Source organism: Amazonocrinis nigriterrae CENA67 (assembly GCF_016056305.1).
In the GTDB taxonomy this organism is placed as follows: domain Bacteria; phylum Cyanobacteriota; class Cyanobacteriia; order Cyanobacteriales; family Nostocaceae; genus Amazonocrinis; species Amazonocrinis nigriterrae.
The window spans coordinates 57,672-115,342 of the sequence record NZ_JAECZC010000002.1 but is presented as its reverse complement, the minus strand read 5'-3'; the positions used below and the strand labels follow the sequence as shown (position 1 = coordinate 115,342).

The following is a 57,671-nucleotide window of genomic DNA, read 5'->3' as shown; positions in this document are numbered from 1 at the left end:
ACTTTTTTATCTCAAAAGAAACGGGAGTATGTATTTTACTCAAATCTTAAAATCATTCATTCCAAGGCTGGAAATCAAGCATCAATACTAGAACGTTAACACTCATCACTGAGCTATTCAAGAAGATAAGCGACAAAACTCTCTAGCACTCACGATTGATTTCCAGACCTTAATTTCGCACCTAAAATACTTAAGTGCAAACTAGCTATTAGCTCAAGCCAGAGGAGATATAGTCTAGGTAAGTACCCATTTCCTTACCAGCATCTGCACCAACCAAAGCAGCAGTTACTTCTTTGATTGCTTGGATAGCTTGTACGGTAGGGCCAACGGGAACACCCAAAGAGTTGTAGGTTTCTTTCAAACCGTTCAATACGCGCTCATCCAGGATGGAAGGATCGCCAGCTAACATAGCATAGGTTGCATAGCGGAGGTAGTAGTCCAAATCGCGGATACAAGCAGCATAGCGACGGGTGGTGTACATGTTACCACCGGGACGGGTGATGTCAGAGTACAGCAAGGACTTTGCAACAGCTTCTTTAACGATCGCAGCTGCGTTAGCGCTGATTGTGGTAGCAGCACGGACGCGCAGTTCACCACTTGAGAAGTAAGCTTTCAACTTCGACAAAGCAGTCGCATCTAAGTACTTACCTTGAACGTCCGCAGAGTTAATTACAGCGGTAATAGCGTCTTGAGCCATGTTGTTAATTCCTTATTTCCAATCGTATTGCAATACTTTTGTTTCGTGTCGAGGAAACAGCTTTAGCCGCCTAGAGCACCAATTAGGTAGTCAAAGTAAGCACCAGCTTCAGCAGCGTCTTCGCCAGACAGCAAGCTATTTGCTCCAGCCTTCAGCCCACGGATACCTTCAATAATGCCATCGATGGGGGTGCCGAGGGACTTGTACATTTCTTTAGCGCCTACAACACCAATTTCTTCGATGGGGGTAACATCACCAGAAACGATACCGTAGGTAACAAGGCGGAGGTAATAGTCTAAGTCACGCAGACAAGTAGCTGTCATTTCTTGACCGTAAGCGTTACCACCAGGAGACACAACATCAGGGCGCTTTTGGAACACTTGGTCACCTGCTGCCTTGACAATGCGCTCGCGGCTTTGGGTCAAAATATCAGCAATGCGGACGCGACGCTCACCACTTGTAACAAAGCTCTTGATCCGATCCAGTTCGCCAGGGCTGAGGTAGCGAGCTTCTGCATCAGCATTCACGATGGACTTCGTGACGATACTCATTAATGGATTCCTCCAATACGAATGAAACCAGAATTTGATTAAATAGGTGCAACTTTACATTGCTCCTTCCGCAGTATATTTTCCGGCATTGTGTTGAGCATTTATGACTGCTCTTAACACTTTGTAATATTCCTTTTCAGATTTGCAACAAATTGGGTACTGGGGATTGGGTATTGGGTATTGGGTATTGGGTATCAAGGAAGAATTTTCCCAGTCCCCAGTCCCTAGTCCCCAGTACCTAATCCCTAATCAGCCTGTATGCTACCGAGGTAGTTACCTGCTGGTAAGGATGAAAAGCGGTGGTAAGGCACTACATCTTCACCAAAGTAACCGATATACTCTGGGCTATCGACAATTGCATCTACAGCGCCTCGTAAGCCACGGATAGACAACAACTCGTTGTAGGTACCAATTTCGTCCTGAGTTGCTGGTGCGCGTCCTAGCAGGTGACGGAATAGGAATTCAACCACCTTGGTGTTGGGATAAGCTGTACAGAAGCGTTGGCGATAGATTTCCGAACTAGCCAGTTCTCTAACAAACTCGCGCACGGAAATTTCCTGGTTCTGCAATTTGCTGTCCAAGTCAGCGCGGCGGAAATTATCAGGAACCTCACTGCCGAATAGATCTAGCACTTGAGAGTAAATAGCAGCGATCGCTTGTTGCATTTCTGCTGCGTTAGCGCCTACACTCAAACGATAAATCCGTGCAGATTGGCGACGCTCTACCGACTGTGTAACACCATAGTTGCTGGAACGACCCAATCCCACAGTCAACGGTTCGCTGCTTTGTGATGATACATCTGCGATCGCTAAGCGCGGTTTGACTGGCTCAAAGCTAGGTACAACCACATCATCATTTTGCTTAGTTAGCTGGTTGTACAACTTCTCAGTATTCGGGAAGTTTGCTGCTGGTAAGGTCGGGAAGCGACGGTAAGGAACCGTATCTTCGCCAAACACTTCAGCATATTCCTGACTACCGACGATCGCAGTGATAAAGGCGCGGAGTCCCTGAGTTGCCAGAATTTGGTTATATTTGCGGATTTCTGCCTGGTTTAGAGGCGCTCTTCCCAGGAAGTGTTTTGTTCCCAGTTCAATCACCTTGGTGTTGGGATAAGGCGTGTAGAACTCTTTGCGGTAAAGGCTGGAATAACCTAAACCTTCAATGAACTCTTTAACAGTAATTTCGCCATTCCCTAACTTGCTTTCCAAAACTTTGAATTCTCTGGAAGTAGTGACATAGGGTGCAATATCACGCTCGAAAATTTGGCGATAGGCAGCACTGATGGCAGTTTGTACCGCCACTTTATCCTTGATACCAGCCACCAACTTGAAGATTTTCGTTTGTTCGCGCTGTTTAGAAACACCTTGATTGATCCGAGCCTGAACATCGGGTTCTGTACGGGTTTGAGTAACTGTACCCAATGTGATAAACAGCGGTGTTTCTTCCTTCTGAATTGAAGGAGCGATATCTTCGCGAATACTGCCAACTCGTAGCGACCTCTGTGACACACCAGCAGGTGTCAAATACCGTTCGTATGGAACTGTATCTTCACCGAATGCCTCACTGTATTCAACGCTGTTGATGATCTCATCAACCACCGCATAGAAACCCTGCTTAGCAGCGATATCAAAGTACTTATTCGTTTCCTGACGACCGTAGGTGGGACGACCTAACAATCGCCGATGAATGTACTCAATCGCCTTCATCACATACAAAGATGTCCAGTAAGTTTTACGGAAAACATCGGACTTCGCCAAAGCACGGATAAATTCGCGCACGGAAATGTCGCCGTTTTCCAGCTTGGTTTCTTGCACACTCAGGCGTTGACCTTCGTAGACATCGCGACCGAAAACTTGCAGGTAAGCGGCTTTAATCACTGCTTGCGTGGAAGTTTCGGAGAATTTGATGCTGGCACCTTTACCAACTTTTTTACCGAATGTGGCAGGAATTTGATCCAGCTTGAAGACTTTCGCGCCTAGACTACCAGGTGCTACACCCCGCGCATCGGGATTGCTGTTTTGGTTATTGATACCGGGCCCTTGGTGAATCAAGATGCGCTTGGTATCTTTACCAAAGAAAGCTGGTCTGCTGCTGGGGTTGCGAGTTTCTTTCGGGAAAATCGCTCCAAATTGAATTTCCAACGGGTCATTACCAGAACCGTAAGGATGCTGATCTGGTAGTGGCTGTTCGTAAGCAGCGAATGTTGTGATGAACTGAGGTACTTTGCGGAAAGGCGCACTGTAGTTAAACAGGTCTTGCTGTGGCCCCCAGTTGCGACATTCTTGTGCTTCTTGACCAAGACCCCGCAAATAAGGTACTGTCTCTTCGCCAAAGTAATCGCCGTATTCTTCAGAATCTACTAAAGCATCTACTAAAGCTGGCAGACCACCGTCAGAAATAATAGAGAAGTATTTTTGTACTTCTTCACGGCTACTTGGCCCGCGTCCCAAAATGTGACGGAAAGCTAATTCGATAACTCGGCTGTTAATAAAAGGCTGGTAAAACTGTTTTTGGTAAAGTGGAGATTTTGCCAGACGGCGAACAAACTCTTTCATGGAGATATCGCCATTCTTCACCTGAGATTCTAGGTAAGATATCGACTGTCCATAAGCGCGGGTAATGTCACGCTCAAAGATCTGCCGATAGGCAGCTTTGATTACCTCATTTTTTTCACTGGCTGATAAACCAGGCTTCATGACAAACTTCGGACGCCGTTCTGACGCATTGAAGTAAATCTGCGGCAGTTGCAATCCTTGTTGGTCGCCAGAGGGACGTTGACGGACTTTGTTAGAAGGTGTTGCTCCTTGGAATTCTATCAGCAAAACATTCATGTACTGAGTCACAATGTCTGTGGCTTCAGCATCTTGACGGAAAAATGAAAGTGAAGCGGCTTTGATTTCTTGCAAAGCGACTATGGTTGCTTCGCCAGAACAAGCATTTTCAATTATTTCCCGTAAACCCCGTGTATTCACAGCAATGATGTTGGGGTCGCCTGCGACGATCGCATAAGTAGCATAGCGTAAGAACCAGGACAAGTCCCGCAAGCTCTTGGCCATGTTGCTTGGGCCATAGCGAGCCACGTTGATTGGTCTAAAGCCTTGAGGTACTGGGCCGCTGGGGGATGTGTTAAAGATTGAGCGTAAACCTTCAAAGAACCCACCACGACTTTCAACGTAGGTAACGGTTCCCAGTTTCATCCCATCTTGAACATTGCCACCACTAGCAGCAGCACCAGCCATAGCTAGTTCTGGTTCTCTGGGCTTTTCTAAAAAAGCCATTGGCGAACCACCAACGAAAATCCTGTTGGCAGCCCTAGATACGATAATCTCGGAATTGTCTGTCAGTATCTGGGCAATTTCTAGACGCTTTGCGCCAGATGCAAAATAGCTTGCCAGTTCATTCAGTTCGCCGGTTCCCAAGAAACGGTCTTGTTGCTCCGCTTGGGTAATGGTTGCCACAGCTAAAGTTTGATATAGTTGCGGACGCGCAACTGAGCTTCCACCACTTGCCTTAACACTCATCGGATTTGTAAAACTCCCATCATAATTATTTATGTGTTAAGTCTGGGTTGCTCTGAGGCTTGACACATCGGTGTGGTTATGCCTTAAGAGTACCGCCTTCAAAACGCCAGTAAATTAACCCAGTCAGCTTTTAGATTAGAACGTTTTGCGTTTTCACTGGTGATTTATTAAGAAGTATGTAGAATCTGTAGCCTTGATCATCAAGTTAGAACATACACACTCTTACTTCCATGAGACAAAATTATAGTTTTGTTACAAAGTGTTACAAAAATCACAGGAATGCTTTGCTTCGTTCTTAATACCTAATTCTATTAGATTGCGACAATATCTACTCTAGTGGGACTGGGTACTGGGTACTGGGAAAATGTTCACTCCTAAATTTGAGTGGGGTTTGAATCCCTCTCTCCATAATCCTCCTAGTCCCCAGTCCCTAGTTCAACAATTCTTCAAAACGGCAACCAGCATCTAAAAGTTTATTTTTTTACAAGACTAAATAATTATGGTGAGTTAAGGTTTAGTAATCAGTAATCCTAGACCAGTAAATCACCATGTATAAAAGTCATAACAATAACAATATTTTCAGTACTTTCGTCTCTGTCCTAGCTATAGTTTTGACCATCACTCCTGCCAATGCACTTCCAGGGCAAAACATCAATACCGTTATCAAATGGGCAAAGACCAAATCTCAACTATTACCCTTGAGATATAACAGCGAAGCGCATGGTTATGAAAGTTCAAAGGGAAATTTGTACTTTTACGCTGATGTAACTTCTCAAAATGGGATAGTAAATAAAGAAGGAATAACTGTTAGTGGTGACTCTAGTGTCAAATTCACTACCAAAACTTCCCAAGCAGTGAAACTATTAAAAAATATCTACAACTCCAACATTGCCAATGACTTCCAAAAATCAAAGTATGTCACAAAAGTTGGTCGTGACCAGTTTTATCGCGGTCAAAATTTTGCCTACATCACTGCTCAGGTACAGGGTGGTTCAGCATTTCAGATAATTCAATTAAGTAAATTACAGGGAGAAATTAATAATGCAAAATACTGTCAAACACACGAATGTGACCTTTAATTGATTAGTCTATTTTTATTTTATAATTCTTCCTAATGGCTGTTTAACATAAGCATTTTCTCTAAACAAAGGCACGCAATCACTAACGTTGTACATAGCTGCGAGTTCAACATCTGCCTCGAAACCTGCTGCAATTAACTCTTTCCCAGAACTACATTTTTGCAAATAACTTAGTAAATCTTTCTGGAAAGTCTGAAATGTTGCCACAGCTACTTCAGCTTCTGGTGAAAGACTTCCTTGCAAGTAACTGAGAATTGCCCCAGCACCAATTAAATCTTCAAATGCAGGTCGTAGGCTACCATCATCTTTCCACCTTTCGCCAGCAGGAATCACTGCAATTTTATTGCCGTAGTTTTGGGCAAACTGCGCCACAGCTTGGCAATTTCGCAAACACCCAGCCATAGTAGGTGTATTCCCAGTTTGTAAAGTTAGAAAAGAACCATTAGGTGAAGGTAAAACTAGTCTAGTTCCAGCAGGAATTTGAGTTACCGACTTTGGGGAAAGAGAATATCCGGTTGTAGTCCAACGTTGTCGATGACTTGCCAACTCCGCCTGTACTGACTTGGCATAATCTATAACTGATTCATCTTTATATGGGTAAGGAAAAATTATTGCACCGTTGTTGGTGGCAATTTCTACACAAGTAGAAAAAGAAAGAACATCAACTATCACAATCACATTACTGATAGAAGCAAGTTGAGCAACCCCTTGTGGCCCCCACTCACAGCGCAAATCAAACTCTGATTGGTCGTAAATCATGAGAGCGATCGCAAAAAAACAATATTATGAAAATCAAACCACAGATAAGTAAGTCTGTGTAAATAATTAAAGCTTTGTACTCACTACTTTAGTACTTTAGCCCTGACTATGAACTACTGCTCACACCTAAATATAAAGCTTTGAGCGAAGTTGAGGCAGTAAGTGTATCGCCATTTATAGATTATTCGGTTGCAAAGTTATAATCAATATAAAACTTCAAAGGCAAAAAAATCATGAATTTCGCTGTCAAAATTTCCTCTAGTGATACAGCGCCCAAGTCAACTTATGATGTGCTAATTGAAAATCAACCAGATGGCACAGTTAAAGCAACATTGCTAGGTTTACCAGAGTGTCAAGGTATAGGCAATACAGAAACAGAAGCAATTGAAGAAGTTAGTCAAAGTCTGCAAAGTCGGTTAGAGAGTGCCAAAATAGTTACTTTAGCAATTGAAGCAGCTCAATCAGAAAATCCTTGGTTGAAATTTGCAGGAATGCACAAAGATAATCCTCTGTTTGATGAAGTAATTGCTTATATAGAAGAAGAACGTAGTGAACTTGATATACAAATGGAGGCATCTCATGCAAACTTTATCAATGAATTTGAGAATGAAATTAAACAATTGGGACTGACAGAATTTGCAGAATTTGACGATTTTCTAAAGCTTGTTCATTTTAAGCACTACAATCAATACATGCAACCAAAAGATGCGGAGTCTAATTTATAGTGGCTAAGTTATATATATTAGATACAGATCACGTATCACTTTTTCAACAAGGAAACCCAACAGTAATACAGCGTATCAGCCAAAAGAAACCTGAAAATCTTGCTGTAACTGTGATTACACTGGAGGAAAAAATTAAAGGATGGCTGAAAAGTATCAAGGATTGTAATAGCAACCTTTCCAAATACAATACTAAATTAGTATGGGCTTATAAAGGCTTGGCAGATGAAATAGAGTTTTTCAAAAATATTCGATTACTGGCTTTTGATAATGATGCTTATGCAATGTACCAGCTTTTATTAATTAAAAGACTTAAAGGCATAGGTACGTAAGATTTACGTATTGCGGCAATTGCACAATCTGTAAGTGGGATTTTAGTAACCCGCAACTGGAAAGATTTTGAAAAAGTCACTGCTTTGACTCTAGAAGATTGGACAAAACCTTGGCCAAATGTAAAATAACTAAAATTGGTGGTTGTTTAATATTGAGTATTATTTAGTTAATTTAGGATGAAATGCGAGGTAAATTATAGCTTTTTTATTATTGAAATTTGCAATTTTAACAAATGATTTTTATTGCTTCATAATACAAGAAATAAAAAATTACTTAAAGATTAGTGTTTGTACTTAAACAATATCCATACTTGCCTAAGTTGAAATAATCCAGCGTTGCATTTTCACAATAGCGATCGCCATCATCTGTCTACCCTAAGTGTCCAGCATTCGCTAAACTCAGAATTGCTGCGATTTTACTTACCATGTCAGACCCCCAAACTGTTAGCGCTGCTGTTGCCAAACTCTACAACACATACCCTTTTCCATCTGACCCTCTGCTGGATGAACCACCTCCAGGTTACAATTGGCGCTGGAATTGGCTAGCCGCTCATAGCTTCTGCACAGGTCAAAAACCTCAAAGGCAAAACATCCGCATTTTAGATGCTGGTTGTGGTACGGGGGTGGGTACTGAGTACTTAGTTCACCTCAACCCTCAAGCTGATGTCGTGGGAATTGACCTCAGTGAGGGTGCTTTGGCAATGGCAAAAGAACGTTGTCAACGTTCTGGGGCTAACCGGGTAGAATTTCATCACCTCAGCTTGTTCGATGCGGAACAGTTACCTGGTGAATTTGATTTAATTAACTGCGTTGGCGTTTTACACCATACCCACGATCCGATTCGCGGGATTCAAGCTTTAGCTAAAAAGTTAGCCCCTGGCGGCTTTTTCCATATTTTCGTCTACGGTGAGTTGGGGCGCTGGGAAATTCAACTCATGCAAAAAGCGATCGCCCTCCTCCAAGGAGACAAAAAAGGCGACTACCGCGATGGTGTGCAAGTCGGACGAAAAATATTTGGCTCTTTACCAGAAAATAACCGTATTGTCAAATACGAAAAACAACGCTGGTCAATGGAAAACCACATGGATGAACACTTTGCGGATATGTATGTTCATCCCCAGGAGATTGACTACAACATTGAGACGCTGTTTGAATTAATAGATGCTTCTGGCTTAGAGTTTATTGGCTTCTCCAATCCTGGTTTTTGGCAATTAGAAAGACTTTTGGGCAAAGCCCCAGATTTAATAGAAAGGGCACAAGGGTTAAGCGATCGCCAACGCTACCGCCTGATAGAATTACTAGATCCAGAAGTTACTCATTATGAGTTTTTCCTTGGTCGTCCTCCCCTGCTGAAAAATGATTGGTCAGAAGATGAAGCTTTGTTAGCAGCAATTCCCGAACTCAATCCCTGCATGGACGGATGGCCAAGTCAAGCTATCTTTAACCAAGATTATCAGATAGTCAAATTGTCGCAAGACGAGTTTGAATTTTTACAAGCCTGTGATGGCAACTTGACAGTAAAAGAGATATTGGCAAAGGTACAACTGGGGTTAGAAGGAGTCAGAACCATCCTTAAGCAACATTTAATTTTATTGACACCGGGTCAATAGTTAGTGGTCAGTTGTCAGTGGTCAGTTGTCAGTTGTCAGTTGTTATTCTCCCCTGCTCCCCTGCTCCCCATCTCCCCTGCTCCCCTGCTCCCCTACTTTGAAAGCTCCCCTGCACCAAATGCTCGCTAAGTGGCAGCTTTTAATAAATCTAATGTAGATTAAGAGAGTACCCAGCGATTGCTCAAGATATTGGGCATAACACCTCAAAACAAGTTGGAGTTTGGCAAAATTCAGCAACAGGGCGATTTCTCCTCGAGCCGCTGATTTGATGAACACCAATTTAATGGTTACACTTGATGCTGATGATACAACGACCCCGGAGGACAGTTACTCACCTAGAAAAAGGCGAAAATTAGCAGAAATTGAGAATTATCTCAGCTTCACCTGGCGATCGCTCTCTAACTTCTGTGAGCGCGTATTTTGCAATTTATGTAATGGTCACAAGAAGTTAATTGTTTTTTTCTAAAGTATTGTTACCGGATCGTGATATGATTCAGCTGACTGAATGTGCAGTCATCATGTTTAACTGTACTGGTTTCAAGTCCCGTGAGCTTGTCAGACGAATCAGTTGTACCCGCTCCCACAACAGGACAAGATGCTATATCTGGTTCTGAAGACACAGAATCAGATAACTCCATGGGAGAGTTCTATCAACTTTACCAGAAGTTGTTGGTAATCACACTTGTCTTGACGGGGATTATTTTTATCTCTGTGTGGATTTTTTATTCCTTAAACATTGCTCTGAATTATTTGATTGGGGCGTGTACAGGTGTGGTTTACTTAAAAATGCTGGCTAAAGACGTTGAGCGACTCGGTGGTGAGAAAAAGCGTCTGAGCAAAACTCGTTTTGCTCTATTCATTGGGTTGATCGTACTGGCAACTCAATGGCGTGAGTTACAGATTCTTCCAATATTCTTGGGATTTCTAACTTATAAAGCCACGCTCCTCGTCTACATGGTGCAAACTGCGTTCATTCCTGATTCTTAAAAAATCAGGCTCACAAAGACAATAATCCCATCCTCGCTCGTTGGGGAAAATGCTTGAAGAATGCAAATGCTTAGTGTCTTAAACGCCTTTAATTCATTTCCCCTCGCCGAACTAGAAGTAGGTCATCATTTCTACTGGCAGTTGGGAAATCTAAAAATTCATGGGCAAGTTTTTCTCACCTCATGGTTTGTAATTAGCATTCTAGTAATAGCTTCCATAGCTGCTACTCGCAACGCCCAAAGAATTCCCAGCGGCATCCAGAATTTGATGGAATATGCCCTAGAATTTATTCGAGATCTGGCAAAAAACCAACTTGGTGAGAAAGAGTACCGCCCTTGGGTGCCATTCATTGGCACATTGTTCTTGTTTATCTTCGTGTCGAACTGGTCAGGCGCTCTGATTCCCTGGAAGCTAATCAAGCTGCCGTCAGGTGAATTGGCGGCTCCCACCAATGACATTAACACGACCGTAGCATTGGCACTGCTGACATCTTTAGCGTACTTTTACGCGGGTTTTAGCAAGCGGGGTTTGGGCTACTTTAAGAAATATATAGAGCCAACACCTGTGCTGTTGCCGATCGCAATTCTAGAAGATTTTACTAAGCCCCTCTCCCTAAGCTTCCGTCTATTTGGCAATATTTTGGCGGATGAATTGGTAGTAGCGGTGCTAGTGCTGCTGGTTCCTTTATTTGTACCTCTGCCTGTAATGGCTTTGGGTTTGTTTACTAGTGCCATTCAGGCCCTAGTGTTTGCTACCCTAGCTGGAGCATACATTCACGAGGCAATGGAGGGACACGGCGGCGAAGAGCATGAGGAGCATTAAATCAGTAAAAAGTCAACAGTGAACAGTTATCAAGCGATCGCGCGAAACTGATAACTGATAACTGATAACTGATAACTGTTAAACTTCTCAGTTGATAGCACAGTTCCAACGAGCGTATCTGCTCAAAACGTCGCCGAGAGCGATTTGTAAGAACTTGGTGCAGCGTGAAAAACACGTCTTTACTAGTTAACGTACTTTTGTAGTTCTGTAATCAAAGCAAGGAAAATCAACATGGATCCATTAGTTTCTGCTGCTTCAGTTCTGGCTGCTGCTCTAGCAATTGGTTTAGCTGCAATTGGCCCTGGTATTGGTCAAGGTAATGCTGCGGGTCAAGCAGTAGAAGGTATCGCACGTCAACCCGAAGCTGAAGGCAAAATTCGGGGTACTTTGCTGTTAACCTTGGCGTTCATGGAATCCTTGACCATCTACGGTCTAGTTATTGCCCTGGTACTGCTGTTTGCTAACCCCTTCTCAGCATAAGCCCTAAAAGTTTTTGTTAATGTGGAGACGTGAATTATCACGCCTCTACAACCACAATTTTTGGTATTGAGTCATTCAGACATCGTTGACTACCAAATTTGGAATTTTGGATGATCAAAAGTTTTCAGTACATGCCGTATTTGCTTGTCAGTGGAACAAATCCAAAATCGCCAATCCAAAATCGCCTGACCCTTGTTGGCTATGGGTCTCTAAAATACGAAAGGTTGGATGATGTTGCTAGCCATGAAAACTGCTACTCCAGCCAAAGAGGAGACAAATGTTTGATTTCGATGCTACCTTGCCCTTCATGGCATTGCAGTTCCTGCTATTGGCAGCTTTGTTGAATGTAATTTTCTATAAGCCACTGACCAAGGTACTAGACGATCGCGATAATTACATCCGAACGAATACCCTTGATGCCCGGGAGCGCTTAGCGAAAGCTGAGCGCTTAACTCAGGAATATGAGCAGCAACTAGCAGAAGCTCGCCGTCAATCGCAAGCTACTGTAGAAGCAGCTCAAGCTGACGCTAAGAAAATTACTGCCGAAAAAATCGCTGAAGCGCAAAGAGAAGCTCAAGCTCAAAGAGAACAGGCTGCTGTGGAAATAGAGCAACAAAAACAGCAAGCTTTGCGTGAATTAGAGCAACGAGTTGATGCCCTTAGCAGGCAAATTCTAGAAAAATTATTGGGGCCGACTCCCGCTAGATAAGCTAGCAAGAACAGGTTCCGTGAAAGCATACAAAGCATCTGGGCATTAGTCCAGAGCGCTTAATTAAGTGTCAAAAAAAGGCACTTTTTTCCCTTCAGGAAAAGAAACTTGATTGACCTGCGGGACAAAATAGTTAATTTACCTGCGGGAAAATACAATGTATTAGCAAGCAAGCAGCGCACTTGTAGATGGGTATCATGGGCACATTCTTATTACTTGCCGCAGAAGCGAACGCTGTTGGCTCTGAATTGGCAGAAGGCGCAGCAGAAGGTGGTTTCGGTCTAAACCTAGACATTTTAGAAACCAATCTGATTAACCTAGCGATTCTGATTGGCATACTATTCTACTTTGGACGTAAAGTTTTAAGCAATATCCTGAGCGAGCGAAAATCCAATATTGCCACCGCAATTCAGGAAGCAGAAGGGCGCTTAAAAGAGGCACAGATTGCCCTTTCCCAAGCGCAAGAACAATTGACCCAGGCTCAAGCTGAAGCACAACGCATCCGCAAAGCAGCCGAAGAAAACGCCCAAAAGGCAAAAGAAGCCACGTTGGCAAAAGCAGCGCAAGACGTAGAACGCTTGAAACAAACAGCAGCAGCTGATCTGAACACCGAAAGAGAGCGAGCGCTTGCTGAACTGCGGCAGCGAGTAGCCGCCTTGGCATTGCAAAAAGTTGAGTCAGAACTGCGAGCTGGTATTGCTGACGATGTTCAACAAGCAATTATTGAACGTAGCATCGCGCAGGTGGGAGGACGCTGATGAAAAGTACGGTAGAAACAGCCGAAATAGCCCAGCCTTACGCACAGGCTTTATTGTCAGTAGCGCAATCAAAAAATCTGACAGAAGAGTTTGGTGAAGATGCTCGTTCCCTACTGAATTTGTTAAAAAATTCAGACCAACTGCGGAACTTTATCGACAACCCCTTTATTCAGCCAGAGAATAAAAAAGCAGTTATCACCCAAATTCTTGGTGGTGAAAATGCTAACCCCTACTTACGCAACTTCTTGCTGCTATTGGTAGACAGACGACGCATTTTGTTCTTAGAACCAATATTACAGCAGTATTTAGCGTTATTGCGGCAGTTGAATAAAACCGTGTTAGCGGAAGTAACTTCTGCTGTTCCTCTCTCCCAAGCCCAAGAGCAGGCAATTAAAGAGAAAGTAATTGCCATCACCAATGCTCGCCAAGTAGAACTAGAAACAAAAGTAGACAGCGAGTTAATTGGTGGTGTGATTATTAAAGTCGGCTCGCAAATTATCGACGCCAGTTTGCGGGGTCAGTTGCGCCGCCTTTCTTTGCGCTTAAGCAGCTAGAAAATGTCAGTTAGGAGTTAGAAGTTAGGAGATAGAAGTTAGGAGTTAGAAGTTAGGAGTTAGAAGTTAGGAGTTAGGAATTAAATTAAAAGTAATTTACTAGCATTTTTAACTTTTGCGTTTTTAACTCATCACTCCTCACTCTTAACTCGTCACTCTTAACTCTTAACTCATCACTCCTAACTCCTAACTAAATCAATTCTTCCGTCTCGAAAGCAAAACAATAGACACATGAGCATTTCAATCAGACCAGACGAAATCAGCAGCATTATTCAGCAACAAATCGAGCAATACGACCAAGAAGTCAAAGTTGCTAACGTTGGTACAGTCCTGCAAGTCGGTGACGGTATTGCCCGGATCTATGGTCTGGAAAAGGCTATGGCTGGGGAGCTATTAGAATTTGAAGATGGTACAGTCGGTATCGCCCAAAACTTAGAAGAAGACAACGTGGGCGCGGTACTGATGGGTGAAGGTCACGACATTCAAGAAGGTAGCTCTGTAACCGCAACTGGCAGAATTGCTCAGGTGGCTGTAGGAGAAGGCTTAATTGGACGAGTTGTTGATGCTTTAGGTCGTCCCATCGATGGTAAGGGAGACATCAAAACCACAGAAACCCGTTTGATTGAATCTCCAGCACCTGGTATTATTGCCCGTCGGTCTGTACACGAACCCATGCAAACGGGGATTACAGCTATTGACTCGATGATTCCCATCGGTCGAGGTCAGCGGGAATTGATTATTGGCGACCGTCAAACAGGTAAAACAGCGATCGCTATCGACACAATCATCAACCAAAAATCAGAAGATGTAATTTGTGTTTACGTTGCCATCGGTCAAAAAGCTTCCACTGTTGCCAACGTAGTCCAAACACTACAAGAAAAAGGCGCACTTGACTACACCATCGTTGTTGCTGCTAACGCCAGTGACCCCGCAACTCTGCAATTCTTGGCTCCCTACACAGGGGCAACAATTGCTGAGTACTTCATGTACAAAGGTAAAGCTACCTTAGTAGTTTACGACGACTTGTCTAAGCAAGCTCAAGCTTATCGCCAAATGTCCTTGCTACTACGTCGTCCACCCGGACGGGAAGCTTACCCTGGAGACGTATTCTACATCCACTCTCGTTTGTTGGAACGTGCAGCTAAACTGAGTGATGAATTGGGTAAAGGTAGCATGACCGCCCTACCAATTATTGAAACCCAAGCGGGTGACGTATCGGCGTACATCCCCACCAACGTGATTTCCATTACCGATGGTCAGATCTTCTTGTCCTCTGACTTGTTTAACGCTGGTATCCGTCCCGCTGTGAACCCTGGTATTTCAGTATCCCGCGTGGGTTCTGCGGCTCAAACCAAGGCAATGAAAAAAGTTGCCGGTAAGATTAAATTGGAACTGGCGCAATTTGACGACCTGCAAGCCTTCGCGCAATTTGCTTCCGACTTAGATAAAGCCACCCAAGACCAGTTGGCACGTGGTCAACGCTTGCGGGAACTACTCAAGCAACCCCAAAACGACCCACTGTCAGTATACGAGCAAGTGGCAATTCTTTACGCTGGTATCAACGGTTATTTAGATGATATCCCCGTTGACAAAGTAACCTCCTTCACCAGAGGTCTGCGCGACTTCTTAAAGACCGGCAAACCCCAGTACGCCCAAGCAGTGCAAAGTTCCAAAGCACTGGGTGACTCAGAAGAAGCAGCTTTAAAAGAAGCGCTAACCGAGTACAAGAAGACATTCAAAGCTACAGCGTAATAAAAGTTAAGAGTGAACAGTTAGGAGTGAGGAGTTAATGAAACACCCCTAAACTCCTAACTCTCAACTCCTAACTCCTAACTCCAGATAAAAGATTATGCCTAACCTCAAAGCAATACGCGATCGCATTCAGTCAGTCAAAAACACCAAAAAAATCACAGAAGCCATGCGCCTAGTGGCGGCGGCTAGAGTACGTCGGGCACAAGAACAAGTACTGGCTACTCGTCCCTTTGCCGACCGTTTAGCACAAGTTTTGTATGGTCTGCAAACTCGTCTGCGCTTTGAAGAAGCCAACCTACCACTACTGAGAAAACGCGAAGTAAAATCAGTGGGGCTGTTGGTCGTCTCTGGCGATCGCGGTTTGTGTGGCGGCTACAACAGTAACGTTATCCGTCGTGCCGAAAATCGCGCTAAGGAACTCCAGGCTGAAGGTGTAAATTATACATTTGTGGTTGTTGGACGCAAAGCCTCACAGTACTTTCAACGCCGTAATCAGCCCATTGATGGCACATACAGCGGCTTAGAGCAAATTCCCACCGCCAAAGAAGCCAACGAGATTGCCGACCAACTACTTTCTTTATTCCTTTCGGAAAAAGTTGACCGCATCGAATTAATTTATACCAGATTTGTCTCCTTGGTTAGCTCCCGTCCCGTCGTGCAAACCCTGCTACCCCTCGATCCTCAAGGGCTGGAAGCAGGCGATGACGAAATCTTCCGCTTGACAACTCGTGGCGGTCAATTTCAAGTAGAACGGGAGAAAGTGACTCAACAAGTCCGCGCTTTCCCCCGTGACATGATTTTCGAGCAAGATCCAGTACAGATTCTCGATTCTTTGTTACCTCTGTATTTGGGTAACCAGTTGTTACGGGCGCTACAAGAAGCTGCTGCTAGTGAACTAGCCGCGCGGATGACAGCCATGAGTAATGCTAGCGATAATGCTGGTGAGTTGATTAACACCCTAACGCTGTCTTATAACAAAGCCCGACAAGCAGCAATTACTCAAGAACTTCTTGAGGTTGTTGGCGGTGCCGAAGCATTAACTTAGGGAATTACAGATTGTTAGTTGTCTTCATAAATAGCTAATTGCTAGTTGTTTGAAAATTAGCAGTTAGCTATTTTTGTTATTTAAATGTTGCTAGGTAATATTTGAAACAGTGTTGATGTATTTGGGCGATCGCTCCTCATCCAATAGTTAACGTGAGTTCGACGGATATAAAAAACGCCGCTTCCATTCCTCTGTCCCTATGGAAGAGAAGCTTTGAAACCCTGATTTTTTCGTTGAAAAAGGTGAATATTTCTGCCCCTCTCAGCGTCGGAGAGGGGTTGGGGAGAGGTTCATCGAACTCACGTAATAGTTAAGGAAAAACAGGGAAGGTTTCCAATTTCCCTGTTTTTTGAGTTTGTGTTAATTTCTACAAACTTTAGGCAATTAACTTAAACAATGGTGAAGTTGCTTGCACTCAGGGAAACTCCACCTGTTATAGTTGCTAACTGTCGCTGAGTAAATCCACTGCCACTGCCATCAAGGTCAAAGTACAGTGCGCCCGTAGTATTATCGTAGACAAATCGTTGATCGCTGGTGGTTGCGGCTGTGCCAAGGACAAACTGACTCTGTGATAGTGAACCTGCTATTAAACCACCACCAAAGCCATTAGCTGATACTTGAATCAAGTCTTGACTCGAATCGAATTTGTTGATGGTATCGACGCCTTCAGTGTAATTATTATAAGCAAAGGTGTCTACACTAATAGAATTAATAGAATCACCAGTCAACACATCATTGCCATCGCCACCGATCAACAGGTTGTCATTACTGTACTCACTAAATTCCACAGATAAAGTATCGTCACCTGCACCACCCTTTATGGTATCACCACCACCATAGCCATTAAGGCTATCGTTGCCATTTCCGCCCAGTAAACTATCACTGTTGAATGTACCAGTGATTTCTAAACGCTCAATATTCTGGAAGCTAATCTGATAGTTGCCAGAAGTAATTGTGCCATTGGTGGTAGTTGAGTCTAAAGTGGTGACGATTCCCACCTGAGTATACCCGGAATAGACACTTAAATCATCGTTACCCGTCCCACCATCTACTAGACTGTTACTGTAAGCGGACACAGATAAAGTATCGTCGCCTGCACCACCATTGAGGGTATCATCACCAATGACCCCACCGAGGTAATCGTTGCCATTTCCCCCTAGTAGACTATCATTGTAGCCTGTACCAGAGATAGACAAAGCCTCGATATTCTGGAAGTTAATTTTATACGTGCCATTTGTAATGATGCCATTGGTAGTGGTTGAGTCAACAGTTGTAAAAACTCCGGCTTCAGCAAAGTTGGAGTAACGAGCTAATAAATAATCGTTACCCGTCCCACCATCTATTGTTACTGTGTCAGAAAAAAATGAATAGTCGGCTACAAAAGTATCATCACCAGCACCGCCGTTAATAGTATCATTACCACCATCGCCTCCATTAAGGGTATCGTTGCCATTTCCGCCTAATAGGCTATCATCAGACAATGTACCAACAATGCTTAAACTCTCGATATTCTGGAAGATAATTTGAAACTTGTTAGATGTAATCGTGCCATTGGTGGTGGTTGAGTCAACAGTTGTGACGACTCCCTCCTGAGCTGAAGAGAAATTAACAGATAAATAATCGTTACCCTTCCCCCCATCTACTGTCTGAATTCTTGAAGAAGTCGAGTCAATCAACATACCGCTTAAAAGCAGGCTATCATTGCCATTTCCACCATTGAAGGTATTGCTACCAACGTCAAAATTTATAAACTCGGAAGAATAAATTAAGGTATCATTGCCATCCCCACCATCCAGCACATTGTTACCTGAGCCAGATATAGATAAGTAATCCTTGCCTGCGCCACCTTTGATGGTATTATTACCATTACCGCCCCCCAAGAGGCTATCATCGCCCGCTCCACCGCACAGACTGTTATTTCCTAAACTATCTTGGAGATAATCATTGCCATCGCCACCATCAAGCTTGTCATTTCCTGCTTCTCCATAGATTTTGTCATCTCCAGCAAAACCTCGAATACTGTCATTACCATCTCCACCATAGAGAATGTTACTGGCAGAATTACCTAGAATCCAGTTATTCAGTGCATTACCCTTGCCGTTAATGGCTTTACCTGTGAGAGTCAGGTTTTCTAGATAAGCACCCAATGTCCAGTCAACAGATGACTTGACTGTATCAACTCCGCCAGAGTCGCCACCCGAACCATTATCTTCACTGACAATATCCCCACTACTATCAACGATGTAAGTGTCGTTACCTGACCCACCAGATAAGCTATCGTTACCAGTCCCACCATCTAAGGTATCGTTGCCACTATCTCCAATTAATGTGTCATCACCACCCAAGCCTTTGATGTTGTCACTATAGATTGTGCCAATCAAGGTTTCTGAGTTATTTTTACCAATGATCGTTGCCATATTTTTCTCCAATTTAATTCAGAAAAGTTTGACTTTTTACGATTCACCTCTTACCTTTATCTAAATAAATTCAGAGGTTGTTATCCGTTCTCAAGGATAAAGGATTGATAATTCCTCCTTTATCCTTAATACTTTCAAAGGTCAGGAGTGAGAGATTTTCTCTGTTATGGTTTCCTCTTGGCTTTGTTGATTTGGGGGTGTTTTAACTATCTGAAAATTTCTACCACATCATCAAAAGTATTGCACCCTCGCATCTAAACCGTTTGAACGTAACATTTGAGAAACTCTTTCTGCTCCGGCGCGATCGCTAAATGTTCCAGCATTCACATAATTTCCTAATCTGGATTGTGCTGGGTAAGCATTGGGTACATATTGACGCACTTGATAGAGTGTGTCGTTATTATTAATTGGCACTACTACTACATAGTGATTGTTATTAGGTCGATTACTAACTGGAGTACTATTGATGCCTAATGCTTGCCAAGTTTGACTATTGACTGTTCCAGTCACATTCAGACCATAAGATTGCTGAAATGCTGTTACAGATTGGCTGGTGTATTCGTCGAAATAGCCATCTGGATTGCCATTAAAAAAGCCAAATTGGATTAAACGCTCTTGAACTAATCTGACATTTTCTCCTTGGTCACCTACGGAGAGAATATTTCTGCTTGGTTGATTGGCATATCTATTTTCCCATACTCTACGTACTGCCTCTAAGACTTGGATATCGGCATTGCCATCGGCATAGAGGTTATTGTCTCGTTGGAATCGAGCGATCGCATCCCTTGTCAAAGGCCCAACAGTACCTGTAGGATTGGTGTTAAAGTAGCCCAAATCCCGCAGATATCCTTGCAAGTCTCTCACTTGCTGTGTTGAGATATTACCTCTGTCTGGAACTTGAGAGTAACCCAATAGTGCGTTCCAAGTTTGTTGATTTACTACCCCAGTGGCAGGTATACCGGAATTTCGTTGGAATGCAATCACAGCATCTCTGGTGATACCTTTAAAATTACCTGTGGGATTGGCATGAAAGTAGCCTAACTGCTGCAAACGCTGTTGCAGTCTTGTGACTTCCGGGCCACTGCTGCCTTGCGAGAGTATTGGATATTCACCACCTACACCAAGAGAACTTGATATTGCTTGTTGCGTTCTGTTACTGACAATACCATCAGCACGAATGCCAGCAGCTTGTTGGAATCGAACCACTGCTTGTTGAGTTTCTGGGCCAAAATAGCCTGTGTTTGCGCCGTTAAAGTATCCTAACTGCCGCAAGTTCGTTTGTAGTCTAGAGACTGCTGCACCTGTGCTACCTAGGCGCAGTCCGTTAGTTGTATTCGCACTAGCAGTTCTACCCTGACAGGCTTGTTGTAGTGCTTGTTGAGTACTGCTACCCACAACCCCATCAGCAGTTAGTCTTTTGGCTTGCTGAAACCTCATCACTGATTGCTGGGTTAAGGTAGCAAATTTGCCTGTGACAGAACCATTAAAGTAGCCTAACTTTTTCAAACACCTTTGGATGTTGGCAACTTCAGTCCCACTACTTCCTACTTTCTGAACTGCTAAAGCTTGCTGTGCTAGACTCAAAAGCCCTATAGTCAGTGCTATGGGTAAAAGACTGATGGCAGCAGTACTAGAAAGCTTTTTCCACCGTAAAAAGTTGAAATTCATTTTGATCGGAACAATCTTGATGCTTTCGGATGCTTCGTAGACTGAAGCTAGATGAAGATGAACAATGGCTTCCATAATTTTTGCAGCTATTTTTGGGTTATACAGATATCTTTGCTGTGACAGTATTGACTTTACACAAAGCCTTACTACCTTGTTTATATCTTTGAATAACGTCAGTTCGGGTTAAGGACTCAATTTTGCTCACTTGGACGAAAAAATAAGGGTTTGAGACTGTCAAAACTAACAACAGAATCAAGGTTTCAGCTTATGAAGAACTCAGGTTTGATTAGGATCAAACCTGTATTGAAGTTCTCAAGGGGTTAAACCACCTTCACTGATTTTTGGTGACAGCAATCCATGCTTTACAAGGAATTTGTATTGATTAACATCACGTCGTTATAATTGTTTCCCTACATAATAGAAAAATAAATTTGCTACAAGGCCAATTGACTATGTATCAATAAAAATCAGAACTGCTCTTGCAAACTTGATTAAACTGCTATCTATTCGTGATTTCACCTGCTTGTTTGAATTTATTGCTAGGAAAAATATACCACTTTGCCTGTGATTAACTTGTGCTTTTCACATTTATTTTAAGTAATTTGTCAAAATTAGAGTAGATAATTTTACTTTTGTTTAGAGAAAATGATGACATAACACTGATGAAACCAGAGTAATAATTTGTTAAAGAAAAGTTACTCAAGAGTGTGAAATAAATAGCTCTCAACTATCTATTTTTCCAAAAGATGATACTAATAGCTCTGTAAAATCCCTGTTGATGACTTAGAAAATTATGTATGTAAATTTACTTTATTTGGGATAAATGAGTCTCTGCTCAAAAACCTGCGGTATTTAAAACTCTCTATTTAGGCAGATTCGCGAAGTAAAAAACTCAATTAATTAATCTACCTACAGGATGATGCAATTATCTCTATTTTACACAAGAAAGCCACAACACAATGTTAAACTTTAGCAAGCAGTTGTATAAGTTTAGCTGCGATCGCTATCTAAAATTCCAGTAGTATAAGTTTGGTTTATGCCACAATCAAAATTTGAAAAATTGGCAGTTGTATATATTGGCAAAAATTGGGGATACATTCAACCAGTTGCAGTCACAAATAAACAGTTGTTAGGTGTTTAATATGATGTTTTAGGAATGATGAAACTGATAACTGTTAATCACACTGGGAAAATAGCGATCGCCCCATAGTTGGATCATATTGCAGGCTTTGATCAATGTATTGCAAGTGTATCAACTAGTGACAAAATGAGCTATATCGATAAGATAGGAAAGTATATTTACCATTCCACTGTCTAGCTGTGCCGATTTTATTTTGGCAAGGTTTTATCCATGACTCTGCCTAACTCAGTTAAGTTTAATACCAATAGTGTTCCCACTGGCTCTACAACTCGCCAATACAAAGTGATCGGCTTATGACTAAGTTCAACAATTACCCAAGGCGTTCACAATTTGTTGCGCTTTGGCAACAATGGAGTTTGAAATCGAAAGCAACTGTTTGGGCGATCGCTTTGACGATGCTACCAGTGCTGACTGTGGGTATATTCAACTACTTTAGTAATAAATCGATTACTGAACAATTCACCCAAGCTAGACAAGCAGATCCCGCAAATCTCACTGAAGCCGAAGTTGCACTCCAGAACCATCAATTATTCCTGTTGCTCGAAACTGGGGTGATATCTGTGGTGACAGGAGCAATTGCAGCTAGTATTGCCAATGGTGCTATTCGTCCAGTTGTTTCTGCTGCCAAGATTTCCAGTGCTTTAGTGAATAGAATACGTCGAGAGGATATAGGGACGCGAATTCGCGTTGAAGGCAATGATGAACTGGTGGCACTAAGGGCGAATCTTGACTTGATTCAAAATGAATTGCAAGAGGTGTTCTCGAAACAAGAAACAGAAGCCGAGCGATCGCAGTTATTAATGTACATGACTCGTCGCATTCACCAGGCACTCTCCCAAGAAGATGTCCTGAGAACCACTGTTGAAGAAGTTCGCGCAGCTTTTAGAATAGACCGTGTGGTCATTTTTCGCTTTGACGAAAGGGGAGATGGAACGTTTGTAGAAGAAGCAGCCGCAGCTGGTTTGCCTAAGATATTGTGGGCGACTGTTGTTGATCCCTGTTTTAAAGAAGAGTACATTAAACAATACCGTCAAGGTCGCGTGCGAGCGATTAATAATATTTATCAAGCAAATATCAGCAATTGTCACATCGGGTTATTAGAGCGATTTGCAGTCAAAGCAAATATAATCGCACCGATCATCAAGGATGATGAGCTATTCGGCTTGTTAATTGGACATCAGTGTTCTGCGCCTCGGTATTGGCAACAGTTTGAGATTGATTTATTCGCCCAAATTGCCACGCAAGTGGGATTTGCCCTCGACTATGCCAAGTTTGTAGAACAAATAGGCACGAAAGCTGAACAAGCCCAAATAATGATTAATATTACCCGCAAGATTCGGCAATCACTGAATGAAGAAGATGTCCTCAAAACTACTGTTGAAGAAATTCGCAAAGCGATCGCTGCCGACCGGGTGATAGTCTATGGGTTTGATGCCGAATGGTATGGTACTGTCATTGCAGAAGCAGTGCTGCCTGGTTTTCCCAAGACATTACGAGCCAACATCAAAGACCCTTGTTTTGTTGAAGGTTACGTTGAGCAATACCAAGCAGGACGAGTGCAAGCAACCAACAATATTTATGAAGCCGGATTGAGTGATTGTCACATTAACCAACTCGAACCATTTGCAGTCAAAGCAAATCTGGTTGCACCGATTCTCAAAGATGATAAATTGTTTGGTTTGCTAATTGCTCATCAATGTTCTGCACCCCGGTTTTGGCAACAGCTTGAAATTGATTTCTTTGCTCAGTTAGCCATGCAAGTGGGATTTGCTCTCGACCATGCGAGATTGCTTCAGCGCATTGATGCAGAAGGAATGCAAACTCAGTTACTTGTGGAAATTACCCGCAAGATTCGGCAATCACTGAATGAAGAAGATGTCCTCAAAACTACTGTTGAAGAAATTCGCAAAGCGATCGCCACTGACCGGGTGATAGTCTATGGGTTTGATGCCGAATGGTATGGTACTGTCATTGCAGAAGCAGTGCTGCCTGGTTTTCCCAAGACATTACGAGCCAACATCAAAGACCCTTGTTTTGTTGAAGGTTACGTTGAGCAATACCAAGCAGGACGAGTGCAAGCAACCAACAATATTTATGAAGCCGGATTGAGTGATTGTCACATTAACCAACTCGAACCATTTGCAGTCAAAGCAAATCTAGTTGCACCGATTCTCAAAGATGATAAATTATTTGGTTTGCTAATTGCTCATCAATGCTCTGCACCCCGCCAATGGGAACAGTCTGAAATTGATTTCTTTGCTCAGTTAGCCATGCAAGTGGGATTTGCTCTCGACCATGCTAGACTATTGAACCAAGTAGACCAAGCCTATGCATCGGTTGAATCTGCTTTGCAACAGCAGCAGCAAGAAAAACAAGCACTGCAACTTCAAGTATCAGAACTTTTGAGAGATAGTGAAACTGTTGTGAGAACTCTCTGCGCCGAGACACTCACACAAATTAAGTCTGTAACTTCTACTCAGAATCAAATTCAAGCATTAGCTAATTCGACTCAAAAACTGCTTCTCACAGTCGAACAAGGAGAACGCCAAAAACAGCAGTTCAACGACACAGTACAAGACGGACAACAAAGCATCAACCAAGTTGCAGAAAGCATTTCTACAACCCAAATCACAGTTACAGAAGCAGCAGCCAGAGTCAAACGTTTAGAACAGCCATCCCGACAACTCTTGCAAACAACAAACCAGATTAATGAGGTAGCATCACAGATAAAATTCCATGCGATGAAACTTGCTTTTGAAGCAACTCGTGCTGGTGAAGCAGGTAAAGAGTTTGCTGCTATAGCCGAGAAAGTGCTTGCCTTGGGACAGCAATTAGATGCAGACAATACAGAAATTAAATCTTTAGTGTCAGAAATTTATACAGTCAATAACGACACAGTAGCGTTAATGGAGGCTGGAAAGCAAAGAGCGATCGCTCTTACTCAAGGAGTAGAAGAAACCCAGCAAAAACTCAGTCAAATTAATGCGATCGCTGTCCAAGTTTACGTACTGATTGAGGAACTGACTCAAGCAGTTACAAACCAAGTGGAAACTTCAGAAGCCGCCACACAATCTATTTTAGAAGTTGCAAGTATCGCTAACCAGACAAAAGAACAAGCTGCCACAGTTGCGAAGTTCTTAGCTAAATTGAGATAGATAACTGCTGATATCATGTCTATTTAAATAACCGTTATTGCGACCGTAAAAATAATTCTTGCAACAACTTTCCAAAGCGCGGTAAATCAAAAATAAATGCAAGAAATGCGGATAAGGGTTTACGTTTTTTCAGTCCTGATGGTGTTAACTTCCAGTTAGCAGATGCGCCATCAACTAGGTGCATACCTCCAGCTAATTTAGCATTCTGTTTAGCTTCTTCTCCTTTAACATAAGCTACACCTCGACCGCCAGATAAGTGACTATAGTTATGATTTTGATGAATTGCTGTGACTACATCTGTGGCATCAACAACAGGAATTTTCATTTGATGAGCATAGTAAACCACCCAATGATCCCAATGACCGCGCCCCACAGCAAAAGAGGGAATTTCCGCATACAGTGGCTTAGGAAATACAAAGTAATCTTGACACACAACTGATGCTAATTTCCCTTGTTGTACGACCAAATGGCGCAACTCAGTTTCCCAAGTAGGTTTTTCAAATTCTAGTGGTTCTGTAATATCCACATCTACCCGTCGTCCTGTGATCAGGAATTGCTTAAAAGATGAATCTTGCAGCTGCTTGACAGCAATTAAAAAATCATTCAATAGAATAATATCAGTATTGACATAAGTTATAATCAAACCCGGAGCCAGTGCTTGAGCCTGCCAAAATATACTATCTAATAATGGTGTGCCATATTCATTACAATTAATATCACTGATATGGACTACACCAAGTTTTTTAGCAATTTCATCTGTGCCTTTTTCGTTACCAAATAAAATAATCTGGGGTCGAGGTTCTAGTAAAGTCCAACTCTTGATAGCATTTTCCTGAATAATCCCAATGTGTCCTTCAAAGGGTTTCGGTACAGTAAAGATTGTAATTCTTTCGTCAGATATATGCATAATAAATCCTCTCTCACATCATATAAGGTGAGTTAATTTTTGAGAAATTGAGTTTGAATATTTTGTGTCAAAAAGAAGGGTGTAGGGGGTAGGGTATGGAGTGTAGGTAACTGAAGAGAGTCTGACTACAATTCACACCTTCACTTCTTTTCGACATACTATGAAAAGTTAAGGCTGTAATTACCTTTGGCAGGAAAGTATGGAAGAAATTTCTGTTTTTTGAGTCGATTCATGTGATAGTTTTGACTTGAGTAAATGCTAGATTCTTACTATTAATATCAAGCATTTACTGGCAATTTTGTCAATTTAGATGCTAAATTACAACAATATTTTTATATGTCAAAATATCAATATTAAATAACATTTAAACCTTTTGGTAGCGAATGATATCATGTCCGGCTAATTACTTACGATATAGTCGGTTTGCCTGGTAATGGGTAATGGGTGATGGGTAATGGGTAATGGGTAATGGGCCAGATGTGATGACTAATAGTAAAATCCAATTCCCAATTCCCAATTCCCAATTCCCAATTCCCAATTCCCAAAACTTATTGTTCCACCCGTTCAGTATTACCTACTTTTACCCAACCTTCTTGTTTGCTATTCTCTACACGAATCTTTTGCCAGCCTTTATCTGGACTTTCTTCCAAGACGATAATTTTTTCATTCACACCAACTCCACCGACGCGTTCAGCATCTTGGCTTGGTTTTGCTCGCAAACTCAAGCCTTGCGACCAAGTAACACGACCTCGGTAAGCTCCTGGTGGCAATGATGCCGAATCCGTAGGAGAATCAGAGGGAGTTGCACTAGGAGTAGTTTTAGGCTCAGCTTTAGATGAAGAGTCTTTGGTTTCTGTATCAGCCGCTTTAGGTGGCTTATTTTGCAAAGAGGGGTGGTCGTTGGCAAAGATTGGTTTTGCAGGAGGGATGGCAGTTCTATTCATGAAATAGAGTCCAACAGCAACACCGCTACCTATCAAAACAGCGATCGCTAAGAAAAAGCCTAGTATAAACTTCAGTAAACCAGAAAGCATAGTTAGTAATCAATAGTCAATAGTCAATGGTCAATCGTCAGTGGTCAATCGTCAATAGTCAGTGGTCAGTTGTCAGTTGTGAGTCAGTGTGGTCTTGGGGGTTCTCCCCCAATCCCCACTCCCTTCGGTCGTGGGGGTCCCGAGTCCCCCATGAACAACTGACGTTAGCGCAGCGTTAGCGAGCCTGCGAGCGTCACCCGTAAGGGTCAGTTATGAAAAATTATTAACTATAGACTATGGACTCTTGACTAAATACTATTTTAGGTTTTGTAGCCAGTACACTAACTCACAGTCATCAGCCATCAGTCATCAGAAATATTATTGTAACTGCCGCTGAATGCGATCGCTTAAAGGACTGTGTTTCGAGGCTAAACGCGCCCTTCCAGCCGCAGCCCATTCTTGCAGTTGTTGAATTTGCTCTACAGCGGTTCTTGCTAAAGGTATAATTTGACTGGCAGCTTCTAATATATCGTCAGTAGTAAAATCTCGGTTTTGGCTAAACCCAATATGCATCGCTTCAATTAAAGTTTGTTCAATTTCTGCCCCGGAGAAATCAGGTGTTTCGTATGCTAGCCTGTCGATGTCATAACTTTTCAAGTTATGGGGGCGTAGTCGGGATAAGTGAACGTTAAAAATTGCTTTTCTTTCTTCTTGCGTGGGTAAACCCACAAAGAAAATTTCATCAAAGCGCCCTTTTCTCAACATTTCCGGTGGTAGCGCTTGGATGTCGTTGGCGGTGGCGACGACAAATACAGGAGATGTTTTTTCAGCTAACCAAGTAATAAAAGTCCCAAAGACGCGGCTAGTAGTTCCTGCATCTCCTTTGCTACCAAGTCCAGAAAAAGCTTTATCGATTTCATCAATCCATAAAACACAAGGGGCGAGGGCTTCTGCTACTTGAATCATTTGGCGAGTACGCGATTCTGATTCACCTACTAACCCACCAAATAATCGTCCTACATCCAAGCGTAGCAAGGGTAAATGCCAGTGATGAGCGATCGCTTTTGCTGTTAGTGATTTACCAGTGCCTTGAATCCCTACTAACATTAAACCACGGGGGTGCGGTAATCCATATTGACGCGCTCGCTCAGTAAATGAACCTCCGCGACGAATCAACCAATCTTTCAAGTTATCTAGTCCGCCAATGTCGGAAATTTGCTCAGTGGCGGGGTAAAAGTCGAGAATTTGGGTTTGGCGTATAGTTTGGCGCTTTTCTTCCAGAACTAAATCTACATCTTCTGGTTGTAATTCGCCGTGAGAAGCGATCGCTCTAGCCAAAACCCGGCGAATCCTCTCCATAGAAAGCCCTTGACAAGAGCGCACTAAATCATCTAAAAATTTACCAGAAAGAGAATTGCCTGTACTTTGCAGTAAGCGTTCCACCTCTGTTTTAATTTCAGGGGCGGCGGGTAAAGGAAACTCCACCACCGTTAAAACTTCCGTTAAGTCGTCAGGAATAGCGATGCGTGGCGACAGTAACACGATATTTTTCGGTTGAGACTTGAGGAGTCGGGCTAGGTTGCGGAGTTTGCGAGCGATCGCCACATCTTCTAAAAAACGATGATAATCTCGCAAAATCAAGACCGCAGGCGCAGAAGCCAGGATTTTTTCCACAAATTCCAAAGCTTGTAGCGGGTTACGTCGCCCAAATCCTGCATCATTGGGATTACCTTGATAGCCATCGACAAAATCCCAAGTATACACTGGGCGATTACCTTGGTTTGCTGCTTCTTCCCGGATAGCTGCTTCTAAGCGCTCCTCTTCATAGGTAGGGATGTAAATTAAAGGGTAACGGGCACGTAGCAGTAGTTTAAACTCATCGCGGAAGGTCATAAATTTTCTCCTATCAATCTGGAGTAGCCAGGCATTTTCAAAGTTAAAAAAATAAATAAATTTTTTGTAGGGTAGCACAGCTGTGCTACCCTAATTTGGATATATGGACGTACAGACTGTTCACGGTTAATAATCAAAAGTCTATTGAAAAACAGTTGATGTAGTCAATTTTATTAGACTGGGAACAACAAGATTCCCGACTTCCCACAGAAGTCGGGAATATGAAGCTCTTAAATTTTTAGACTCACATAGGCTGGCTATATTGAGAAACAATATTTAATTCACTGATTTATTTTGCTGTTGTATCTGTTGGATAAAAAACTCTTCCAAAGAATTACGTGACAAGTTCATAGAAGTGATTTTCCCACCCATCAGGCGGAGACTGCCAAGAAAATCATAGTAATCTTCTTGTAGTGTACCTTGCCAAGAACCATCTGGATCAAACACCAGACCAGGTATCCATTTTTTGAGAATTTCCCAGTCACCACCTTGACCTTTGACATGATATGTGCTTTGTGTACCCAATAGTTCATTCAGGGAACCAGAGCAAATTAATTCACCTTGAGAAAGAATAGCAACGCGATCGCAAATTTGCTCAACTTCACTGAGAATATGGCTGTTAAAAAAAATCGTTTTACCAGCGGCTTTCAGTGACAAAATAATTTCACGCATTTGGTAGCGTCCCACCGGATCTAAACCAGACATGGGTTCATCCAGAAATATTAATTCTGGATCATTAATTAACGCCTGTGCCATACCCACACGCTGTAACATACCTTTCGAGTAGCGACGCAGAGGCTTTTTGCGTGCATCAGCTAATGGTAAACCCACTAATTCCAACAATTGCGGAATCCGTTGGCGTTGTACATTTGCAGAAATTCCAAACAACCCAGCGGCTAGCTGCAAAAATTCCCAACCAGTGAGATACTCATATAAATAGGGATTTTCTGGTAAGTAGCCGATGCGTTGCTTAATATCGCGATCGCCTAGTGGTCTACCAAACAAAAGTCCTCGTCCAGCAGTGGGACGGATAATCCCCAACAACAGTTTTAAAAGCGTTGTTTTACCAGCACCATTTGGCCCTAGTAACCCAAAAGTTTCGCCTTTATGAACTTTTATTGAGCAACTTTTGAGAGATACGATTTTTTGATTCAGCCAAAAGCCTGTGCGATAGACTTTTTGCAACTCAGAAGTGAGAACTGCTGGCGGAGGGCCTGTAACAGACTTCATCACAGTTTAATTACCAATTACCAAGGTGACATTTGCGACTGCAATTTAGTATACAAAACAGAATTCAAGAAGCTTTGGGATTTTGATTCCTCACTCCCTCAATTCTAACTAAAACAAGCTAAATGCTTATCAGCTTACTAATAGCAGCTTAGCCAATGTTTTGACAAATGCGTTCGTCTAAGACTTGGCAAGAGCGATCGCTATTAGGTTTGTCAATTATCGCAAACAACTACTAAATTGACACTCTCTTGTCAAAGTGCTGATTAATTTCAGCACTCACCACTCAGCACTTAGCATTCAGCAGTAGAGACGATTCGCCGAATCGTCTCTACTTAGCACTCAGCATTCAGCACTTCTCAAAGAACACCCTTAGAACTAGGAATTGTACCAGCACGACGAGAGTCAATCTCCACAGCTATTCGCATTGCTCTAGCAAACGCTTTAAATGTCGCCTCGATAATGTGATGGGAATTAATGCCATCTAGTTGGCGGATGTGCAATGTCATTTGGCTATGATTTACCAAGGCTACAAAGAATTCGCGCACCAACTGAGTGTCATAGGTTCCCACCCGTTGGGTAGGAATTTCCAAGCCGTAGCTGAGGTGAGGACGCCCAGAAAAGTCCAGTGCAACCTGAACTAAGGCTTCATCCAACGGCGCAAGAAAATTACCAAAGCGGACAATACCTTTTCTATCGCCTAGTGCTTTACTCAAAGCTTGTCCTAGGGTAATACCGACATCTTCATTGGTGTGATGGTCATCAATTTCCCAGTCTCCCGTAGCTTTGACATCTAAGTCAATCAGCCCGTGGGAGGCGATTTGATGTAACATATGATCCAAAAACGGAATACCCGTAGCTGCCGTACAGATGCCTGTACCATCCAGGTTGACGGTAACTTGCACATCAGTTTCGCCAGTAGTGCGGTGAACAGAGGCAATGCGAGAAGTTTTAGTAATTTGGCGATCGCTTATTTGCATAGGGAATGGGGAATAGGGAATGGGGTATGGGGAATGGGCTATGGGTAATGGGTAATGGGTAATGGGTAATGGGCCAGATGTGATGACTAATAGTAGAATCCAATTACCAATTACCAATTCTCTTTTTCCCAATTACCAATTCTCTTTTTCCCAATTACCAATTCCCCATTCCCAAATCGTATTACATTCCCATGATTTCATATCCTGCATCTACATACAGGACTTGTCCAGTAATTCCGCTGGCTAAATCACTGGATAAGAAAGCAGCGGTATTGCCTACTTCTTGCTGAGTCACGGTGCGACGCAGGGGTGCCACTTGTTCTACATGATGAATCATGTCCAAAATGCCTCCCACGGCTGAAGATGCCAAAGTGCGAATTGGCCCGGCTGAGATGGCATTCACTCGAATATTTTGCGGCCCTAGTTCAGTAGCTAAATAACGCACACTCGCTTCTAATCCCGCCTTGGCAACTCCCATGACATTATAGTTAGGAACCGCCCGCACACCGCCTAAATATGTCAAAGTGATAATACTACCTCCCTCTGTCATCAAAGGTTTAGCCGCACCACTTAACTGTACCAGTGAGTAAGTACTGATTTCTAAAGCAGTACTGAAACCAGAACGAGAGGTTTGGCTAAAATCTCCGCTCAAATCGTCTTTGTTGGCAAACGCCAGACAGTGGATGAGAATATCTAGCTTTCCCCACTGATCGCGGATACTTTCAAAGGTAGACTGAATTTGTTCATCGTTTTGAACATTACAAGGAAGAAACAAGCTAGGGCTGAGAGGTTCCACCAATTCTGCAACTTTTTTCTCCATTTTGCCTCGGTCATCTGGCAAGTAGGTAATGCCCAGGTTAGCCCCTGCTTTGTGCAGTTGTTGAGCTATACCCCAGGCAATAGAGCGGTTATTGGCAATACCTGTAACCAAAGCGTTTTTTCCAGTCAGATTAAGCATAAAAATTGTCAGTGCGATCAATCATTAGGAGCATACTAGAATCTGATACCGACTTGCCATCAAAGATTGTAATTGGGGATGAGGGGGATGAGGGGGATAAGGGGGATGAGAGGGATGAGGAGGATCATCAAAAAAGCCACTCTCCATTTCTCGCTACTCCCTGATCTCCCAGTTGTGATTTATGAATACAACTTAATACAGCAGTTTGCTTTTAAGTGAGGTACAAAACGCAGAACTGATTAATCAGATATAAAAAGTTTCTAACTCCTGACTTGAAAGTGCTGAGTGCTGAGTAAAAATCCCAATCCCTAGTCCCACTTTCATGCAAAGCTCGTGAAACTTGTTTCATTGGGACTTCCTCCAGGATAGCTGCCTCAAAACCTGTAGCTTTTGTACTTCATGCCAACGAAAACTGCTTTATCAAGCTCATGTGTATTTATTTTGCACAAAATTTGCAAAAATAATGATTGGAGGACTTACACACACAGGCACGAATTCTTCTCTTCGAGACGCTTCGCAAAGGCGTTCTTGGCGTCATGGCAGTTCGATTTATTCAACTATGAAGCAATTTGTGCGTAAGTCCTGATTGTAATGAATGTTTAATATAAAAAAAATCTCTGATAATCCTTAAGATATTCTCAAGATATGATGAATTTTTCAACAAAAAACCTGATGATTATAAATGTACAAGAACCTATAACAACTACTAGCTAAAAACATGATAAATTGTGTATCATTATGAACAAATAACTATCAATTAGTGAGTTTAAGTATAGGAAAGTACAGAAAGGTTGACGGTGCTTTATTGAATTTTCAGGTGTATTCTTAGGTAATCAGTTTTTGTTTTTCCGGCATTGGGTAGGGGAAGGGAGATGATCGTGACACAAGATAAAGCCCTAGCAAATGTATTTCGTCAGATGGCGACCGGAGCGTTTCCGCCGGTTGTGGAAACGTTTGAACGCAACAAAACGATCTTTTTTCCTGGAGATCCTGCCGAACGAGTTTATTTCCTTCTAAAGGGTGCTGTGAAGCTTTCCAGGGTATACGAGGCAGGAGAAGAAATAACGGTAGCACTACTGCGGGAAAATAGTGTTTTTGGTGTGTTGTCATTGCTGACAGGAAACAAGTCAGATAGGTTTTACCATGCGGTTGCATTTACGCCTGTGGAATTACTGTCAGCGCCAATTGAACAAGTAGAGCAAGCACTCAAGGAAAATCCAGAATTATCAATGTTAATGCTGCGGGGTCTGTCTTCGCGGATATTACAAACAGAAATGATGATTGAAACATTAGCTCACCGAGATATGGGTTCAAGGTTAGTGAGTTTTCTGTTGATTCTCTGTCGTGATTTTGGTGTTCCTTGTGCAGATGGGATCACAATTGATTTAAAGTTATCTCATCAGGCGATCGCAGAAGCAATTGGTTCGACTCGCGTTACCGTCACCAGGTTACTTGGTGACTTGCGTGAGAAAAAAATGATTTCAATTCACAAAAAGAAAATCACTGTGCATAAACCTGTCACTTTAAGTAGACAGTTCACTTAAAAACAATTAGGAGGGGGATGGTGGCGTGTATTGTTTTATTAAGAAAGAATAAAGGCGTCACCTCGCTAGAATTCAGGAGAATTATCTGCGACTGGTTTGTAAATCATAGATTTGTGACACCCGCGCTGATTGGAGATTTAGCAATCCAACCAGAGAAAACCGCTACCTATTGGGTTATCCAAAGGTGTACGCCTAATAACTGGTAGAGGATTGGAAATTCCTCAAAATTACATTCTGACTTCTGGATTCTTCTTCATAAAAACCTTACACCCATAGCTGGAGTAAATCATAAATCTTGAGTAATTTCAGCTATTGCCAATATTCCCTTCTCCACAGATAATGACTGAAAGTAGTAGGCTGTATCTGGAAGCATTTCGGTAGCTGAAGATGACCACCGGGTACATCCTAATAGCAGCAATTTTAATTCTGGGAGGCGTGATTGCCACCGTTGGCGATCGCATAGGTACGCGAGTAGGCAAGGCCCGCCTCTCATTATTCAATCTCCGTCCCAAAAACACGGCTGTATTGATAACTATCTTGACTGGTGGATTAATCTCAGCATCAACCCTAGCGATTTTATTCGCTGCTGATGAAGGATTGCGGAAGGGAGTCTTCGAGTTAGAAGATATCCAAAAAGACCTCAGAAACAAGCGAGAACAACTCAAAACCGCAGAAGCCCAAAGAAGCCAGGTAGAAACGGAACTCAATCAAGCAAGAAAAGAAAAAACACAGGCGCAGCAAGACTTGCAGGCAATTAATCAGTCATTGCAAGCCGCAAACGCCAAACAACAACAAACACAAGCCCAACTCAACCGTACCATTGGTCAACAAGCCCAAACCCAGGCTAGACTCCAAGGCACTCAAAGCCAGTTGGGTAAAGTGGTAACGCAGTACCAACAAGCCATAGCTGAACTGGAAAAGGTTGATAATCAAAGAAAAGAACTGCAAACAGCAGTTGCACAACTCAAGGCAGAACGCGAAAGATTGTACACAGAAGCGAACAAAGCTATTGAAGAAGCCAAAACGGCAATTCAAAAGCGCGATCGCGAACTTGCCAACCGCAAGCTAGCAATTGAACTGCGCGACCAAAAAATTGCCCAACTCGATCAACTCATTCAAAAGCGCAATCAAGAAATCGCTTCACGAGAACAAGTAATCGCCAAACGGGAATCTCGTCTTAAAGACTTAGAAAATCAACAAGAACTTTTAGAACAGGAAGTGGCAAGGCTGGAAAAATATTACCAGTCATACCGAGACTTGCGTTTGGGTAAGCTGGCTTTAGTTCGCGGTCAAGTTCTGGCTTCTGCTGTAGTTCGAGTTGACCAAGCAACCGTAGCCCGCCAGGCAGTAATGCAACTTTTACAAGAAGCCAACCGCAATGCCAACATAGAATTAACTGAACCTGGCACAAGTCCTGCAAATGTGGAAATACTGCGTATCACTCAAGAGAAGGTTGAACAGCTGATCAAGCAGATTAATGATGGTCGAGAATACGTAGTGCGGATTTTCTCTGCTGGTAATTACGTCAGGGGAGAAAAGCAAATCGAATTTTTTGCCGATGCAGCGCGAAATCAACTAGTTTTTTCAGGAGGTCAGATTCTAGCTTCAACCACTGCCGATCCCAGAACCATGACATCTTATCAAGTGCGGCAAAGACTGGATTTGCTCATTTCTGCCTCCCAATTTCGTGCCCGTAATGCCGGAATTGTCGAAAGTGTACAAATAGACGGCACTTTTCTCCGCTTTTTGGGCCAACTCAGGCAGTATAACCAACCATTGGAAATTAAAGCGATCGCGGCAGAGGACACCTATACAGCTGGGCCTTTAAGAGTCAAGCTAGTAGCAATCATCAACGGACAAGTGATTTTTAGCACTTGAACTGGGGACTGGGGACTGGGGACAATACGGTTCGGTTAAAGGGGAAAGGGAAAAGGGAAAAGGGGAAGAAAAACCTTTAAGCTTTTCCCCAAACTCTATTGTCAGTTCAAAATGCTTATCCGAACCGATTGGGACTGGGGACTGGAAAATTGTTTTAAAATTTGGGAGGGGTCAGAGCAAATTCTGTAATTTCTAACCTGATTAAAATTACCCCAATCCCTAATACCCAATCCCCAGTCCCTTTTACTTACATATGACCTTCAGGGAATTTTCACCAACGCAACCAGTCATTTTAGGCTTTGATCCAGGTAAAGATAAATGTGGTTTAGCAGTCATGGGGCTGGATCGGCAACTATATTATCACGAGGTTGTGCCATCACAACAAGCGATCGCTACTATTGAGACACTACGTCAAAAGTTTCCCATCTCCTTGTTGGTGATGGGCAACCAAACCACAGCTAAGCGTTGGAAACAGCAGCTGTCTGTTGAATTGACACCAGCTTTGAATATTATTTTAGTAGATGAGCGTTACACGACCTTAGAAGCACGCGATCGCTATTGGCAAATGTACCCGCCTAAGGGACTAACAAAACTATTGCCACAGGGTATGCGGCAACCACCACGACCAATAGATGACATTGTTGCCATCCTCTTAATCGAAAGATACTTAAATCGTCTAACTGAATCAGCAGTGAGGAAAGAAGATTAATTTTTAACTCCTAACTCCGCGCCTCCTAACTCCTAAAGTTCAGCTCGAATAGTAAAAGCATAATCTCCTCCAGGTTCTAGCTGGTAATCTTGTTGTTCCAAGAAGCGACCGAGGGGTTCTTTGATTAAAGCACGACCTTGAGAAGGCTTAACAGAAAGTTCTCCCCGGCGGAAATGCCATTGGAAATGCCACTCAAAATCACCCGCGCTGACTTCGCCCTCAAGGAATCCGTGTTGCCAGGATTGGCGGGTAATTCTGACATGAGCGATGGTTTCTGGCAGACGTTTAGCACTCACGATGCTTTATGTCAAGTGTGGGATAACAGCCTACATAGTAGGCTACTTATTTTATTTACCAAACATAGCTTAAATAGACAAACTCACAAAGTGAGTATTTGTAGTTGACCGAAAACCTACGGTGTACACACCAGTGATTTAATCACTTCAAATCTCTGACGCTGCGTTAGGACGCTTCGTCCATAACCCACCCTTGTATAGCCGTAGCCAGATGTGTTAGGACAATCTTGTGTGTACACCGTAGCCTATAAGTAGGAGCCACTGCGCTAGTGCGCTTTGCCGACAGACGCGCGCAAGTGGCGTCAGAGGCTTTAAAAGATTGATTTTTCGTTCTTCACCAAGGATGTTAAAGCCCCTCTTGGCGTCAAAGAGGGGTTGGGGAGAGGTTCATCGAACTCATACCATTTCACGAAAAATCTGATACAAATTTTTTCACCCCTGCTCCCCTGCTTTGCTGCTCCCCTGCTCCCTATTTGTATCAAAATTAAAGTGAAACGGAATGGGTAGGTGCAAGATCTCAGCAGGCTTGATATAAGAACGTTAATTTTCTCTTATTTGCCCTTTTATTAAAGAACTTTAAAATAATTTAAGTTGTGTTTCGCTATCGTTCAAAGAACGATACCAGTTAAGAGACTGTTTGTAAATGATTATGAAGCTGTGGATTGAGATTTTATACAAATTCAAGCTGTGTAGATAGTGCATTGTTGATCTATGCGATCGCCTGTTTTTTTCATCTTTACATTTATTTAAAAATAGACTCTCAAGTACTCAAAAAAGTTCATTAAGAAGCAGCTTATTAATTTGTAATCTACTGAGTACTGATTCTATGCAAGTAATACTTTAAGTACACATAAATAAAAAATCCTTTTTCCACTTATTTAAATATATTAGTCAAATCCATAAATTGTTTTGGGTAAAGTTTAAATGTCTATCCTTTGTAAGAGAAAAATTTTAATTTAATTCATCCTTATGATAGATGAATAAATTTATTTATGATATTATTCTCTTAATAAGAAACATAATTCAACTCAAGTCTCTGCCAATCTTTACAGGTTAGAGGCTTTTTCATGCACTGTCTACGATCAGCCGCTTCTTCTCCAGAACGACTTAGGAGAACGCATCTACGCATTATTTAAAAACATTGTATCTATTTTAATAAAAATTATCTCAGTAATATAAAAGCATTGCGATCGCTGTCCTCAAATCCACAGGAAAGTATTTTAGGCAGAATCCTGCTGCTTTTGGAAGTGTTTGCTGAGACACCAGGAAAGGTAGTTGTGAAGGATGAGCGCAAACGACGTATGTTACAATATGTTTCAATGAGTTTGCGGAAATTACGCAGGAATTTGAAAACTAAAGGAAAAAATAACAGTATATAAGCGGGTTACAATCAAGTTTTTGTGTCAGTACTATATAGTGCAATAGATGTTTAAGTCCCACTAAGAAACTAGATGGTAAGATTTATCAAATAATTTCTCTCCACAGATGAAAAGTATTATTGGCTTCTGTTTTGCTAATGCTAAACACTATTTACATATCTCAAATGTTGGCATCTGTCTTAGATAATATAAGCATAAATATACTTGATCCGCATCAAGAATTCTTGTGGACAACCACCACTAGCTACATTAATTCTAATTTTCTGACTAGATTATTCTGCTCTAATTTATTCCAGACGGTTTGACGCTCACTTGCATAGTGGCTACAATTGTTCATAACTAATTACAGCAATTAGTTTTGCCTACAATGGATATTTGGAGATACAATCCAGAAAATAATCATTTTTCAACAAATAGTAGACACCTAATTAATTGCTCTACTATTTTTATTTGACAAATTTCATATTGATGACTGAGCTATTTAGTTTTTGTACCCTTCTCTAAAATTCAGCTATATTCTGACCAATTTTACTTCCAAGTATCTTTGAGAAGATACTTGAAAGCTGCCAACCAGGCTTAAATCCTCAGCTTTAAGTACCAGTAATTCTCATAATTATCCAAATAAATCTGGATAATTTACCCAACATTATTTGCAGAATTTCTTGGATAAATTAACACTAATAATTATCTTGAACCCCTTTATTCTTCTAATCTAGAACCTATTTCTCAATCTAAGAGTGTTTATGCTTACACTTATTTCTCATTAACTGACAGGTAATTAGTAGATGGACACAATTAGCTAAAGCAACCCGCTGGTGTCAGTGCTTTGCCCTCCTACCTGCTACTTAAAACTTTTCCATATGGCTACAAACTTCTGAAATTTCATACTCAGTCACTCAGAAAAATTAGTTTATGGCTCACAATTCCAAAACCTCTCAAGTTGAAGCAGCGCTTTTAATTGCTCCTTCTGTCGAAGATTGCCGAGTACTGTTGAGGGACACAGAAACCAATAGTTCACAACTGATGGCTTATGTAGTTTTAAAAGAAGCCTTCTTTCCACAACAGTTGCAGTCCCATTTGCAAGCACTTCTACCTCCAGAACTTCTGCCATCCGCTTATGTGCCGTTGTCTAGTTTGCCACTATTGGCTAACGGAGAGATTGATGAACAAGCTTTGACGCTGCTGCCTGTGATTGACTTTGATGTGGTGCAAAGATCGGAAGCGCAATTGCAAGCCTTACCAGAAATTGACCAGGTGGCGGTGGTGGTTCAACAGCAGGCTAAAAGCTTACCGCCACTACATCTGATGGATTTGCTACCAAATTGGCAAGCCGCCGTTGCTAGCAGTGATTTAATAGATAAAACAAAAGCGTATCCGGGAGAGGTGAACAAAAACAAGTTGCCCTCAGACAAACTAGCCATCAGTCATGGTGAATTGTTGCAACTAGATGAGACAGCCCCAAAGACTCTAGCACAAGCTTTACAGCGGGCAGCTAAAGATAGCCCAACTAAAGGAATCGTTTACATCCAGTTGGATGACAGCCAACGCACTCAAACATATAAAGACTTGCTCTTAGAGGCACAGCGAATCAAAGCAGGTTTGAGAAAGCTGGGCTTACAGCCTCAAGACAAAGTAATTTTCCAGTTAGAGGAAAATCAAGATTTCATCCCAGCGTTTTGGGGTTGCGTGCTGGGGGGCTTTGTTCCAGTGCCAATAGCTCCTGCACCAACTTATGAACCAGGTCAAAGTGCCACTCGCAAGCTAGAAAATGCTTGGCAGATGCTTGGACGACCAACAATATTGACAACAGCCAACCTAGCCCCAGCTATTCAAGCTTGGTCACAAGTCTTGAACTTAGAAAACTTGCAACTCACAACTATTGACAACTTGCGTCAATGTGAACCAGACCAAAATTCGCATCTGAGTTTAGCTGATGATACAGCCGTGTTAGTTCTGACCTCTGGTAGCACAGGTATGCCCAAAGGCGTCGTCCTCAGCCATAACAATTTGCTTAGTAGAACCGCTGGCTCAATTCAAATGAACGGTTTCTCCAGTGAGGATATTACTTTAAACTGGATGCCACTAGATCACGTTGCTGGCATCATCTATTTTCATATCCGAGACGTTTATTTAGCTTGCCAGCAAATTCAGGTTCCCACCCAACTAATTCTTCAACAACCGCTGAAATGGCTTGATTGGATTGAACAACATCGAGTCACCATCACCTTTGCGCCCAACTTCGCTTTTGGGCTGGTAAATAACTATGCTCAAGAGATTAGTGAACGGCATTGGGATTTATCCTCTGTAAAATTTCTCTTAAATGGAGCTGAATCCATTGTTGCTAAAACAGCCAAGCGGTTTATGGAACTGCTTGCACTTCATGGACTAAAAACAACTGTCATGCACCCTGCTTGGGGTATGGCTGAAGTATCTTCTGGTGTTACCTACTCACATAACTTTTCCCTCTCCTTAATCGATGATTCATTTGTGGAGGTAGGAGTGCCTATTCCTGGGGTTAACGTGCGGATTGTAGATAGTCATAACCAAGTAGTCACGGAAAATACCATTGGCTCTCTGCAAATAAGTGGTAATACTGTGATGTCTGGTTATTATCAAAACCCAGAATTAAACCAAGAAGTTTTCACAGAAGACGGTTGGTTCATAACTGGAGACTTGGGTTTTCTTAACCAGGGATGCCTTACAATTACTGGACGTGAGAAAGACGTTATTATCATTAATGGTGTTAATTACTACAGTCATGAAATCGAATCGGCAGTAGAAGAAATTCAAGGTGTAGAAGTTTCATATACTGCTGTTGTTGGTGTTCGGGGTGCTTTTGACCATACTGATAAGTTGGCAATCTTTTTTAGCTTAGCTGTAGTTGATTCAGTAGAACTTGGGAAATTAACTAAAGAGATTCGCAGCCAGGTAGTGCAAAATATTGGTATCAATCCTGATTATTTGATTCCCGTAGACAAAGAACAAATACCCAAAACTTCCATTGGTAAAATCCAGCGATCGCAACTCAAGAAATCCTTTGAAGCTGGTGAATTCAATCATATCCTCAAACAGCTTGATATTTTACATGCCAATGCCAACACCATTCCCGACTGGTTCTACCAAAAAGTTTGGCGGTGTAAGCAAGCCGCAACATTAAATCCTCACCCTTGGACAAACCTGACTCTAGTATTCCTTGATGAACTAGGATTAGGGACTTTCTTATGTAACCAACTAGAACAACAAAATCTTCCCTATGTCTGTGTTTCCTGGGGTTCAGATTTTGCCCAACTCAGCGCTAACCACTTTACTTTAACTCCCGCCAATCCAGATCATTATCAGCGCTTGCTCTCGACCTTAAAAGCAGATAATCTCACCATTGGGCAAATTCTGCACTTGTGGAATTATCAGGAATATGGCGGCGAAATCAACAGCTTAGAGACTCTTGAGGAAACACAATACTTAGGAATTTATAGTTTGTTGTTCCTCAGCCAAGCCTTAGACAAAGTTCAGGGTTCTGAACATCCAGTCAAGTTGTTGTTTATTTCCAGCTACACCCAGTCCACACAACCAACAGACAAAATAGCTTATGAAAAAGCTACTGTTTTGGGTGTCGTCAAAACCATTCCCCAAGAAATACCTTGGTTGAACTGTCGTCATCTTGATTTGCAGCCAAACCAGGTAGAAGAGAATGGAACTTATATCTTGCAAGAACTCCAGGTTTTATCAAAAGAACCAGAGGTAGTTTATCGGGATGGGAAGCGTTTTGTTGCAGGTTTGGAAAAAGTAGATTTACAAAAGCACTCAAAACAACAACTTGTCTTCAAACAAGGAGGGATGTATTTAATTACTGGCGGACTTGGAGGCGTTGGTGTTGAAATTGCTAAATATCTGATTAAGTCTTTTAACGCCAAGTTGCTGTTAGTCGGTCGGACTCCTTTATCTGAGCAAAACGTGACATCCGAAGATATATCAGCAAAAATTCAGGCCTACCAAGAATTACAGCAGCTTGGGGGCGCAGTGATTTATGAAGCGGTGGATATCTGCGACCTCAGCAAATTACAACAGGTGGTAGAACAGACCAAGTTACGCTGGGGATGCAAACTCGATGGGGTAATCCATTTAGCAGGAGTTTATCACGAGCGTTTACTCTTAGATGAAACCCAAGAGAGTTTAGCCGCCATGCTGCGTCCCAAAGTATTTGGTACTTGGGTGCTACATCAGATGCTTGTGAACCAAAAACAAGGAGTTTTCATTAGCTTTTCGTCATTGATGAGTTTCTTTGGCGGTGCTACTATTGGCGGTTACACTGCTGCTAACACTTTTGTTGAAAGCTTGAATCAATACCAGCGTTCTTTCCATTTATTGCAGAGTTATTGTTTCGCTTGGACAATTTGGCGGGAAATAGGCATTAACAAAGGTTATCAAAGGCAAGACCTGACCCGCGCTCAAGGTTACTATGATATGAATCCTCAACAAGGGGTGTATTCGTTCTTAACTGGTTTGTACCATGACCAAACACCCCTAATTGTTGGTTTAGATGGCAGTAATCGCAAAATTCGCCGCTTTTGTGGAGAATTTGGGGAATTACAGAAATTAACTGCCTATTTCACCAACAACAAAGATTTAGAAGTCGTGGGCTTATCAGATGTGACGGTGCAAGACCGCTTTCAAGCAACCGTCAACTGTGATTTTGTGCAGATTCCAGAAATGCCCCTCACCGCCACTGGCGAAATCGATCGCAACTCACTAACTAAAGGCATAACCCACACAGGTGATAACTCACCCGCTAGAGAGTTTGTAGCGCCTAGTAACGAGATGGAACGACAGATTGCTCAAAGCTGGCAAGAAGTTTTAGGAATACCGCAGATCAGCATTGACGACAACTTCTTTGAACTAGGGGGAAATTCTTTGCTAGCTTTCCAAGTTATTGCTCGTTTGCGCGAAACTTTCTCTATCGAGTTGTCCCTAAATCGTTTTTTTGCATCTCCTACCGTAGCTGGTTTGCAACAGAGCATTGAAGCGTTAAGAATTGCAGCCCAAGAGTGGAATGCATCTGTTGAGTACGCAGAAATATATGAAGAAGGAGTACTATAAATGACAACTTTAGATTTTGTGTCTCACCTCAATAGCTTAGGGATTAAACTTACTCTTGATGGGAATCAGCTAAGCTATCGCGCTCCCAAGGGAGTGATGAACCAAGACCTGAAAAAAGAACTGTTAGGACGTAAAACAGAAATTATCGCCTTTCTCGAAGAAGCTAAGAATGCAATACCCTCCAATGCTGACCCAATAGTGCCTGTAGAGCGATCGCACAATTTGCCTTTATCTTTCGCTCAAGAAAGAATGTGGTTTGTCTCTCAAGTAGAAAGCAAAACCCCCTATTATAACACAAATTTTGGGTTACACTTTCAAGGGGCGCTAAATATTGACGCTTTAGAGTGGAGTCTCAACGAAATTATTCGCCGTCATGAAAGTTTGCGGACAACATTTCCCGCAGTCGATGGTAAACCTGTGCAAGCGATCGCTAAAGAGTTTAAAATCTTCATGCCCATCATCGACTTGCAAGGCTTCGCAGCCGCACAGGTGCAAGAAGTTATCACCCAACAGGTTAGCCAGCTTTTCGACTTAAGTAACGGCCCCTTGTTGCGAGCTACCTTACTGCGCTTGGGTTCAGAATCCCATACGCTGGTCTTGAGTATGCACCACATCATTATAGATGGTTGGTCAATGGGGATATTCTTCGACGAGCTGTCTACCTTTTATCGCGCCTTCACAGAAGGAAATTTGGTGTCTCTCCCCGAATTGCCCATCCAATACGCTGATTTTGCAGTTTGGCAAAGACAGTGGTTAACTGGGGAAGTGTTAGAAAAACAACTCAACTACTGGAAGCAACAATTAGCTGGTGCTACACCCTCCATAGAAATCCCCACAGATAAACCACGTCCTTTAGTCAAGAGCTACCGGGGTGATAGCAAGCAATTTGAAATCGATCGCAATTTGACCGAACAACTCAATAGCTTAAGCCAAAAGCTAGGAGTTACATTATATCAAATATTGCTTGCGGCTTACGTAATATTACTTTATCGGTACAGCGGTCAACAAGATATATGTGTTGGTTGTGCGATCGCTAACCGCAATAGTCGGGCTTTGGAACCAATTGTTGGTTTTTTTGCCAACACTCTGGTGCTACGTAACCAAATTCAAGGCAATCCCAGTTTTTCTGAGTTTCTGTCTCAGTTACGGCAAGTTGCAATGTCTGCTTATGCCCACCAGGATGTATCCTTTCAGCAAGTGGTGACAGCATTGCAACCAGAACGTTCTCTAAGCTACCACCCCCTCTTCCAAACCATGTTTGTCTTAGAGAATTTCTCCCTAGATCCATTCGAGTTAGCCGATGTTACCCTGACTCCGCAAGTCGTAGAATGTGGAACAGCAGGCAGCGATTTAGGCTTGTTGATTTGGGAGACAAAAAACGGACTGCTAGGTTGGTGGCAATATAGCAGCGATTTGTTCGAGGAAGATACCATTGCCAGGATGGTAGATAATTTTCAGACTTTACTGGCAGCAATTGTTGCTAATCCTGAACAACCGATTGGTGAATTACCGCTGCTAACTGAGAAACAGCATCGACTGTTAGTAGAATGGAATCCTAAACTCAGCAATTTGACTGAAGATCAATGTATTCATGAGTTGTTTGAAAAGCAAGTACAACTCCAGCCAAATACAGTAGCAGTAGTTTGGCAAGACCAGCAATTCACCTACCAACAGTTAAACGCTAAAGCAAATCAACTAGCGCACTATTTGCGAAAACTAGGAATTGGTGCAGAAGCTTTAGTTGGTATTTGTGTAGAGCGATCGCCCTTAATGATAATTGGGTTGTTGGGTATTCTCAAGGCTGGAGGTGCATATGTACCGATAGACCCAGCTTATCCAAACGAGCGATCGCAGTTGATTTTAGCAGAAACTCAACTATCAGTATTGTTGAGTCAATACCATCTAGCACAGCATCTTCCAGAACATCAGGCAAAAGTGATTTGCTTAGATTCACATTGGGAAGTGATTGTACAACAAAGCCAAGAAAACCCGCCTCATCAAACAACGCCTGCAAACCTTGCTTATCTCATCTACTCATCGCAGCGAGGAGTTTTAGTAGAACATGGGGGAGTTAGTCAACGCCTGAGTTGGCTGCAAAAGTCCTTTGCGTTGTCAAAGTCTGATATTGTCTTGCACAAAGCCTCTTTAGATCAGGATATAGCCGTTAGGGAAATCTTCTGGCCTTTGGTTGTGGGAAGTCGTTTGATCATTGCAGCCAACAATCAAGACAATCCAACAGACTTACAGCATTTGATTGTTAGTCAACAAGTGAGTGTGATCAATTTTGTTCCCAGCGCACTTTCAGCTTTCATTACCTGCTTGAGTGGAGAGAAAAAAGTAGAATTGCGATCGCTGCGTTTGGTGTTGTGCAGTGGCGAACCGTTGCAACAATCGTTAGTTGAAGCGTTTAGAGGGCATTTCATAGCTGAGTTACACAATCTCTACAGTTTACCTGAAACTGCCGGCGAGGTGACAAGCTTAAAAGTTCAGTCCCTCGGCACACAACCAACTCTGCCTATTGGACATCCCAGTTATATGTCAGTTTACATTTTAGATCAGCACTTACAACCGGTACCAATCGGGGTAAAAGGGGAAATCTATGTAGGTGGGACAAATTTAGCTAGGGGTTATCTCAACGCTGAGGAAGAAACAGCCCAACGCTTCATCAAAAATCCCTTCAAACAAACCTCTGATCAGCGATTGTTCAAAACAGGTGAATTGGCACGTCGTCTTCACGATGGTTCTTTAGAACTGCTAGGGAGTATAGATAGGCTGGCTTGGATTAAAGGTTATCGGGTAGAACTTTCAGAAATAGAAATAGCTTTATTAGCATCTCCTAATGTAGATGATGCTTGGGTGCTGGTGCGACAAACAGAAACAGCAGGGCCACAACTAATAGCTTATGTAGTTTTATCAGGAGCCTTCTTTCCAGAGCAACTACAATCCCACTTGCAAACTCTTTTACCAACTCACTTACTGCCGTCTGCCTATGTACCCATATCTGCACTACCATTAACACAAACTGGACAAGTCGATGAACAAGCTTTAACTCGGCTAGAAGTTATTGAATCCGACTTGGTGCAAAGATGGGAAAAACAACTGCAAGCACTGCCAGAAATTGATCAGGTGGCAGTGGTGGTGCAACAGCAAGTTACTACCCTTCTACCGCTGCACTTGTCTGATTTGCTTGGTGATCATCAACTCACCACCAGCAATGGAAGCAATAAGCAAGTCCTCACGACAGTGTATCCGCAAAATCAATCAGGGTCAAACAGACCAGCCATCAGTCACGGTGAACCCCTGCATCTGTCAGAGGATGCGCCAACAACTTTAGCACAAGCTTTACACCGTACAGCTAAAGAAAGCCCAACTCAAGGAATCGTTTACATCAACTCAGATGGCAGCCAACGCACTCAAACATATCAAGATTTGCTGTTAGAGGCGCAACGAATTCTGGCAGGTTTGAGAAAGCTGGGCTTAAAGCCTCAAGATCAGGTTATTTTCCAGTTAGAGGAAAATCAAGATTTCATTGCAGCCTTTTGGGGTTGCGTCCTGGGGGGATTTGTACCAGTACCCATTGCAATCGCTCCCACCTATGAACGAGGCAACACTACCACCAGTAAACTAGAAAATGCCTGGCAGATGCTAGGGCAACCAACAATACTAACCACAGCAAAGCTAGCACAAGCAATTCGTTCTTGGTCAGAGACATTAAACTTAGAAAACTTGCAAGTTGAAGTTATAGATGACTTGCGTCGGTGTGAACCAGACCAGAATTGGTATGTTAGCCAACCAGAAGATTTAGCAATCTTGCTGTTGACTTCCGGTAGTACAGGCATTCCCAAAGCAGTGATGCAGACTCATCAGGCTTTGTTAAGCCGTTCGGCTGCTACGGCTATCATGAATAACTTTACAAGTAATGATGTTTCGTTGAATTGGTTGGCGCTAGACCATGTAGGCGGTTTAGTGATGTTCCATATTCGGGATGTCTATCTTGGTTGCCAACAAATTCAGGCTCCTACAGAATTAGTTTTGGCAAATCCTCTTTTATGGTTGGATTGGATAGAGCAGTATCGAGCGACGATTACTTGGGCACCTAACTTTGCTTATGGGTTAATTAACGACAGGGCGCAAGAACTGAGTAAGCGTAGTTGGGATTTGTCTTCCATGCGATTTATTCTCAATGGTGGCGAGGCAATTGTAGCCAAACACGCCCGCAAGTTTTTGCACTTACTTGTTCCTCATGGGTTGTCTGCAACTGTCATGCATCCATCATGGGGGATGTCTGAAACTAGTTCCGGCGTAGTTTTCTCGCACAACTTTTCTCTAGACTCAACCACAGATGATGATTCCTTTGTGGAAGTCGGGGCACCGATTCCGGGTTTTCAAGTGCGGATTGTAGATACACAGGAACAGGTTGTTACAGAGGAAACTATTGGACGTGTGCAGGTCAAAGGGGCTTGTGTCACCTGCGGTTATTATCAAAACCCCAAAGCTAACCAAGAAGCTTTCAGCGAGGATGGTTGGTTGAATACCGGAGACTTGGGATTTCTACACCAAGGGCGTTTAACGATAACTGGCCGCCAGAAAGATGTGATTATCATTAATGGTATCAACTATTACAGCCATGAAATCGAATCAGCAGTTGAAGAGCTTGCTGGCGTTGAAGTTTCATATACTGCTGCCGTTGCTGTCCGTGGTGTTTTTAATAACACTGATAAATTAGCAATCTTTTTCAGTCCTGTTGTTGCTGATGAAGCAAACGTGATTCAACTGACTCAGGAAATTCGCAGCCAAGTTGTAGAAAAGATTGGCATCAATCCAGATTATCTGATTCCTGTTGAAAAACAGATAATTCCTAAGACTGCCATTGGCAAGATTCAACGTTCCCAACTCAAAGAGCGTTTTCAAGCTGGTGAATTTAAAGAGATTCTCAAACGGTTTGATATCTTGAAAGGTAATGCTAACACAGTTCCAGACTGGTTTTACCGCAAGATTTGGCAGTGTAAAGAAGTAGTAAGAAATAGCGATCGCCTTCAGTCAGGTTTTAATCTAGTGTTTTGCGATCGCTTGGGATTAGGGGAATTAATCTCTAGAGAACTAAATCAACCTTGTGTTTGTGTGGAAGCGGGGGCAAAATTTGCCAAACTTGATAGTGAAGTGGGAAGCGATCGTATCCTTCGCTATAGCATCAATCCTCATCAACCCGATGACTATCGCCTTTTACTAGAATCCTTAGCAGCCGCTAACTTGCACATTGCCCAAATTCTCCACCTCTGGACTTATGACGAATATACCGGAGAAGTTTCCAGCTTAGAAGCTTTGGAACAAGCCCAAAAGCAGGGAATCTACAGTTTGCTGTTTTTGGTGCAAGCTTTAGCTAAAACTCAACGTTCCGAACATGCGGTGAAATTGCAAGTTATTTCCAGCCATGCACAGTTTACCTCAAGTGCTGACAAAATTGCTTATGAAAAATCTACTCTCATGGGATTTTTGAAGACAATTCCTTTAGAGTTGTCTTGGTTGCAATGTCGCCACATCGACTTAGAAGTTGCATCTATGGAAGTGAACGCAAAACAGATTCTGCGAGAACTGCGCGTTGCTAGCGGTGATACAGAAATTGCCTATCGTCAAAATCGGCGTTTGGTATCATCTCTTGCCAAAGTCGATATGTCCCAGCAACCAACTCAAGAAATTCCTCTCAAGCAAGGCGGAATTTATTTGGTGACAGGAGGATTGGGTGGAATCGGTACATATCTGTGCCAATATTTGATGAAAGAATACTCTGCAAAACTGATTATTGTAGGTCGAACAGAGTTACCAAATCACAGTGAATGGTCAAAGTATATTGACCAAGAAACACATCTTGCAAAGAGGATTAAAAATTACCAACAAATTGCAGCAGTTGGTGGTGAATTTATTTACCAAGCCATCGATATCTGTGATTTGGAGGGTTTACAAAAAATTGTTGCCCAAGCCGAGACAGAATGGAATCAACCACTGTCAGGAATTATTCATTTAGCAGGTGAAGGTAACTTAGAATACCACTGGAAAGTAATTGATGATCACTACATTACAGTGGAAACCTTGCAAACCTTCGATTCTATGTTGCGGCCGAAAGTTCACGGGACTTGGACACTCTACCAACTGATTAAGAATCGCCCTCAAACAGTGTTTATTTCCTTCTCTTCAATCAATAGTGTATTTGGAGGAGCTAGTTTTAGTGCGTATTCTGCCGCCAATAGCTTTTTAGATACTTGTTCTCTGTATCAGCGACATCATTTACATTCCCAAACCTACTGTTTAAATTGGACAATGTGGGATGAAGTAGGGATGAGTCAGAAAAATCCAGCATATGCAAGGGATGCTGCTCGTAGTATAGGGTATTATATCATTTCCAAAGAGCAGGGATTAACTTGCTTAATTGCCGCTTTGTATCGCAATCAGACACAGTTGATTGTGGGTTTAGATAGCAGCAATCGCAACATTCGACGCTATACACAGAATGAATTTCAGAACATTCAGAGATTAACTGCTTACTTTACCAGCAATAGTTATATTGATAGTTTGTCAGAAATTGTAGTGCGCGATCGCTTCAGCAAGAAAACCATTTGCAATTTTGTCCAGCTGGAAGAAATGCCACTAACTGCAATAGGGACTATTGAGCGAGAAAAACTACTAACTTTCACTACTCAGGCTAGCCAACAACCTAGTAAATTGGTAGCACCGCGCACAGAAATTGAACGTCAACTCGCAAGTATCTGGCAACAAATTCTGAGTGTCCCACTCATCAGCATTCACGATAACTTCTTTGAATTGGGGGGACACTCATTACTAGCAACTCAACTAATATCTCGTGTCCAAGATGTGTTTCAGTTAGAGGTGCCACTGGGTAGCTTATTTGAGAATCCAACAGTGGCACAACTGTCTATTTTCATAGTACAAAAACTAGCTGAACAAACAGATGACGATATCTTGGCACAGTTAGAACAACTTGATGAAGAGCAAGTAAAACTAATGCTTGCAGCCGTAAATACTTGAGCCTTCTTTTACTGTTTTTTTGGTGTAAGAAGACCGAAATATTCTTGATATCACGCAGAGACGCAGAGACACAGAGAAAGAGAAGATAGGTAATCTTGAGACTTATGGTAAAAGCTGTTATTTTCGCGTTATTCTTAGCGTCTTTGCGACGGCAGTCGCTCATGGGGGAAACCCCCAAGACCGCGCTGCCTCGCCTTTGCGTGAGCCAAAAAAGATTTATGCAGAAGTCTAATACTTTAGTATTTTGAGTTTTTTCACCAATCATTAAATTCACAGAGGATACTCACTTGAGCAATATCTCTAAAAAAATTGCAGAGTTATCTCCAGAGAAATTAGAACTTCTCTTAAAACTACGTCACCAAAAACAGGAAAACTCACAAAAAAAAGAAATAACCCCTCAAAGTAGAGAAACCAGCTTATTTCCTCTATCCTTTGCTCAACAACGCTTGTGGTTTCTAGACCAGTTGATACCAGGTAATTCCTTGTACAACATCCCTTTTGCATTGCGTCTTGTTGGTCAGCTAGATATCTTAGCTCTCAAGCGCAGCTTTAATGAAATTATCCGCCGTCATGAAATCTTGCGTACCTGCTTTCAGACAAATGAAGCAAAGCCGGTGCAACTAATTGCCTCTACCTTTGAGTTAACCCTTGCCACTATCGACTTGCAAGATTTACCTCCAGAAAAACGCGAGGATGAAGTCCGCAAACTGGCTAGTCTTGAAGCTTCCCAACCATTTGATTTAACTCAGCTACCGTTGTTGCGTGTGAAGTTGTTGCGCCTAGCACCCACTGAGCATGTGTTGCTGTTGGTCATGCATCACATTATCTCAGACGGGTGGTCAATCGGAGTGTTCACTCGCGAACTCGCTGTACTCTACGAAGCCTTTGTAACTGGCAAACCTTCTCTGGGAGACGCTGCGCGAACACACTTACCAGAACTTTCCGTCCAGTATGCTGATTTTAGCGTGTGGCAGCGGCAGTGGTTACAACAACAAGCACAAATCGAACAACTGCAATATTGGCGCAAACAGTTAGCAGATATTACTGTACTACAACTGCCCACTGACTACCTGCGAGCAGCAGTGCAGTCTTATGCTGGCGCCATCAAAATTCTTGAACTCCCCCAAAATCTCAAACAGGCGCTAGTGCAACTCAGCCAGCAACATGATGTGACTCTTTTCATGACCATGCTTGCTGCTTTTAAAGTCTTATTGCATCGCTACACAGGTCAAACAGATATTGTAGTGGGTTCGCCAATTGCCAACCGTAACCGCAGTGAAATAGAAGGACTAATTGGCTTTTTTGTCAATACTCTAGTGATGCGAACCTACCTTGACGCCAACCCTAGCTTTAGCGATTTGCTTACCAGGGTGCGAAAAGTAGCTTTAGGAGCCTATGCTCATCAGGATTTACCTTTTGAAAAACTGGTGGAGGAACTGCAACCAGAACGCAATTTGAGTCAAAATCCATTATTTCAGGTGTGGTTTAATCTGCTTAACTTCAAGGATGTGCAATTGCAACTGTCTGGACTGTCTGTAGAATCCATATTCATACCAGAAGTAGCTTCCAACTTCGATTTAAGTCTGTATGTTACAGAACAAAAACACTTAATCCAATTAACATTAGTCTACAATAGCGATTTGTTTAATGCAGATACAATTGCTACGATGCTCTTGCATTACCAGACTTTGCTAGAAAGTATTGTCGCTAACCCAGAACAGCAAATTTCTACCTTACCCCTTTTAACAGAAACGGAACGTTACTATTTAAAAAGCCGTGGTAATGTTGTCTGTCCATCCAACCCCTTAATTGAATTTCGCAAACAAGATATTGAACAATCAATCCCAGCTAGATTTCAAGAGCAAGTTAGGAAATATCCCCATAAAATCGCTGTCCATACAAAGAATTATCATTGGACTTATAGTGATTTAAACTGTCATGCCAATCAAGTAGCACAGGCAATCCAGAAACAATGCACATTCCAAGCAGATAAAATCGCTCTATTGTTTGAACATGATGCCCCAATGGTTGCTGCAATTTTGGGAGTTTTAAAGGTTGGTAAAACCTATGTTCCCTTAGATCCAAATTACCCCAGCGATAGGGTTGTTTACATTCTAGAGGATTCACTGGCTAGTGTTGTGATTACTAACAACAAGAACTTAGCCCGTGCCCAAGAATTAATTAAAGGTATTATCCCACTGATTAATATAGATGATATCAGCTTTTCTGGCGATTATAATGAAGAAAATCTAGAAATTTCACCAGATAATATTGCCTACATTCTCTATACATCAGGTTCTACAGGACAGCCGAAGGGGGTTATTCAAAACCATCGCAATGTTCTACATTTCATCAGAAACTACACTAATAATCTTCACATTAATGAGCAGGACGGATTTACGCTGCTATCATCTTACAGCTTTGATGCTGCGATCATGGATATCTTTGCTGCCATCTTAAATGGTGCAACTTTATATCCAATCGATATCAAGGATGAGGGTTTAACTTATTTATCACAGTGTTTGCAACAGCAAAAAATTACAATCTATCACTCAACACCAACTTTATATCGACACTTTATTAGTACTTTGACTGAAAATGAGCAGCTAAATAACATTCGTTTAGTTGTCTTAGGAGGAGAGGAAGTTGTCAAAACTGATGTTGATTTATATAAACAATATTTCTCCGACGAATGTATTTTTATCAACGGTTTAGGGCCGACAGAATCTACCGTCACCTTGCAATATTTCATTAATCAGCAAACAGAAATTACTCGTAATACTGTTCCAGTTGGTTATCCAGTTGAAGAAACAGAAATTTTATTGCTCAATGAAGCTGGCCAAAAGACTGATATCTACGGAGAAATTGCTATTAGAAGTCCTTACATCGCGCTGGGTTATTGGCAAAAACCCAACTTGACACAAGCTGTATTTCTCCCCGATCCAGAATGCGCTTCGAGGCGAATTTATCGCACAGGAGACCTCGGTCGTATCAGACCAGATGGTAGCATTGAATTTTTAGGACGAAAAGATTTTCAGGTCAAAATTCGAGGTTTCCGCATTGAGTTGGGAGAGATTGAGGCAGTACTGAGTCAACACCCATCAGTTCACTCAGTTGTCGTCATAGCTAGAATAGATACTCTAGGGGAGCAACGCTTAGTTGCCTATATTGTGCCACAACATGATTGTCCAACAACAATTAGCGAGTTACGTCAATTCGTGACAACAAAGCTGCCAGAGTACATGGTACCTTCAGCAATAGTAATGCTGGAGTCTCTGCCTTTGACACCCAATGGCAAAGTAGACCGCCGCGCCTTACCAGCACCAGATTTGCAAGTTAATCGCTCGGCTAGCTTTGTTCCACCTCGTGACACAATAGAACTGCAATTAACACAAATCTGGTCAGAAGTTTTAGAACTTGACTGGATCGGATTACAAGATAACTTTTTTGAGGTTGGTGGTCATTCCCTTTTGGCCGTTCGCTTGATGGCTAAGATTCAGCAGCAGTTGGGGAAAAATCTTCCTCTAGCAACTCTCTTCCAAGCGCCAACGATTGAACAATTAGCAGCTATTCTCCGACAAGATTTAGATTCCTCTGTCTGGTCGTCTTTGGTAAAGATTCAACCAAGCGGTTCAAAGCTGCCTTTCTTCTGTGTACCTGGAGCTGGTGGAAATGTAATTTACTTATATGATTTAGCACGTCATCTTGACCCAGACCAACCATTTTACGGTTTACAAGCACCAGGTCTTGATGGCGGAAAGTTTTACACCAGAGTCGAGGACATAGCACTGCACTACATCAAAGAAATACAGACTGTTCAACCGCAAGGCCCCTATTTATTGGGAGGTCATTCATTTGGCGGTAAGGTAGCCTTTGAAATGGCAATTCAGTTGCAAAAGCAAGGACATGAAGTAGCTTTACTAGCCATTTTCGATACCACAGCACCAATTATTAATTACAATAAACCGATAACTGACGATTGGGATGATGCTCAATGGTTGACTCAGTTTGCAAAAGTGGCAGAACTTTTATTCAAAAAGAATCTGAAAGTGTTTTACGCTGATCTCCAGTTTCTTGATCCAGATGAGCAATTCAAGTATCTGCTAAAACAGTTTGAAATAGCTAACGTCTTACCACTGGGAACAGACATCAGGCAATTTCGCAATTGGGTACAAGTTTTTAAAGCTAATCGTCAAGTTGATTATGTGTCACACGAGGTCTATCCAAATCGAATTACTCTGTTTCGTTCCAGCGAGATGATTACTGACGAGGCTTTTGGTCAGATAACTTCCGAGATGGCAGAGGATTCAGCGTGGGGTTGGGACAAAGTTTCTGCCCAACCGGTGGATATTCATTTCGTTCCAGGCGATCATATTACGATGATGACTAAGCCTCATGTCCAAGTCTTAGCCGAACTGTTGACCAAGGCTGCAACGGCTAACGGATGACTGATACTGTTTTACTTTGATGTTGATACAAATAGGCAGTAGGGGTGCAGGGGTGCTTTCGGTGCAGGGGTGAAAAAATTTGTATCAGATTTTTCGTGAAATGGTATAACTGACAACTAATACCAATTCTCTAAAATCCAGCAACACATTCAAACCCCAAAACCCAGACCATATCTGAGTACAGACGATTCGGCGAATCGTCTCTACAATTACGAATTACGAATTGGTATAACTTCTACTATCAGTCAACTGGTGTGCTTTTGCGAGACTTTTGGCAAGCCACGTTGGGGATTTAAAAATGGAGGTATGGGACAATCTAATGTCATCGCGATCGCTCTCAATAAATCTGCCTCTGATGCTGTAACTTTATTATCCACTAGTACAGTGTGGGCGCAGGCATCAACAAGAGCTTGCTTGAGTTTGGGACTGGCAAGGCGAAGGCGTTCAAGACTATTTTTTACTTCAGTAAAATTACTGTTGATTGCTGTGTCTGGTTTTTCTTGCTGTCCGGCTTTGGGGAGTCTAAAAACGCCAGAACGAAAAGCATAGGCGATGGCATCAGGTTGAGATTGTCCGACTCGTGCAAGTGCTGACAGCACCAAGATGCTATCTGGCCAAATCTGTTCTATGGATGTAAATTCTATGGTTGTAGCTGATGCGGCATTTATATAAGGTTGGAGACGATGCCACAGTACTAACTGCAAGACGAAATTCCAGAGTGATGAACTTTTGCTGGCTATAACTAAACCTTGGAGGCATTTACACAGCCTCTGACATTCTTTGGCGGAGTTTTGCCGCAATGCGGGTACTGTCAAATCCACAAGAGGTAAACGAATAGTAGGGTCTAACTGGCTGATTTGGCTACTGAATTCCAAGGTTTTCTCTACTAACTCAGCAGGCTGTACCTCGCGCAACCAGGCAATTTGGCGTTCTTGCACTGGCAGATTATTAGTCTCCAATGCCAGCGCGAAAATAATCGCCGTCGCACTTTGCTGTTCTCGTACACCCAAGCGTAAAGATTCTGGCAACTGCGACAATAGGGTTTGAGCATGGGCAAAATTTTCAGGTGCAACGGTTCCTACCTGGTTAACTATCTGTTCTGGGGTGGCATTTGCACCACCACCGCCAGCAAAGCCCATTGTCAAAGATTCCTGATAATGAGAACCTGTAGTAGAAGCTGGCATTGTTTTCAAATTACGAGCTTTCAAACCCCCGATACGACGGATACGTTCTGTCAGGGGTGGGTGGGTAGCAAGCATTTCTTCCCAAAAAGAGGGGTTGAGGGCATTGCTAAAGAACATATGACTCGCGGCTTCTGCACCTGGCGAAATCAAGCGTGAATCTATCTGTTGGAGTTTTTGCAGTACTCCTCTAATGCTATCGGGGTTGCGAGTGAACTGTACTGCCGAAGCATCGGCAAGAAATTCGCGTTGACGAGAGATTGCGGCTTTAATGAGGCGACCGCAGAATAATCCAATACTACCAATTGCCATTAGTGCTAAACCAAAAGCCCATAGAGGCAGACCTTTTTCTTCGCGGGAACTATCGCGAAGCCGCCACATTAATTCTCCAGTTAAATAAATAAACAAAATTCCGTGTAATAGTCCCATTAAACGCAAATTCAGCCGCATATCTCCATTGAGAATATGACTGAATTCATGGCCGATAACTCCTTGTAATTCATCCCGGTTCAAGTGTTGCAAACTGCCACGGGTGACTCCTATGACTGCATCGTTAGATGTAAACCCGGCAGCAAAGGCATTGATGCCAGTTTCTGATTCCAGCAAATAGACTTCTGGCACAGAAATACCAGAAGCGATCGCCATTTCCTCGACTATATTCAATAGTTGTCGTCCTTGTTCATTTGCTGTTTCTGCTAGTAAAAGTCGTCCCCCCAACTCTTGGGCAATTACTCTTCCCCCTTCCCGTAGACATAAAATTTTATACAGGCTTGCCAAAGCGATGGTAATTATTGTGATCCCAGCTACGCACAGAAATAATCCTGGATACCACCAAAACCGAGGCGCCATGCCCAAGAGCAACAATGCAGCACTATAAATTGCTACAATCATTACTGTGATGGATAGACAAAACAACCCAATTAATTTTTGTGTGTTCTGGCGTGCTAGATCCTGATGTTCAAAGAAATTCATAGATCATGTAGGTGGACATAATTAAATGTAAAATGGCAGCGATAAAAATCCCTACTGTTGGCGCTTTTCCCTCGTACCACCTGCCTTGAAAATACTTTGTGTCTTTGTGTCTTTTGTGAGGCAGCCCCCGTCTTGGTGTTAGCGTAGCGGTAGCGACGTAGGAGCGTCGGCAGTGCGGTCTTGGGGTTTCACGCCACGTGCTTTGGCTGTCGGCATAGCCGCCCAACGCAGTGGCTCCCCAAGTAGAGCAACTGCCGATCTTCGCAGTGGTAACGAGCTTGCGAGCGTCACCCGAAGGGTGGTTGAAGATTTTTTACCACCAAGGCACGAAGACACAAAGAAAATAGGGTTTTCATTCGTTCTAGTGTACGGAATTAATGACGGATGATTGTCTAAAAAGACATGCGTGGGACAGTTTTGATTTCGGGGCTAGCTTCTGGTAACAATTCTGCAACAGAAAAGTTAAAACTATTGGCTATTAAATTGCTGGGGAAAGATTCACTTTTAGTGTTGTAAAGTGTGACAGCATCATTAAAAGCCTGACGGGCAAAAGCAATGCGGTTTTCAGTGGAAGCAAGTTCTTCCATCACCTGACTCATGGTGCGATCGGCTTTTAATTCTGGGTAAGATTCTGAAAGTACCATCAAACGACTTAATGCCCCACTCAGTGCTGCTTCCGCATTGCCCAACTGCTGCATTGCTTGAGGATCACCGGGATTTTGCACAGCACGGCTGCTAGCATTAATTGCAGAATTCCGAGCGGCAATCACTGCTTCTAAGGTTTCCCGCTCATGTTTCATATAACCTTTAGCAGTTTCCACTAAATTAGGAATTAAGTCATAGCGGCGTTGTAACTGCACATCGATTTGAGAGTAAGCATTGTTGTAGCGGTTGCGAAACTTGATTAAATCGTTGTAGCTATTAATGATAATGACAGCAACTATGGCAATTACAGCAATAAAAAATATTAGAAATGCAGCCATACTCATAGATTTACATCCATAAACCTTGCAAATGGATAAATTAAACTTCTTTGAGCGGGAAACTTCTCTTTCACCAATCAAAGTAGTCGCCATATCCAGCTCAGTTTGCCTGGATATAAAAATGAGTCTACTGCCAGCAAGTTTGCTTCGTCCTCTGTAAATTCAGTTAAGTAAATATATTTATAAGTAATACTGATCATGCTACACTGAACAGGGCGATCGCCTGACTCAGTACCTCAACATTCTCCACTAAACTTTTAACATCGGTTGCCAAAATTAGTAAACCCATATTTAAATTCAAGCAAGTGACGCTGCGGAGGATACAAAGATAATTCAGATAGTCTCGAATGTTCAGCAGTTGATTTTGCCTACGGAATTAAGCGAAAACCAAAGGGATACAGTTAACTTTTGGTCAAAGTTTAGACTTACAAATACAACTGATCTTTGT

The 57,671-nt window shown here is 42.4% G+C and carries 34 protein-coding genes and 1 pseudogene; 19 read left to right on the top strand and 16 right to left on the bottom strand.

Annotated features, from left to right (window positions below):
* Positions 1 to 208: 208 nt before the first annotated feature.
* The 3 genes and pseudogenes from apcB to I8748_RS02015 all read right to left on the bottom strand — a co-directional run.
* Positions 209 to 697 carry an allophycocyanin subunit beta gene (apcB, locus tag I8748_RS02025; protein ID WP_096552162.1) on the bottom strand — a complete coding sequence of 163 codons (489 nt, stop codon included), beginning with the start codon at positions 695 to 697 and terminating at the stop codon, positions 209 to 211.
* 62 nt (positions 698 to 759) lie between these two features.
* Positions 760 to 1,248 (bottom strand): globin family protein, encoded by a 489-nt coding sequence (gene apcA / locus I8748_RS02020; RefSeq protein WP_198123006.1) that lies wholly within the window; start codon positions 1,246 to 1,248, stop codon positions 760 to 762.
* A 251-nt stretch (positions 1,249 to 1,499) separates the two neighbouring features.
* Positions 1,500 to 4,769: pseudogene (locus I8748_RS02015) on the bottom strand (phycobilisome rod-core linker polypeptide); the annotation flags it as partial.
* A 548-nt stretch (positions 4,770 to 5,317) separates the two neighbouring features.
* Between I8748_RS02015 and I8748_RS02010 the strand changes: the two are divergent.
* On the top strand, positions 5,318 to 5,848 hold the full coding sequence (locus tag I8748_RS02010) for a hypothetical protein (RefSeq protein ID WP_198123004.1): 531 nt from the start codon (positions 5,318 to 5,320) through the stop codon (positions 5,846 to 5,848).
* Positions 5,849 to 5,863: 15 nt separating this feature from the next.
* Here I8748_RS02010 and I8748_RS02005 read toward each other — a convergent pair whose 3' ends face one another.
* Positions 5,864 to 6,607: a 2-phosphosulfolactate phosphatase gene (locus tag I8748_RS02005; protein ID WP_198123003.1), complete on the bottom strand. Its 744-nt coding sequence runs from the start codon at positions 6,605 to 6,607 to the stop codon at positions 5,864 to 5,866.
* A gap of 233 nt (positions 6,608 to 6,840) precedes the next feature.
* Here I8748_RS02005 and I8748_RS02000 point away from each other — a divergent pair, with 233 nt between their 5' ends.
* The 11 genes from I8748_RS02000 to I8748_RS01950 all read left to right on the top strand — a co-directional run bounded on the left by I8748_RS02000 (position 6,841) and on the right by I8748_RS01950 (position 16,378).
* Positions 6,841 to 7,332, top strand: coding sequence for a hypothetical protein (locus I8748_RS02000; protein WP_225896280.1), 492 nt, complete (start codon positions 6,841 to 6,843; stop codon positions 7,330 to 7,332).
* On the top strand, positions 7,332 to 7,661 hold the full coding sequence (locus I8748_RS01995; protein ID WP_225896279.1) for a PIN domain-containing protein: 330 nt from the start codon (positions 7,332 to 7,334) through the stop codon (positions 7,659 to 7,661). Before I8748_RS02000 ends, I8748_RS01995 begins: the two co-directional genes overlap by 1 nt.
* 425 nt (positions 7,662 to 8,086) lie before the next feature.
* Complete coding sequence (locus I8748_RS01990; protein WP_198123002.1) at positions 8,087 to 9,271, top strand: class I SAM-dependent methyltransferase; 1,185 nt, start codon at positions 8,087 to 8,089, stop codon at positions 9,269 to 9,271.
* Positions 9,272 to 9,817: 546 nt separating this feature from the next.
* Positions 9,818 to 10,258: an ATP synthase subunit I gene (locus I8748_RS01985; RefSeq protein ID WP_096552172.1), complete on the top strand. Its 441-nt coding sequence runs from the start codon at positions 9,818 to 9,820 to the stop codon at positions 10,256 to 10,258.
* 60 nt (positions 10,259 to 10,318) lie between these two features.
* Positions 10,319 to 11,080: a F0F1 ATP synthase subunit A gene (gene atpB, locus I8748_RS01980; RefSeq protein ID WP_198123001.1), complete on the top strand. Its 762-nt coding sequence runs from the start codon at positions 10,319 to 10,321 to the stop codon at positions 11,078 to 11,080.
* A gap of 231 nt (positions 11,081 to 11,311) precedes the next feature.
* The gene (gene atpE, locus I8748_RS01975; protein ID WP_019493624.1) at positions 11,312 to 11,560 is read left to right on the top strand and encodes an ATP synthase F0 subunit C; all 249 of its coding nucleotides are present in this window, start codon (positions 11,312 to 11,314) and stop codon (positions 11,558 to 11,560) included.
* A 277-nt stretch (positions 11,561 to 11,837) separates the two neighbouring features.
* On the top strand, positions 11,838 to 12,269 hold the full coding sequence (locus I8748_RS01970) for a F0F1 ATP synthase subunit B' (protein WP_198123000.1): 432 nt from the start codon (positions 11,838 to 11,840) through the stop codon (positions 12,267 to 12,269).
* A gap of 188 nt (positions 12,270 to 12,457) precedes the next feature.
* Complete coding sequence (locus I8748_RS01965; RefSeq protein WP_198122999.1) at positions 12,458 to 13,027, top strand: F0F1 ATP synthase subunit B; 570 nt, start codon at positions 12,458 to 12,460, stop codon at positions 13,025 to 13,027.
* Positions 13,027 to 13,581 carry an ATP synthase F1 subunit delta gene (gene atpH / locus I8748_RS01960; protein WP_198122998.1) on the top strand — a complete coding sequence of 185 codons (555 nt, stop codon included), beginning with the start codon at positions 13,027 to 13,029 and terminating at the stop codon, positions 13,579 to 13,581. Before I8748_RS01965 ends, atpH begins: the two co-directional genes overlap by 1 nt.
* Positions 13,582 to 13,812: 231 nt before the next feature.
* On the top strand, positions 13,813 to 15,333 hold the full coding sequence (atpA, locus tag I8748_RS01955; protein WP_198122997.1) for a F0F1 ATP synthase subunit alpha: 1,521 nt from the start codon (positions 13,813 to 13,815) through the stop codon (positions 15,331 to 15,333).
* A gap of 97 nt (positions 15,334 to 15,430) precedes the next feature.
* Entirely contained in the window at positions 15,431 to 16,378 is a 948-nt protein-coding gene (locus tag I8748_RS01950) for a F0F1 ATP synthase subunit gamma (RefSeq protein WP_198122996.1), read from the top strand.
* Between the two features lie 389 nt (positions 16,379 to 16,767).
* Here the strand turns inward: I8748_RS01950 and I8748_RS34895 are convergent, their stop codons facing one another.
* Both I8748_RS34895 and I8748_RS01925 read right to left on the bottom strand, forming a co-directional pair.
* Positions 16,768 to 18,795 carry a beta strand repeat-containing protein gene (locus I8748_RS34895; RefSeq protein ID WP_263975714.1) on the bottom strand — a complete coding sequence of 676 codons (2,028 nt, stop codon included), beginning with the start codon at positions 18,793 to 18,795 and terminating at the stop codon, positions 16,768 to 16,770.
* Positions 18,796 to 19,026: 231 nt separating this feature from the next.
* Complete coding sequence (locus tag I8748_RS01925; protein WP_198122995.1) at positions 19,027 to 20,538, bottom strand: peptidoglycan-binding domain-containing protein; 1,512 nt, start codon at positions 20,536 to 20,538, stop codon at positions 19,027 to 19,029.
* Positions 20,539 to 21,897: 1,359 nt separating this feature from the next.
* On the opposite strand from I8748_RS01925, the gene I8748_RS01920 reads away from it, so the two are divergent.
* Positions 21,898 to 24,759, top strand: coding sequence for a methyl-accepting chemotaxis protein (locus I8748_RS01920; protein ID WP_198122994.1), 2,862 nt, complete (start codon positions 21,898 to 21,900; stop codon positions 24,757 to 24,759).
* Between the two features lie 34 nt (positions 24,760 to 24,793).
* On the opposite strand, the gene I8748_RS01915 is transcribed toward I8748_RS01920, so the two are convergent.
* From I8748_RS01915 to fabI, 6 genes are all read right to left on the bottom strand, one after another.
* The gene (locus tag I8748_RS01915) at positions 24,794 to 25,666 is read right to left on the bottom strand and encodes a hypothetical protein (RefSeq protein ID WP_198122993.1); all 873 of its coding nucleotides are present in this window, start codon (positions 25,664 to 25,666) and stop codon (positions 24,794 to 24,796) included.
* A gap of 548 nt (positions 25,667 to 26,214) precedes the next feature.
* Positions 26,215 to 26,700 carry an SH3 domain-containing protein gene (locus I8748_RS01910; protein WP_198122992.1) on the bottom strand — a complete coding sequence of 162 codons (486 nt, stop codon included), beginning with the start codon at positions 26,698 to 26,700 and terminating at the stop codon, positions 26,215 to 26,217.
* Positions 26,701 to 27,018: 318 nt separating this feature from the next.
* Positions 27,019 to 28,533: an AAA family ATPase gene (locus I8748_RS01905; protein WP_198122991.1), complete on the bottom strand. Its 1,515-nt coding sequence runs from the start codon at positions 28,531 to 28,533 to the stop codon at positions 27,019 to 27,021.
* 276 nt (positions 28,534 to 28,809) lie between these two features.
* Complete coding sequence (locus tag I8748_RS01900) at positions 28,810 to 29,763, bottom strand: ABC transporter ATP-binding protein (RefSeq protein WP_198123190.1); 954 nt, start codon at positions 29,761 to 29,763, stop codon at positions 28,810 to 28,812.
* Positions 29,764 to 30,119: 356 nt separating this feature from the next.
* Positions 30,120 to 30,740, bottom strand: coding sequence for an imidazoleglycerol-phosphate dehydratase HisB (hisB, locus tag I8748_RS01895; protein WP_198123189.1), 621 nt, complete (start codon positions 30,738 to 30,740; stop codon positions 30,120 to 30,122).
* Positions 30,741 to 30,921: 181 nt separating this feature from the next.
* Entirely contained in the window at positions 30,922 to 31,698 is a 777-nt protein-coding gene (fabI, locus tag I8748_RS01890; RefSeq protein ID WP_198122990.1) for an enoyl-ACP reductase FabI, read from the bottom strand.
* An 872-nt stretch (positions 31,699 to 32,570) separates the two neighbouring features.
* On the opposite strand from fabI, the gene ntcA reads away from it, so the two are divergent.
* The 3 genes from ntcA to I8748_RS01875 all read left to right on the top strand — a co-directional run bounded on the left by ntcA (position 32,571) and on the right by I8748_RS01875 (position 35,829).
* Entirely contained in the window at positions 32,571 to 33,242 is a 672-nt protein-coding gene (ntcA, locus tag I8748_RS01885; protein WP_010998529.1) for a global nitrogen regulator NtcA, read from the top strand.
* A gap of 387 nt (positions 33,243 to 33,629) precedes the next feature.
* Positions 33,630 to 35,120 carry a DUF3084 domain-containing protein gene (locus I8748_RS01880; RefSeq protein WP_198122989.1) on the top strand — a complete coding sequence of 497 codons (1,491 nt, stop codon included), beginning with the start codon at positions 33,630 to 33,632 and terminating at the stop codon, positions 35,118 to 35,120.
* Between the two features lie 253 nt (positions 35,121 to 35,373).
* Complete coding sequence (locus I8748_RS01875) at positions 35,374 to 35,829, top strand: pre-16S rRNA-processing nuclease YqgF (RefSeq protein ID WP_198122988.1); 456 nt, start codon at positions 35,374 to 35,376, stop codon at positions 35,827 to 35,829.
* Positions 35,830 to 35,861: 32 nt separating this feature from the next.
* Here I8748_RS01875 and I8748_RS01870 read toward each other — a convergent pair whose 3' ends face one another.
* Complete coding sequence (locus I8748_RS01870; RefSeq protein ID WP_096552213.1) at positions 35,862 to 36,125, bottom strand: DUF3146 family protein; 264 nt, start codon at positions 36,123 to 36,125, stop codon at positions 35,862 to 35,864.
* Positions 36,126 to 38,416: 2,291 nt separating this feature from the next.
* On the opposite strand from I8748_RS01870, the gene I8748_RS01865 reads away from it, so the two are divergent.
* The 3 genes from I8748_RS01865 to I8748_RS01855 all read left to right on the top strand — a co-directional run bounded on the left by I8748_RS01865 (position 38,417) and on the right by I8748_RS01855 (position 54,087).
* Positions 38,417 to 42,598, top strand: a complete 4,182-nt coding sequence (locus tag I8748_RS01865) for an SDR family NAD(P)-dependent oxidoreductase (protein WP_198122987.1) — start codon at positions 38,417 to 38,419, stop codon at positions 42,596 to 42,598.
* A complete protein-coding gene (locus tag I8748_RS01860; RefSeq protein ID WP_198122986.1) occupies positions 42,599 to 49,639 on the top strand; it encodes a non-ribosomal peptide synthetase in 7,041 nt (2,346 codons plus the stop codon).
* Positions 49,640 to 49,926: 287 nt separating this feature from the next.
* Positions 49,927 to 54,087 carry a non-ribosomal peptide synthetase gene (locus tag I8748_RS01855; RefSeq protein WP_198122985.1) on the top strand — a complete coding sequence of 1,387 codons (4,161 nt, stop codon included), beginning with the start codon at positions 49,927 to 49,929 and terminating at the stop codon, positions 54,085 to 54,087.
* A 245-nt stretch (positions 54,088 to 54,332) separates the two neighbouring features.
* Here I8748_RS01855 and I8748_RS01850 read toward each other — a convergent pair whose 3' ends face one another.
* The 3 genes from I8748_RS01850 to I8748_RS01840 all read right to left on the bottom strand — a co-directional run bounded on the left by I8748_RS01850 (position 54,333) and on the right by I8748_RS01840 (position 57,229).
* Positions 54,333 to 56,240 carry a M48 family metallopeptidase gene (locus tag I8748_RS01850; protein WP_198122984.1) on the bottom strand — a complete coding sequence of 636 codons (1,908 nt, stop codon included), beginning with the start codon at positions 56,238 to 56,240 and terminating at the stop codon, positions 54,333 to 54,335.
* A gap of 138 nt (positions 56,241 to 56,378) precedes the next feature.
* A complete protein-coding gene (locus I8748_RS01845) occupies positions 56,379 to 56,576 on the bottom strand; it encodes a hypothetical protein (protein WP_198122983.1) in 198 nt (65 codons plus the stop codon).
* Between the two features lie 56 nt (positions 56,577 to 56,632).
* On the bottom strand, positions 56,633 to 57,229 hold the full coding sequence (locus tag I8748_RS01840; protein ID WP_225896278.1) for a LemA family protein: 597 nt from the start codon (positions 57,227 to 57,229) through the stop codon (positions 56,633 to 56,635).
* Positions 57,230 to 57,671: the final 442 nt, after the last annotated feature.

Coding starts and splice junctions, on each gene's coding strand:
- atpB (WP_198123001.1), top strand. CDS start 10,319: ATGCAAATGCTTAGTGTCTTAAACGCCTTTAATTCATTTCCCCTCGCC.
- I8748_RS01925 (WP_198122995.1), bottom strand. CDS start 20,538: ATGGAAGCCATTGTTCATCTTCATCTAGCTTCAGTCTACGAAGCATCC.
- I8748_RS02000 (WP_225896280.1), top strand. CDS start 6,841: ATGAATTTCGCTGTCAAAATTTCCTCTAGTGATACAGCGCCCAAGTCA.
- I8748_RS02005 (WP_198123003.1), bottom strand. CDS start 6,607: ATGATTTACGACCAATCAGAGTTTGATTTGCGCTGTGAGTGGGGGCCA.
- I8748_RS34895 (WP_263975714.1), bottom strand. CDS start 18,795: ATGGCAACGATCATTGGTAAAAATAACTCAGAAACCTTGATTGGCACA.
- hisB (WP_198123189.1), bottom strand. CDS start 30,740: ATGCAAATAAGCGATCGCCAAATTACTAAAACTTCTCGCATTGCCTCT.
- I8748_RS01990 (WP_198123002.1), top strand. CDS start 8,087: ATGTCAGACCCCCAAACTGTTAGCGCTGCTGTTGCCAAACTCTACAAC.
- I8748_RS02010 (WP_198123004.1), top strand. CDS start 5,318: ATGTATAAAAGTCATAACAATAACAATATTTTCAGTACTTTCGTCTCT.
- I8748_RS01905 (WP_198122991.1), bottom strand. CDS start 28,533: ATGACCTTCCGCGATGAGTTTAAACTACTGCTACGTGCCCGTTACCCT.
- I8748_RS01950 (WP_198122996.1), top strand. CDS start 15,431: ATGCCTAACCTCAAAGCAATACGCGATCGCATTCAGTCAGTCAAAAAC.
- atpH (WP_198122998.1), top strand. CDS start 13,027: ATGAAAAGTACGGTAGAAACAGCCGAAATAGCCCAGCCTTACGCACAG.
- I8748_RS01850 (WP_198122984.1), bottom strand. CDS start 56,240: ATGAATTTCTTTGAACATCAGGATCTAGCACGCCAGAACACACAAAAA.
- I8748_RS01965 (WP_198122999.1), top strand. CDS start 12,458: ATGGGTATCATGGGCACATTCTTATTACTTGCCGCAGAAGCGAACGCT.
- I8748_RS01880 (WP_198122989.1), top strand. CDS start 33,630: ATGACCACCGGGTACATCCTAATAGCAGCAATTTTAATTCTGGGAGGC.
- ntcA (WP_010998529.1), top strand. CDS start 32,571: ATGATCGTGACACAAGATAAAGCCCTAGCAAATGTATTTCGTCAGATG.
- I8748_RS01970 (WP_198123000.1), top strand. CDS start 11,838: ATGTTTGATTTCGATGCTACCTTGCCCTTCATGGCATTGCAGTTCCTG.
- I8748_RS01840 (WP_225896278.1), bottom strand. CDS start 57,229: ATGAGTATGGCTGCATTTCTAATATTTTTTATTGCTGTAATTGCCATA.
- I8748_RS01920 (WP_198122994.1), top strand. CDS start 21,898: ATGACTAAGTTCAACAATTACCCAAGGCGTTCACAATTTGTTGCGCTT.
- I8748_RS01865 (WP_198122987.1), top strand. CDS start 38,417: ATGGCTCACAATTCCAAAACCTCTCAAGTTGAAGCAGCGCTTTTAATT.
- apcB (WP_096552162.1), bottom strand. CDS start 697: ATGGCTCAAGACGCTATTACCGCTGTAATTAACTCTGCGGACGTTCAA.
- I8748_RS01860 (WP_198122986.1), top strand. CDS start 42,599: ATGACAACTTTAGATTTTGTGTCTCACCTCAATAGCTTAGGGATTAAA.
- apcA (WP_198123006.1), bottom strand. CDS start 1,248: ATGAGTATCGTCACGAAGTCCATCGTGAATGCTGATGCAGAAGCTCGC.
- I8748_RS01875 (WP_198122988.1), top strand. CDS start 35,374: ATGACCTTCAGGGAATTTTCACCAACGCAACCAGTCATTTTAGGCTTT.
- atpA (WP_198122997.1), top strand. CDS start 13,813: ATGAGCATTTCAATCAGACCAGACGAAATCAGCAGCATTATTCAGCAA.
- I8748_RS01900 (WP_198123190.1), bottom strand. CDS start 29,763: ATGAAGTCTGTTACAGGCCCTCCGCCAGCAGTTCTCACTTCTGAGTTG.
- fabI (WP_198122990.1), bottom strand. CDS start 31,698: ATGCTTAATCTGACTGGAAAAAACGCTTTGGTTACAGGTATTGCCAAT.
- atpE (WP_019493624.1), top strand. CDS start 11,312: ATGGATCCATTAGTTTCTGCTGCTTCAGTTCTGGCTGCTGCTCTAGCA.
- I8748_RS01910 (WP_198122992.1), bottom strand. CDS start 26,700: ATGCTTTCTGGTTTACTGAAGTTTATACTAGGCTTTTTCTTAGCGATC.
- I8748_RS01915 (WP_198122993.1), bottom strand. CDS start 25,666: ATGCATATATCTGACGAAAGAATTACAATCTTTACTGTACCGAAACCC.